This window comes from Microbulbifer pacificus, assembly GCF_033723955.1.
In the GTDB taxonomy this organism is placed as follows: domain Bacteria; phylum Pseudomonadota; class Gammaproteobacteria; order Pseudomonadales; family Cellvibrionaceae; genus Microbulbifer; species Microbulbifer pacificus.
Map to the genome: position 1 here is coordinate 3,022,744 of NZ_CP137555.1, position 57,671 is coordinate 3,080,414.

Here is a 57,671-nt window from a genome sequence, read left to right on the forward strand (position 1 = left end):
GCCGCCGCGCTGAAATGGATGTGGAAAAGGCGCACAAGTTCGGAGTGGAAAAACTGCTCAAGGACCTGCTGCCGGTAGTCGACAACCTGGACCGCGCCCTGGCCACCATCGACAGCGAGCACGAGGCACACAAGGCCGTGGTGGAAGGTATCGAGCTGACCCGCAAGTCCTTCCTCGACACCCTGACCCGCAACGGCGTTGAGGTGGTTGACCCCGCGGGCGAGCCTTTCGACCCGGAACTGCACCAGGCCATGACCCAGGTGCCCAATGGCAACGTGGAGCCGAACACTGTGCTCGACGTGTTCCAGAAGGGCTACCGTCTGCACGGCCGCCTGCTGCGCCCGGCGATGGTGGTGGTCAGTAAGGCACCCTGATTCAGTTTGACGGCCGCCCTTGAAAACGAAACGGCGGCACCAATATAAGAAGCAACCGAATACAACCGCGCAGCGCCGGGTTCCGGAAAACAGTACAGAACCGGCGTGCGCCGCAAAGAGGATACAGACCAATGGGAAAAATCATCGGCATCGACCTGGGTACCACCAACAGCTGTGTAGCGGTACTGGATGGTGACAAGGCGCGCGTTATTGAGAACGCGGAAGGCGATCGCACTACCCCGTCCATCGTTGCGTTTACCGACGACAACGAGGTTCTGGTAGGCCAGTCCGCCAAGCGTCAGGCAGTTACCAACCCGACCAACACCCTGTTCGCGGTGAAGCGCCTGATCGGCCGTAAGTTCAAGGACGATGTGGTACAGAAAGACATCAAGATGGTGCCTTACTCCATCGTTGAAGCCGACAACGGCGACGCCTGGGTACAGGTAAAAGGCGACAAGAAAGCACCGCCGCAGATCTCTGCCGAAGTGCTGAAAAAGATGAAGAAAACCGCGGAAGATTTCCTCGGTGAGAAAGTAGATGCCGCGGTAATCACCGTACCGGCCTACTTCAACGACTCCCAGCGTCAGGCCACCAAAGACGCCGGCCGCATTGCCGGTCTGGACGTCAAGCGCATCATCAACGAGCCCACCGCGGCTGCGCTGGCCTACGGCCTGGACAAGAAGGGTGGCGACCGCACCATCGCGGTATACGACCTGGGTGGCGGTACCTTCGATATCTCCATCATTGAAATTGCCGATGTCGACGGCGAAATGCAGTTTGAAGTGCTGTCCACCAACGGTGACACCTTCCTCGGCGGTGAAGACTTCGACCTGCGCCTGATCGATTACCTGGCCGAGCAGTTCAAGAAGGAGCAGGGCATCGACCTGAAAGGCGACCCGCTCGCCATGCAGCGCCTGAAGGAAGCGGCCGAGAAAGCCAAGATCGAGCTGTCCTCCAGCCAGCAGACCGAAGTGAACCTGCCGTACATCACCGCAGACGCCACCGGTCCGAAGCACCTGGTGGTGAAACTGACCCGCGCCAAGCTGGAAAGCCTGGTGGAAGAACTGGTTAACCGCTCCCTGGAGCCGGTGAAAATCGCGCTGCAAGACGCCGACATGACCACTGCCAAGATCGACGAGGTGATCCTGGTGGGCGGCCAGACCCGTATGCCGCTGGTGCAGCAGAAAGTGACCGCGTTCTTCGGCAAAGAGCCGCGCAAAGATGTGAACCCGGATGAAGCGGTTGCCGTGGGCGCTGCGATCCAGGGCGCGGTACTGGGCGGCGACGTGAAAGACGTGCTGCTGCTGGACGTAACCCCGCTGACCCTGGGTATCGAAACCATGGGGGGCGTGGCCACCGCGCTGATCGAAAAGAACACCACCATCCCGACCAAAAAGTCCCAGGTGTTCTCCACTGCAGACGACAACCAGACCGCTGTGACCATTCACGTGGTACAGGGTGAGCGCAAGCAGGCGGCACAGAACAAGTCCCTGGGTCGTTTCGACCTGGCCGACATTCCGCCGGCGCCGCGCGGCATGCCGCAGATCGAAGTGACCTTCGATATCGATGCCAACGGCATCCTGCATGTGCACGCCAAAGACAAGGCCACTGGCAAGGAACAGTCCATCGTCATCAAGGCCTCTTCCGGTCTGTCTGACGAGGAGATCGAACAAATGGTGCGCGACGCCGAGGCCAACGCCGAAGCGGACAAGCAGTTCGAGGAGCTGGTGCAGGCGCGCAACACCCTCGACGGCCTGATCTCTGCCACACGCAAGACTGTGGACGAAGCCGGTGACAAGGCGACTGCGGAAGAGAAATCTGCAATCGACGCCGCCCTGGCGGAAGCCGAGGAAGCGGTCAAGGGCAACGACAAGGCCGTGATCGACGCCGCGACCACCAAGCTGACCGAAGCCTCCGGCTCTCTGGCGCAGAAACTCTACGCCGAGCAGGCCCAGGCCCACGATGCTGCCGCGCAGCAGGCTGAGCAGGCGAGTTCCGGTGGAAAGTCCGGTGGTGACGACGCAGTGGACGCTGAGTTCGAAGAAGTCAAAGACGACAAGAAAGACGGCAAGTAATCAACCACTTGCCTCTGCCCAGTAGGAGCCAGCTGGCTCCTACTGGGCGGGATACAAAAAGGCGCGGGAGTTCGAGAGGGCTTTCGCGCCTTATGCAGTTTTAAAAAGAACACACAGAGCTATGTCCAAACGCGATTACTACGAAGTCCTCGGCGTCAGCAAAGGGGCGGATGAAAAGGAGCTGAAAAAGGCTTACCGCCGGGTGGCGATGAAATTTCACCCGGACCGCAACCCCGACGACAAAGAGGCGGAGAACAAATTCAAGGAGGCCAACGAGGCCTACGAAGTACTGTCCGATCCGCAGAAGAAAGCGGCCTATGACCAGTTCGGCCACGCCGGAGTGGACGGGCAGGCGGGCCACGGCGGTGGTGGCTTCGGCGGATTCTCCGATATTTTCGGTGACGTGTTTGGCGATATCTTTGGTGGCGGCGCCGGTGGCGGCCGCCGCGGACCGCAGCGCGGTTCCGACCTGCGCTACGACCTTGAGCTGGATCTGGAAGACGCGGTGCGTGGCACCACCGTCAAGATCCGAGTGCCGACGCTGGCCAACTGTGGCACCTGCCACGGCTCCGGCGCCAAGGCCGGCTCCAAGCCGCAGACCTGTGGCACCTGTGGCGGCGCCGGTCAGGTGCGTATGCAGCAGGGCTTTTTCTCTGTGCAGCAGACCTGCCCCAACTGTCGCGGTCGCGGCACCGTCATCACCGATCCCTGCACCAGCTGTCACGGCCGCGGCCGCGTCGAGGAAACCAAGACCCTGTCGGTCAAGGTACCGCCGGGTGTGGATACCGGTGACCGTATCCGTCTCGCCGGCGAAGGCGAAGCGGGCCCGGACGGCGGACCTGCGGGCGACCTGTACGTACAGGTGATGGTGAAAGAGCACGAGCTGTTCCAGCGCGACGGCAAGAATCTCTACTGCGAGGTGCCCATCAGTTTTGTCACCGCAGCGCTCGGTGGCGAGATGGAAGTCCCGACCCTGGATGGCAAGGTCAAACTGAAAATCCCGGCAGAGAGCCAGACCGGTAAACTGTTCCGCCTGCGCGGCAAGGGTGTGACCCCGGTACGCGGCGGCGCTCCCGGCGATCTGCTGTGTCGTGTGGTGGTGGAAACCCCAATCAACCTCTCTGCGAAACAGAAAGAGTTGCTGGAGGAATTCGCCGGCACCCTGAGCGAGAAGAAAAATTCACCGCGCCAGACCGGTTGGTTTGAAGGGGTGAAGAACTTCTTCGGTGATATGAAGCTGTAATCCCCTGACAGCTGTGTAAAAAAGCCCGGCCAGTTTGCCGGGCTTTTTTATGTCTGCTGGTTTCGCCGAACGCGCTGAAATCAGTACTCGGCCAGTTTTTTGCGGAAACTTTCGTGAAATTCCTGCTGGATCTTCTTTAATTCCTCCAGCTGCTCTTCATTCAGGATTTTCACCATTTCCACGCGGGTGGCCGCCCGTGCGGCAATAATTTTCGCGTCGATTTCCTCTTTCTGCTCACGGGAGAGCTTTGGTCTTTTACCGGGCGCGAATCCGTAATCTTCCAGTATGTGCAGCTGCAGCTCGAAGCTTTTTTCCATCAACGGCAGGACCTTTTCTTCCTGTTCCGGTGTGAGCTTCAGTTGGAGGGTTACCCAGTCGGCAATGTCGTCATACTTTTCCCAGAAGTCGTCGCTGTCCACCGCCTTGCTGGTGGAAACCAAGGTAAACAGCAGTAGTGCGCAGAGTGCGGCGGAGAAGGACGACCAGAACGGGTCGCGAGATTCCGGGGTCATGGTTGGCGCTCCAATCTACGGGATATTTATAGCCTAGTAGAGGATTTGGGCGCCGCAAGGCATACCACCCGGTCATTACTCTGATATGTTGAGTGGGGTTTACAGAGCGGCCGCGCGGTATTGCCCGCAACGGAAACCGGGGTAGAATCCGCGCCTTTCAAGCCCGGCCGAAGGAGAGAAACATGGCGGTAAACATAGCAATCACAGGATTTGGCGGCCGTATGGGGCGTGTACTTGCGGAAGCCGTAGCGCTGGCGGAAAAAGATGGCAAAGCGAAGCTCACCGGTGCCATCGTGCGCCCGGGCTCAAGTCTGGTGGGGGCTGATGCCGGGGAGGTGGCCGGTCTCGGACGCAACGGTCTGGCGATCGTCGACGGCCTGGAGCAGGTGGCGTTCGACGTACTGATCGACTTCACTTCACCACTCGCCACCCTCGACAACGCCGCCTACTGTGCAGAGCACGGCAAGGCCATCGTAATCGGCACCACCGGTTTCACTGCTGCAGAGAAGGCGCAGATGCTGAGTGCCGGTGATAAAACCCCGCTGTGTTTCGCGACCAATTTTTCCACGGGCGTGAATCTGTGCTTTAACTTACTGGAAACCGCGGCCCGGGTGCTGGGCGACGACGTGGATATTGAAATCGTCGAAGCGCATCACCGTCACAAACTGGATGCACCTTCCGGTACTGCGCTCAGTATGGGCGAGGTGATCGCCGACACCCTTGGTCGCGATCTCGACAAGGTGGCGGTATATGGTCGCGAGGGGCAGACCGGCGCGCGCGAGCGGGAAACCATCGGTTTTGCCACGGTGCGTGGCGGCGATGTGGTCGGTGAGCACACGGTGTCTTTCTTTGCCGACGGCGAGCGTATTGAAATTACCCACAAGGCCAGCAGCCGACTGGCCTTTGCCCGCGGCGCGGTGCGCGCTGCAATCTGGTTGAATGATAGAGCCGCCGGTCGCTACGACATGCGCGACGTGCTGGCCCTCAAATAATTTTTTGGAGTTTATTGTTTGGAAAAGAAGATCATCGTCGGCAGTGAGGAGTGGTGTGCATTTCCGGGGTTGGGTATTCCCGCCATCAAGGCGCGGGTGGACTCCGGAGCCAAAACCTCGTGCCTGCACGCCTACAATATCCAGCAGTTCAATCGCGGCGGTGAGCCCTGGGTGAGCTTTGAGGCGCACCCGCTGCAGAACCTGCGCCGCCCGCGCGTACGCTGCGAAGCGCGCGTGCTGGATAAGCGCACGGTGCGCAGTTCCTCCGGCGATTCGGAAAAGCGCATAGTGATCAAGACCGCCATCAGCATTGGCGGCAGCGTGTGGGATATCGAACTGACCCTGACCAATCGCGACTCCATGGGCTACCGTATGCTGCTCGGGCGCGAGGCGATGATGGGGCGCATGCTGGTGGATCCTTCGGAGAGTTTCTGCCTCGGCGAAATGCCTCCCAGTCAGCTGGAGGAGTATTACCACGACGAACACCATATGGCGGGTACCGGTCTGCGCATCGGCCTGCTGGCGTCCAATCCGGATCTGTACAGCAACCAGCGCATCATGGAAGCGGGTGCCGAGCGCGGCCACCGCATGACCTTCCTGAATATTCGCCAGTGCTACATGAAGCTCGATTCCACCGAGCCGGAAGTGCACTACCGCGACGGCCGTATCCTCAACAACCTGGATGCGGTGATCCCGCGCATCCGCCCGAGCCAGACGTTTTACGGCTGCGCGCTCACGCGACACTTCGAGAGTATCGGGGTGTTTGCGCTGAATGGTTCCGCGGCGATTGGCCAGTCCCGCGACAAGCTCTTCTCCCTGCAGTTGCTGCAGGAGGGCGGGTTGAGTATTCCGATTTCCGGCTTCGCCAACTCACCGATGGACACCAACGAGCTGATCGAAATGGTCGGCGGTGCGCCGCTGATCGTGAAACTGCTGGAAGGCACTCAGGGACGCGGTGTGGTGCTGGCGGAAACCCGCAAGGCGGGCGAGTCGGTGATCAACGCGTTCAAATCCCTGAAAGTGAATCTGCTGGTGCAGGAGTTTATCCGCGAGGCCCAGGGCAAGGACCTGCGCCTGTTCGTGATCGACGGCAAGGTGGTGGCGGCGATCCAGCGGGAGGCGGCGCCGGGCGAGTTCCGCGCGAATATCCACCAGGGTGGCACCGCTTCGGTGGTCAAGATCACTACTGAAGAGCGCAAGCTCGCCATCAAGGCCGCCAAAGTGCTCGGGCTCAAGGTGGCCGGTGTGGATATCATCCGCTCCAAGAAGGGCCCGCTGTTGCTGGAGGTGAACTCCTCTCCGGGCCTCGAGGGGATCGAGAGCGCCACCCGCAAGGATGTGGCCGGCAACATGATCATGGCGATCGAGCGCGCGCTCAAATGGCGTCCGACCATCGCCGGTGTCCCCAGCATCGACGAAGAGTAACGCGTCTAAGCCTGGTCTTGGGCCCGGTCCAGGGCCCGGCGCAAGGCCGGGCCTTCTATCTCCTCCTTCAATGGCGCGCTGACCTGATTTCCTCCGCTAGTTCTCGCAGGAATTCTGGCGCGCCACTGCTGCTCACCGTTGGTGGGTGGGGGCTGCCGGTACTACCCTTTGGGGGCTCCGTGCGCGAATTCCCTGTTCGCGGGGGGCATGAATCCAGCGCCCCGGTGACCCAGAACATGTCTAACTCTGCCCCTTCCCCCAAGCCCTATGCCGCTGCCCCGGAATCCCGGAAAGGCGCTTTTTCGGCTGCCGGGATCTGCGTTGGAATGCTGCTGTTGTGGTTCCTGTTGCCGTTGTCACCCGCACGGGCGCAGGCCGAGCACCTCTCCGACACGGATCTCGGGCGCAAGGTGATGGTGGATTACATTGTCCACTTCGCCCATCACCTGCAGTGGCCCATCGATGTTTTCAATGGCACCAATGCCCCGTTCCGGATATGCGTGATGGGCGATGACGAACTGGTCGCGCCGCTCACCGCCAGGTTGAGCCACCAACGTATTCAGGGGCGGCTGGCATCGCTGGAGCAGGTCAACGATGGGGAAATGCTGCGGGTGCGTCGCTGCCAGATTGTGGTGATGGGGGATATCGGCGCCGAGCGCATGGCGCAGGCGGTGGGCGCGCTGGAGTTTTTCCCGGTGCTGACGGTGAGCGACGTCAGCCGTTTTGCCACCCTCGGTGGCATGGTGGAGTTTGCCGGCAGTGGCGCCAACATGGCCCTGCAGCTGAACAAGACCCGGCTGGATCGCGCGGAATTGAAAATGGGCAACAGCCTGTTCCGCCTGAGCCGCCAGGTGAACTGACCGACTATTCTTTCAGCTAATGGGGTTTCCTTGCCGGCTCGCGCAATTCCACTTTTTCTCCGCCTGAATCATGGTTCACCGATGCCCTCGATCCCGGCGTCGATGGCGCAAATTTGTACTGGCGATCAAAGGTGTTTTCCCGTAGAATCTGCGCCCGGCTTGGAAAGGCCCCACAGGAGTCGCTCGCGCCAGATACAGGTTCCGCCCGTTGCGGATCAGGCCGCTGAGCCCGTGGCTTTCCTGCCAAAAAAGTGCCAGTTGTGGCGGATTTCCGCCCTCCAGAAATACTGTTCGAAATAGTTACTCTGGCTGCTGGCCACACTGTGAGAGCCCTGGTGAAAACCACTGCGAGCCGACCGCGAATAACTTTATAAAAAAGCGAGATGAAGCAAACGTTTCATCTCGCTTTTTTATAAAAGGCTTCCGGTAAACAAGTTGCAGCTGAAACTGTAGCTGGCGTCGCTGCCTCGGTAACGCCCTCTCACCCCGCCCGGAAGCTGTTCTGACGATTGGAGATTGACTTGAACAACGCCGTTCCCACGCCGGAATCCTTGATGCCCAGCACTACCCCGGCACTGCTGGTGCTCGCCGATGGCAGTGTCTTCCACGGTCGCGCCATTGGCGCCGAAGGCTCAACTGTCGGTGAGGTAGTTTTCAATACCTCCATGACCGGATACCAGGAGATCCTGACGGACCCGTCCTACGCCCGTCAGATCGTCACCCTGACTTACCCCCATATCGGTAACACCGGTACCAATAGCGAAGACGAAGAAGCGTCTGAAATCTGGGCCGCCGGCCTGGTGATCCGCGATCTGCCACTGCTGGCCTCCAGCTTCCGCAGCGAGCAGTCCCTGGAAGACTACCTGAAGGCGCGCAATATCGTCGGCATCGCCGATATCGATACCCGCCGCCTGACCCGACTGCTGCGCGACAAAGGCGCACAGAGCGGCTGCATCGTTACCGGCGACAACATTGACGAAGCGGAAGCCCTGAAACAGGCGCAGGCGTTTGCCGGCCTCAAGGGTATGGATCTGGCCAAGGTCGTCTCCACCAAGGAGAAGTACGACTTCAATGAAGGCACCTGGGAACTGGGCCTGGGCCACAAGCCGGCACCGGCCGCACAGCCTTACAAGGTTGTGGCCTACGACTTCGGTGTAAAACGCAACATCCTGCGCATGCTGGTGGATCGCGGCTGCAGCATCACCGTGGTACCGGCAGAGACTCCGGCCTCCGAAGTGCTGGCGATGAACCCGAACGGCGTGTTCCTCTCCAACGGCCCCGGCGACCCCGAGCCCTGCGACTACGCGATCGCGGCGATCAAGGAATTCCTCGACGCCGGCCTGCCCACCTACGGTATCTGCCTCGGCCACCAGCTGCTGGGTCTCGCCGTGGGCGCCAAGACCGCGAAGATGAAATTCGGCCACCACGGCGGCAACCACCCGGTGCAGGACCTGGACACCACCAAGGTGATGATCACCGCCCAGAACCACGGTTTTGAAGTGGATGCGGCCAGCCTGCCGGACAATGTGGAAATTACCCACAAGTCCCTGTTCGACGGCACCCTGCAGGGCATTCGCCTGAAGGACAAGCCGGCGTTCAGCTTCCAGGGCCACCCGGAAGCGAGCCCCGGCCCGCACGACGTGGCGCCGCTGTTCGACCAGTTTATCGAGATGATGGAAGCGCGCCGCTAAGTCGCCGCTCTCCCTTTGTGGGAGCTTGCCAACTGGCGGGCTCCTACTGCCAAGACCAGAATTTTATCGCCGGATAACGGCCGATTAGATACGGAAGAAAGATGCCAAAACGCACAGACATTCAAAGCATTCTGATCATCGGCGCAGGCCCCATCGTCATCGGTCAGGCCTGTGAATTCGATTACTCCGGTGCCCAGGCCTGTAAGGCCCTGCGCGAAGAGGGTTTCCGGGTAATCCTGGTGAACTCCAACCCCGCCACCATCATGACCGACCCGTCCATGGCGGACGCCACCTACATCGAGCCGGTGGAGTGGAAGACGGTTGCCAAGATCATCGAGAAAGAGCGCCCGGACGCGATCCTGCCCACCATGGGCGGCCAGACCGCGCTGAACTGTGCGCTGGCGCTGGACAAGCACGGCGTGCTGGAAAAGTTCGGCTGTGAGCTGATTGGTGCGGACAAGAACGCCATCGAAAAAGCGGAAGACCGCGATCTGTTCGACAAGGCGATGAAGGCCATCGGCCTCGAGACCCCGCGCGCCAAGATCGTCCACACCATGGAAGAGGCGAAGAAGGTTCCGGAGGAGTTTGGCTTCCCGGTAATCATCCGCCCGTCCTTCACCATGGGTGGTTCCGGTGGCGGTGTGGCCTACAACTGGCCGGAATTCGAAGAGATCTGCAAACGCGGTCTCGACCTGTCCCCCACCAACGAACTGCTGATCGACGAATCCCTGCTCGGCTGGAAAGAGTACGAGATGGAGGTGGTGCGCGACAAAAACGACAACTGCATCATCGTGTGTTCCATCGAGAACTTCGACCCGATGGGCGTGCACACCGGTGACTCCATCACCGTGGCCCCGGCGCAGACCCTGACCGACAAGGAATACCAGCTGATGCGCAACGCGTCCATCGCGGTATTGCGCGAGATCGGCGTGGAAACCGGCGGCTCCAACGTGCAGTTCGGTATGGACCCGAAAACCGGCCGCATGGTGGTAATCGAGATGAACCCGCGGGTGTCCCGCTCCTCCGCGCTGGCCTCCAAGGCCACCGGCTTCCCGATCGCCAAGGTCGCGGCCAAGCTGGCGGTGGGCTACACCCTGGACGAACTGCAGAACGACATCACCGGCGGCGCCACCCCGGCGTCTTTCGAGCCGTCCATCGACTACGTCGTGACCAAGATTCCGCGCTTCACCTTCGAGAAATTCGGTGAAGCGGATGCGCGCCTGACCACACAGATGAAATCCGTGGGTGAAGTCATGGCCATCGGCCGCAACTTCCAGGAATCCATGCAGAAAGCCCTGCGCGGCCTGGAAGTGGGCTCCTTCGGTTTCGAGCCGAAGCTGGACCCGGCGGAAGTGGGCTCCATGGAGCACCTGCGCCGCGAACTGTCCGTGGCCGGCGCCAACCGCATCTGGTATGTGGGCGACGCCTTCCGTATGGGCATGAGCATCGACGAAGTGTACGAGCTGTCCGGCATCGATCCCTGGTTCCTGGTGCAGATCAAGGAGCTGATGGAAATCGAGGAACCGCTGAAGTCCATCCCGACTTCCGCGCTCGACGCCAAGACCATGCGCTACCTGAAGCGCAAGGGCTTCTCCGACAAGCGCCTCGCGGACCTGCTGGGCGTGAGCCAGAAGACCGTGCGCGAGTTCCGGCAGAAGCTGGGTGTGTTCCCGTCCTACAAGCGCGTGGATACTTGCGCCGCGGAATTCGCCACCGGCACCGCCTACATGTACTCCACCTATGACGAGGAGTGTGAAGCGGAGCCGACCGACAAGAAGAAAATCATGGTGCTCGGCGGCGGTCCCAACCGTATCGGCCAGGGCATCGAGTTCGACTACTGCTGTGTGCACGCGGCACTCGCCATGCGCGAAGACGGTTACGAGACCATCATGGTCAACTGTAACCCGGAGACCGTATCCACCGACTACGACACTTCCGACCGCCTCTACTTCGAGCCGGTAACCCTGGAAGACGTACTGGAGATCGTGCGCAAGGAAAAACCGGAAGGTGTGATCGTGCAGTTCGGCGGCCAGACCCCGCTGAACCTGGCGCGCTACCTGGCCGCCGAGGGCGTGGCGATCATCGGTACCACCCCGGAGCAGATCGACCGCGCGGAAGACCGTGAGCGCTTCCAGCAGATGATCATCCGTCTCGGCCTCAAGCAGCCGCAGAACGCCATCGTGCGTTCAGAGTACGAAGCCATCCAGCGCGCGAAGGAAGTGGGCTACCCGCTGGTGGTGCGTCCTTCCTACGTACTGGGCGGCCGCGCCATGGAGATCGTGTACAAGGAAGACGAGCTCAAGACCTACATGAAGGAAGCCGTACAGGTTTCCGAGGATGCGCCGGTACTGCTGGACCACTTCCTGCACTCCGCCATCGAGGTGGATATCGACGCGGTATCCGACGGCAAGGACGTGGTGATCGGCGCGATCATGCAGCACATCGAACAGTGCGGCGTGCACTCCGGTGACTCCGCCTGCTCGCTGCCGCCCTACAGCCTGCCGGCCGACGTGCAGGACAAGATGCGCGAGCAGGTGAAAGCCATGGCGCGCGAACTGGGCGTGGTTGGCCTGATGAACACCCAGCTGGCGTACCAGGACGGCGAGATCTACGTGATCGAGGTGAACCCGCGCGCGTCCCGTACCGTGCCCTTCGTGTCCAAGTGCATCGGCACCTCGCTGGCGAAGATCGCCGCGCGCTGTCAGGCCGGTGTGAGCCTGGCGGATCAGGGCTTCACCAAGGAAATCGTGCCGGATTACTACTCCGTCAAGGAGTCGGTATTCCCGTTCAACAAGTTCCCGAAAGTGGACCCGATCCTCGGCCCGGAAATGAAATCCACCGGTGAGGTGATGGGCGTGGGCGAGACCTTCGCCGAAGCCTTCGACAAGTCCCTGCTGGGCGCCGGCGACAATCTGCCGGAATCCGGCAAGGTGTTCATCTCCGTGCGCGATGTGGACAAGCCCGGTGTGGTGGAAGTGGCCCGCGAGATGTCCAAGCTGGGCTTCGAGATGGTCGCTACCCGCGGTACCGCCAAGGTCTTGCAAGAAGCGGGCATTGCGGTTACAACGGTGAACAAGATGAACGAAGGCCGGCCGCATATCGTCGACATGATTAAAAACGACGAGATTGCACTGGTGGTCAACACCACCGAGGGTCGCCTGGCCATTCGCGATTCCGCGGATATCCGCCGCAGCGCGGAAAACCATCAGGTTTGCTACACCACCACCCTGGCGGCGGCAAAAGCCATGGCCATGGCCATGCAGATTGCCGAACCGCACCAGGTGCGCAGCCTGCAGGAACTGCACCAGCGCGTCGTGCGCCTGCAAGACTGATCGGCCTGCTCTGGATGGACACTCCGGTGGCCACCAGAGCGCACAAACTGAAAAGCTCTGCCTCCTGGCGGAGCTTTTTCGTTAATGAATAATTGAGAAGATTCTGGAGGTTCCGTTGAACCGTGTACCCATGACCGTAGAAGGCGCAGAAGCCCTGCGCAGCGAACTCGACGACCTGAAAAAAGTGCAGCGCCCGGCCGTAGTGCAGGCGATTGCCGAAGCCCGCGAGCACGGCGACCTGAAAGAAAACGCCGAGTATCACGCCGCGCGCGAAAAGCAGGGCTTTATTGAAGGCCGTATTCAGGACATCGAGGCCAAGCTGTCTATGGCGCAGGTGATCGACGTCAAAGCCATTGAGCCTTCCGGCAAGGTCATTTTCGGTACCACCGTGACCATCATCCGTGTGGAAGACGACTCGGAAGTGACCTACAAGATCGTGGGTGACGACGAGGCGGACGTGAAAAACAGGAAAATTTCCGTGAACTCCCCCATCGCGCGCGCGCTGATCGGCAAGGAAGAGGGCGATATCGTGGTGGTGAATACCCCGTCCGGTTCGGTGGAGTATGAGATTGATACGGTAGCGCACATCTGAGCAGATGTGGGCAAAACGAAGAGGGCGGCCAGTTGGCCGCCCTTTTTGTTTTCCAACGTTACAGACAAGTTACTAGTACTGATTCACGATGGCCGTGTGGCCAAAGCCGGTCTGAGACACGATTGCGGTTTGATCCACCCCACTCTGGGTGACGCACGCCTTGTTGAGCCATCCGGATTGGGTGACGTCTACAACACCTCTGACATTAAACACTTGGGAAATACGGGCTTCGTTAAAACCACCCATGCTTTGATTTACTGTTGCAACGGTCTCAATACCGTATTTTTGGGTAATGGAAGCGTCATTACCCAAACCGTCCTGCTCAATGTGTGTAATAAATTGGTTTGGGTCACCAAACTGAGCGAACTGTTTGATGTAGGCCGAGTTAAATGCGCCGTCCTGTACCGTGGTCGCATGAGCCCCATTGCCAAAGGATTGCTCGATGGTGGACTTGTTGGCTGCACCATGTTGTATCTGTTCGATCACACTGTCGGATTGGTATGACTGCGTGGCGTAGGCGCGGTTAAAAAAATCGGATTGGGTTTGGAGGATAGTATTGCTGTCGGAGGCGGGGCCTTGGGTCGCCTCGACGGTGTGCATCACGCCGGTCTGGGTCTGCTGGACATAGTTGTCGCCCGCTAGGGCGGTACCGCTGATTGCGAGTGAAAGGGCTGCGACGATGGGGGTTAACGTCTTCATGAGTGTCTCCATTACTACATTGAGGGTCGGACGTTGGGAGAGTGCCGGCGGGTAAACGTCGGCACAAAATGACACCTGAACTGGTGCCACTGGTTAGCGAAATGAATAATCCGGGGAGGGGTGTCGTTCCGGCACTTTAAGCAGCCGAAAAGTACGCGCGAAATGCAAAGTCCGGTTTGCGCAAGGCAAAAGGCGAGATTGGATCATGGGGCAACTTTCCCTGTTACAGCATTGGGCAGTGGCGTGATCAGAAATGTTTCGTCGTATATTGAGTCTTGCCGTATTTTTGTGCGTCCGCCATAGGAGATAAGTCGCAAACAACTAGGAAAAAAGTGTGATTCTCGCTGTCGTAAAATTCATTTTTGCGAGCAGTGTTCGATAAAAAAGCCCCGCTTGTGCGGGGCTAAAAATCTGTGGTGACAGAACACTGCAATCAAAAAAAATGATGGATTACTTCAGGTATTTCAGCACCTGGATAATGCTTTCCATGCTACACCCGTTTCCGGGGCTCACACTGATCGGTGCGATTCCGTCGCCCATATACATCTTGTTGCACTCCCGGATAAGCCACTCGCCCTCATAACCGAACAGTACCGTTGCAGGAGGAGCAGGTCTCGGTCGGTAATTGCCATTAATGGCGACCTGTGCCGGCATATACGCCCTTCTCTCGAAGATGTACGGAGGTTCAGAGGTGTGGTAGTCATCCAGGGTTTTCAGGTAGGCAACCAGATCGCCCTCTTGTTCAGGCGTCAAACCAAGATTGCCTACTAGCGTTCCACGCGTCAGGTTGTTGCCAAACTCCGGTACGGGCCAGCAATTGTTCGCCAACGCTACTTTTTCGGTAACGATCAGAGGAATACCTACCACATCTGCGCAGTTTTTCTTGTCGTGATGCCGGGGGATAGCCGAATTTATCTCAGCCGTATTGTAGAAATGCACTACGGCCTCAATATTTTTGAAAAAGCCATTGTGCATATACGAGCGGGTAAATTCTTCGGATGCTCCCTTGAACAGGTTCCTCAGTGACGGACTGCGGAAGCCGCCGTTGGGAACGCTAGGAAGGTGAGTTAGGTTCAATCCGGTATCAAACTTATCCAGAACAGGAATCTCAGTATTATGCGGGACACCAATGTTGTGGTAAGCATGGTCGGCGTAGGTCTGTAACAACTCAGCACCGTCATCGCCGAAATCAAACTGGAAGGGCGCAACGGGAACGGTAGGCTCATTGCTGTGGCAGAAGGCACAGGCAGCCGCAGGAATACTGGGATCAGGATTGCTTTTTCCTAAGTTGGGTGCAAAAAAGGGCACGTTGTAGAACATGTCATGCCCGAAGTTTTCCGCATCCGTCAGCATCAGTAGTGGGAATTTCCCGGCGGCGGTCTTTTTCGGGTTGTTGATGATTTCCTGAGTTACCTGCGCACAGAAATCATGATCATAGAACTCCGCATGACCCCCTTCGATACAGGCAAGCTCCGACCGGAGGGCGAAATCCCGTTTGGAAGTAAAGGAGTTGAGGTCCCAGCTGTGCTGGTAGGCGCCCACAGCTAGCATTAATCTCCTGAACGAGATCTCGTATTGGGGAAGCGCTGTATACCCGGCTGTGTAACTGCTGCAGTTTATGTCCTTGCCAAAGGCAACCTTATATAGGTTGCGGTACTCGGATGCGGCAATCCGCTTACACACATCCACTTCGGCAATATTTTGTTCCACGACACTCGGCATTGGATTTAGCGCCTGATCCGATGTCGGTCCAAAGTACTTGCTGTACGCTTTTATATAAAGATTTTCTATGTCATAGAAAACTTCTTCATCCAGGTGTGGCGCCGGCACTGTGTTGTCTGCCAGGTCCTGTATTTTTCCTTCGGACCTCCCGTCCCAAAAATTACCTCCACAAAAATTACTGATCAATGTTTGAGGTTTACAATCTTCGCTAAACGGGGGGACAAAACTGGCATAAATATTGGTTATCGCCTTGCGTTTTCCTACCCCACCATTTGCGCCGGGTACAACCACCGTAGTCTTGTTGACGTCTGAAAACCCGCTAGTGCCGCCGGCAAAGGGTTCATGGCAGGAAACACAGGCTTGGCCGCCCTTCGGGTTAGAGAGTTCGGTATCGTAGAAAACGTGTTTTCCCAGTACCTTTAGTGCCAGGTCCCGAATCACATCTTCCTGCTGCGCAAAGGCGCCGGAAGCACACATCAACGGCACCAGTGAAACAGAAGATAAAAGTAGCCACTTTCGGCCCTTGAGCCTTGAACGTTCCATGAATTTCTCCTTAGCCAGACTTAATAGCGTCAACGACACTGATAATTTCCCTTGCCTTAGATCAAGTGACCTTAACGTGCATATTCAGGGTGCACGCTGAATTTCTCCTTCTGACACCACGATTGCTCCTTCGGTGTGCGCGGGAGAGGTTGTGCCGCTGAAGGCTTATGAAGTAATTTGCTAGCGGTCATTTTTTAATCGTAGGAAAGAAATAAAATTTTCGTGCTAAACCATGGCGAAAAAAAAATAATATTGGCGTGTACGTGTTTGTGATGAGTCAATAGCGTTCGGCGGTTTATATCTGGATCTGGAAATGTTTTTTGTTATTGATAATTGTTTTTATGTTGGTCTTGTCGTGTAATTTTCGGGTGGAAAAATAAAACAAAAGAGGCCGAAATTAATTCGGCTCTTTGTGTGGTGTGTGAGATTTATTGGGAAACGATGGCCTTGTTGCCAACACCGGACTGGCTGATTATCGCAGTTTGTGAAATTCCAATTTGTGTAATGATGGCCTCGTTCGCGCCACCATCTTGCTTGACAATGGCTAGGTGTGCACCGCCACCGTACTGAAGTACATCCGCGCGGTTGTAATATCCGTATTGCTTGATGTCCGCGTAGTTGTACCACGAGTGCTGGGTGACATAGGCTTCGTTGCCGTGGCCGTCCTGATTAATCCAGGCTTCGTTGTGCACATCGCTTTGTTCAATCAGTGCGACAAGGCCTGCGCCCGTTTGGGTGATGTCGGCCATCTGTTCGAGACCACTTTGTAAAATTTGGGCCTCGTTGTAACTGCCGTGTTGTTTGATGTACGCATCGGAATCCACACTGGCGTACTGGCCGATATGAGCGTCGTGTACTTCCCCGTCTTGCTGGATGACGGCGACATTTCCATATCCTCCGATTTGGTAAATTTTTGCTCTGTTGTCAACACCGTACTGCTGGATCGCTGCTTCGCTGTACTGCGTTTGCAGTTGGACGGTGTCTGCATGATTTGCACTGCCGCTTTGAGCAATATTGCTGTGATTTTCCAGACCGCCAGACTGCCGCGAGTAGGCGTCATTCATCGATCCGCCTTGCGTCTGGTAAATATGGCTGTTTGACTCGGATTGTTGCAGTGCAACCGCGTGATGGATGTCGCCTTCCTGGGTCTGATAGATGTGGCTACCGTAAGTGGCGTGATCCGTCTGATCCGATGAGGCCACGTTGCCGGTGCCGGTTTGGTAAATGGTAGAAGAATTTTCCTCGGCGGTTACTTGGCCACTGAGGGCAAGTAAGGATACAGTCAGGGCAATATGTGGCTTCATTGAAATAATCTCTACTGCAAATTTCCCGTTTGAAAGTGGGTGGCTGGAGTAGCCACCCATTTCTCCGGTTTATTGCCATACATTGGCAGTATTGAAGCCACCCAGTTGTATCTGTGTAGAGTTGTCGTGGTAACCGATCTGGTTCGAGTCAGCGGTGTTGCCAATACCCACCTGCAACTTGTCAGCACTCAGTTCTAACCCGTACTGGCTGGTTAATGCCGTATTACAGAAACCGTACTGCTCGGTATTCTGGAAGTTTTCAAAGCCATCTTGGTAAACATGCGCGTAGTTGTCTAAACCCACTTGCAAAACTTCGGACACACTTCCTTTGCCACCCTGCCATACATCGGCGCTGTTCAGAAAAAAGATCTGCCGGATTGAGGAATCCAGATATTTGCCGTACTGCTCGGTACTCGCTTCGTTGTGTGCACCATCTTGGAAGGTCTTGGCGACGGATTTATGGCTGTAATACTGTGCGGTCTGCTGGAAGTTACCCGTTCCATATTGATGGGAAGTTGCGACGTTACTTTCGCCTCCATGCTGATCTATCGTGGAATAGTTCATGTCACCAAACTGAGCGGTATACGCTTCGCTGTCTTCTGTATACCACTGAGTGGTATAGGACGTGTTGTCATCCCCGACCTGTTTGGTTCGGCTGTAGTTGTCGGAACCTCCTTGCTGGCTGTCGTACACGTAATTCCATTTTCCATCTTGGATCTGGACGATCTTACTGTTGGCCTCATCGCTCTGTGAGGCACCAGCCGTGTTGAATTTGTCGTATTGCTCCTGCTCGATTCGGTTGCTCCAGGTACCCGGTCCGGTCTGGTATGCATGGGCCTCGTGGCCGAAGCCTTTTTGGTACTGATAGGTGTCGTTTTCGCCGGCCAGCGCGCTGCCGCTAATGGCAACAAGCACGGCGGTTGCAATTGGGGTAATCGTCTTCATAAGTGGTTCCTTTACGTCCGACGTTGAGTAATCAGCATTCGCTTGCTGATTTGAGTGGTACTGACCGCCAGACATGACGCTAACTCCCTGCGTGCCTGCGCAACCAGCGGTGTGAGAGCGAGTACTTCTTATCTCTTATTTGAGTAAATCTTGCTCTTGTTGATCAATGTGTGATCGTCACGGGGTAATTTTTGCTCTGGTTTGGGGTCGGCGCTATAGGAGGGAAGTCACTAAAACCTAGGAAAAAAGTACAGTTTTTAATCAGGTTTCGCTCTGATAGCGCGTATTTCATAACCGAATATACGGTTATGGCGTCCTCTTCTATTTATTTTTGTGAGCTGAATCCCTGGGCAGATTGGTCCGCGGGAGTTACCTGGCGCCATTGAGTGGAGGGAGCGCCATTTTTAGCGTGAGGTATCGCAAATTCGCGTTGAAAATTGCGCGCGAGTGGAATGTGGAGCGAGGAGGCGCTAGCGATCAGTGCGCGAGTGAAACCGAATTCCCGGCACCGTACTGGGTGACGATTGCGCTGGAGGAAACGCCGCTTTGGCTGATGGCGATGGCATTGAAACCACCCGCTTGGGTGATGGTGGCCTGATGACTGCCACCTAGCCCGAGGGTACCGCTTTGTTGGAGTGATATCGTGTTGAAATAGCCGCTCTGATTTGTGCTCGCGGCGTTATAGGAGTCCTCCTGTGTTATCTGGCTTCGGTTATTGAACCCATCCTGAAGGATTGCGTTTTCATTGGTATAACCCGTTTGCAGGCTGGCCGATGTATTGACGTGTCCCGTTTGAACGGTGTTGCTCTGATTTCGGGATCCGCCTTGTGTCGTGTTTACCGCATTGTCGCTGCCCGATTGGAAAATATAGACCTGACCGAAGTTGCTGTTGTACTGGGTCAATATCGCGATATTCAGTTGTCCGTACTGTGTGGCGTAAACTTGGTTGCCACCGCCAAATTCCTGGTTGGCGACTACTTTGTTGTCATAGCCCAGTTGTGTCGTAGAAATATTGCCCTCGCGGGTTGCAGACTGCACTGCCAGCGATTCATTGAATACACCAACCTGGACGATGGAGACGCTGTTGTTGACGCCAAAAGACTGTTCCACCCAGATGGTATTTAGGTCGCCTTTTTGTACCTGCTGGATGCTGCTACCCGCTTCTTGGTTCTGTCTCGCATCTGCCTGGTTGAACTCACCATCTTGCCGCAACAGAACGGATTTCTCACTTGCTGAATTTTGCTGAGTGTCGAGACTATAGAGTACACCGGAGTCCGGCTGATCCATGGCCGCAGTGTCGGCGTAAACGGCAGGCGCCACCGTGTAAGGCATAAGTACCAGGGCGATTGATTCCGCAAACTTGCGGTTGAGAATGAGGCTGGCCATATTTGTCTCGTATGTCGGTCAGTCGTACTGCTTGATGGTGGTAGTCAATGCGATGCCTTTCTGGGTGACTTCCGTATGCAGGCCACTGCCGCTCTGATAAATGCTGACTTCATTGAAGGCACCGCTTTGGTTCACTGTGGCGGAGTTCTGAAATCCGTACTGAGAAATATTGGCGTCATTCCCATAACCACTCTGCTGTAGCAGAATCAGGTTTTCATAGCCAATCTGGATCAGCGCAGCGATGTTGGCCTGACCGCTTTGGGAAGACACCGTGGTATTTTGGCCGCCGGATTGGGTGAGCAATAGCAGGTTCTGTCGGCCATCCTGTGAGATCGCGAGATAATTAGTTACGCCATATTGCTGTGCGCTGACATGATTCAAATCACCTTGCTGATAAATATTGGCGATATTCGCTGCGGACGAGCCGCCATACCGCTCCAGCTCAGCGGCAAGCGCGAGCTCGGATTCGGCGTTGAACTCCTGCGCCAGCGCTGGTGGGCACGAGAGCGCAGAGAACAGTACTGCTAACGGCACTGTCGCAACCCCCCAGTTGAAAAATCGCATGGCCTTTTCCTTGGAGCAGGTTACATAAAGGTAGTGGGTTCGTTCAGGTAATACTGGATCAGGGGGTTATTGATGTCTTCGGGATTCTGCAGCGCCCAGGAGTTACCCACAATCCCTTCACTTATCAGATGGATTACCGCAGATTCCATCGCGGACAGCGTGGCAATCTGAGCCGGTTCATTGGTGGTGGTACCAACCTCCATTTCCAAGAGCCGCTTGAATTTTACATAGCGAAATACATCCGCGCTTATCGCTTTGGAATAGACAGTTTTTGATGTAAGTACCGAATGCAGCACACGGCCGGAACGGATATCCACCGCGCGCAAATTTACCGTCACCTGATCTACACGATACTGTTCATCGGCACCGATACCAAAATAGCGTGCACCGGCACCTCCGGTGCGGATATTGGTGTCGTAGGCGACGATACCGCCTTCCAACAGGATATTTGCCGCAACCAGGGACGGCAGCATGACGTTATTTTCCGGCACATCCGGCTTGGCCAGCGCCGCCCGTATGATTTTCCGTTCGGTTAGCAGATTCTGCAGGCCTTCGCGCTCCAGCGGAATAAACCAGCCGGAATCGTTCAGTACATCCATGAGCATGGATGCAGCACCCTGGGTTACCGCGGTAGAGAAGCTGCTGGCCGGCGAGGGTTTGTATTGCCCGGTCTGGTCCCGGAAACTGTATACAGCGGCGAGGATTTTTCCCTTGGGTTGTGGCAGGTTGAGAAGATCCCGGTAAGTGTCGTTCCTAGGGGTCAACTTTGCGTCTTGCCTACCGGGGCCAAATATTGCGTCTCCTGTATTTTTCACTGCGGTGCAGCCGCTTAAGCCGGCTAACAGCGACAGGGCGATAGCCGCTACGGTGTGACCTGTAAATTGCATCACATTTTACTCCAGTGTTATTCGCGATTATTTAGAGTTCTGGTAGCAGTCCGGATGCTTCATGTAGGACTGTTATTTTTATCCGATAAAAAATCCAATTCAGTTAGTGGGGTTCAAGCCGCTTACGACTACCTCAGCGGTATCCCCGGTTCCCCTGTCGGTGATCAATACAGTCAATACTCCGTCGGTGTCGACGATCTGAACAATGAAGTCATCGGTGATCAACTCGCCGCTGTTGCCATTTCCCACGTCGGTGAGCAGCTGGTTGAGAAGTCGGGTTTCCAGCGAGTCGGTAAAGCGGTCGAGCGCGCTGGGTTGTTCATAAAGGTCAGATAGGCTGTCCGGATCTTTATGGTCATTCTGAGATTGGGCATTGGATATGAGATAGCTCCCATTCAGCGGATTGCCGCCGAAGTTCGGGTTGACGGGTTCATAGATGAGTTCACTCGCCTGGGGGCTGCTGACGGTAAAGGCCCAGGTGAGTGCCGGGACGAGAAAATTTCGCAGCGTTATTTTTGCTTTCATTAAAATTCATCCTTGCCTAGATCAAAGTGGTCGTTAAGCGCTTCACGAAGTTTCTCCTGCAGGACCATTTCGTGAATCATTTGTGACGCTTGTTCTGCGAGCCCGCGGATGTTGTTGGTACTGGGGCTGATAAAGCGGCGGAAGACAGTGTTGTTGTTGTAGGTGATCCAGATCAGGTTTCCCCAACGCGCGGAGGGCCTTTCTTCAACGATCAGGTTGTAGGTGCTGTCTGGATAATTCAGATTGCGGTACTCGCTCATATACCGTACAAAGTCGTGACCGGTACGGGTAATGGTCTGGTCAATATTGAAACCACTGATTTCATCCTCCAGCCGTCCACTGTCGGAGCCTTCGCCGGAGATCTCTTCCAGGGCGCCGGTATCACCATCCTGGGCAAGGCAGCACTGGAAGATAAGAAGCAACAGCAGGGGAAGGTGCCTCATATCCCCTCGACCGACAGGTGCAGCTTGGCCCAGTTACTGGCTTGAAGGCGGTTTTTCACTCCGATTTTTCGGAATATGTTGTACATGTGGTTCTTGACCGTGTGCTCGCTCAGGTGCAGTCGCGAGGCGATGATGCTGTTCGGTTCGCCGGTGGTCAGCTGGGCGAGAATTTCCTGCTCTCTACGAGTAAGCAGCAGGCTGGAGCGGGAATCGGTAAGGGTGGCGCCGTGGCTATTGTGGATGGAATTTTCCAGTTTGCTGATTAGCTCTTTTTGGCCGGAGCGGTTGTCGCACAGGAATACGAATTTTCGCTCTTCCAGTGGCTTGCAAATATGTGCCGGTAAATCGCGAGCGAAGTTGATCAGCAGTACCCGCGGGTGGCTGATGTTTTTCAGGTGGTTGAGCCCGGCGACGGCGGTGGATTTCGCGGTCAGTGGAAAGCAGTCAACGACGATGGCGTCGTAATTTTTCAGGCAGTACTTCTGCTTCCCGAATCCAGATTTTTCCCAGTTAAAAGGTAGGGATTCTGAAATGAGTGCGTACAGCAAGTCCCCGTGAAGGCCAGAATCGCTCAGAAAGAGAATCGGCATGGAAGTCCCTATAGCTATTCAATGACGATGTCAGGGAGTGAATTAGGCAGTTCCGTTTAAAGTTGTAAGCGCCGCGCAATACTTTCCTCTTCCAACTGCTGGTGAAGGCGTGCGAAATTTCTGCGTGGTGGAATCGGTGCCAGTGGTTTAAGTTAAAAATCTCATTCCCTGAGAAATTTGTTTGGAGTGTAGTCGGTTGTTCTGACTTGGCTGATAAATTAGGTGCCCGTCGCGAAAAAATAATTATTGGTAAAACGACGGTTTTTAATAAGTTAATTTAACGATGATGTAATTTTTATAATTTTCAGGAATAGAGTTGAGTGTCTGGAACTGTGGGGCGTAAATTTTTATACTGGCGGTAAATTGGTCCGCGTTCCTAAATTTTAATACTTTGCGAGCACAGCATTGCGCGAATATCTCCGAGACCTTCTTTTCTGGTACAGCGCCGTCCATTGGCAGTGGTTGAGGTATCTGCCAATCGCGGTATGCCTGATGTTGTCGGCCTGTCACCGCGAGCCTGAGTCTGCCCTGGGGACTCTGGAGTGGGACCGCATTGCATTGCCCGCACCGGTCGCGGAGAAAATTGTGGATATCCAGGTGAGGGAAGGGCAGCGGGTTCAGCGCGGAGAAGTCCTGTTACAGCTCGATCCACAGCAGACACGCGCCAGATTGGCTGCGGCGGAGTCGACGGTGGCGCAGCAAGCTGCGGCACTGGTGGAGCTTGAAGTTGGGCCCCGGGTCGAGGAAATCGAGCGCGCGCGGGCGGAGCTGGTGGCCGCGCAGGCGAATGCGGTGGATGCCGAGGCAAACTTCCGCCGTTTGAGTGCACTGGGGCAAAAGAACTACGCGTCCAAATCGGATATCGACGCCGCCCGCGCGGCAACGGACAGCGCCCGTGCCCAGGTGCGCGCGGCCCAGGAACAGTTACTGGAACTCGAGCGCGGCAACCGCGTGGAAGACATCGAACAGGGGCAGGCCTCACTGGCACAGGCCCGCGGTGAGGCGGAGGCGCAGCGCGTGTTACTGGAGAAACTGACATTGCGCGCCCCCCGTAACGGTATCGTCGACAGTATTCCCTTCAAGCTCGGTGACGAGGCGCCGGTGGGCGCTTCGCTGGTGGTGATGCTGACCGGGGAAACACCCTACGCGCGGGTCTATGTGCCGCAGCCCATGCGTCACCGGATTCAGGTGGGCAGCAGCGCGCGGATAACCATGGAAGGCAGTGGCCACGACAGCGGCCTCGGTACTTTTGCGGGACGTGTGCGCATGGTACGCAATGAGCCCAGTTTTACGCCCTACTACGCGCTGACCGGTGACGACGTGGCGCGCCTCAGTTATATCGCGGAGATCCAGTTGCAGGACGATGCGGCACAGTTGCCCGCAGGGTTGCCGCTGCGGGCTGAATTTTCTTTTTCCCCCGCGGGCGATCGCAAGGCGTCTGAAACACCTTTACCTGCGCCCGTTGATCCCAATGCTGGAAGCGGAAGTGATGAGTCGCGCTCAGGTGAACCGGGGGAAGGTGAACCGCGGGACAGCGAAAGCGGTGCTGAGCTGATAAAAAGTCCGCTACCCGATTCCGAAGCCGAGCCGCTCGAAGGCTTCGAGAACGGTAAATAACCATGGCGTATGACTATGGACAGTGATGTCGCCATCCGCGCCCGCGGGCTCAGCAAGACGTTCGGCAGCCTCAAGGCGGTGGACGATGTGGATCTCACCGTATCCAGGCAGCAGATCTACGGATTCCTCGGTCCCAACGGTTCCGGCAAGTCCACCAGTATCCGCATGTTGTGCGGGCTGCTCACGCCCACGGCCGGGGAGATCGAGGTGCTCGGCCTGCAGATTCCGGCGCAGGCGGAAATTCTGCGCCAGCACATCGGGTACATGACCCAGCAATTTTCCCTGTTTACGGATCTCACCGTGCGCGAGAACCTGGAATTTCTCGCGGCGGTGCAAAACATGTCGGCGCGGGATGCGCGCGCGCGCATCGATGAACTGTTGGTGGAATATCACTTCGAGGGGCGCGCCGATCAGCTGGCGGGCACCATGAGTGGCGGCCAGAAGCAGCGCCTGGCGCTGGCCGGCGCAGTTATCCACAAGCCGGAACTGCTGTTTCTGGATGAACCCACCAGCGCGGTGGACCCGGAATCCCGCCGGGATTTCTGGGAGAAACTGTTCGAGCTCACCGATGCCGGAACCACCATCCTCGTCTCCACCCACTATATGGATGAAGCGGAGCGCTGCCATCGCCTCGCCATCCTGGACCGTGGCCGACTGGTGGCGGATGGCAGCCCGGCGGAACTGACCGGGGCACTGGAAGGGCGTACCCTGCTGGTGGAAACGGAACTCCAGCGCAGCGCGCGGGAAGTGCTGCTGAAAATCCCCGGCGTCATCAGTGCGGCCCAGATCGGCAATAGCCTGCGTTTGCTCACCGATAGTACGCAGGCGAGTGCGGAAACCATGCGCGATGCCTTGCACAAGGCGGATATAAGCGCGCGCATCGGACCGGTTGAGCCGAGCCTGGAAGATGTGTTTGTGGCGGTGACCCATCACGCGTCGAGCGCCGGGCGTAAGCAACAGGAGGTGCCGTCGTGAACGCGCGCCGTCTGTACGCCGTGTTGCAAAAGGAGTTCCGGCAGATGCGCCGGGACCGCATGACCCTCGCCATGATCATTGGCATCCCCATCATGCAGCTGATCCTGTTCGGCTACGCCATCAACCTGAACCTGCGCCACCTGCCAGCGGCAATCGCCGATCAGGCGGAAACCAGCGCCTCGCGCCGGCAGGTGATGGATATGCTCGCCACCGGGGTCATCGACCCGGTGGCGAACGCGCAGACGCCGGAGCAGCTGATGACGCTGTTGCGCCGCGGCGAAATCAGTGTGGGTGTTGTCATCCCCTACGATTACGAACGCCGTCTGGCGCTGGGGCAGGAGGCCATCCAGATTCTGGTGGATGGCAGCGATACGGTGGTGCAGAGTGCGGCGGCGCAGCTGGCGCAGGTGCCGGTGGGGGAGCCGCCACCGGAAAATAATACCCGCCTGCCCAACCGCGAATCTTCGGTGCCACAGCGGCAGAGCTCGGTGAGCATCGTCAGTTTTTACAATCCGCAGCGGGTATCCGCGATCAATATCGTGCCGGGGCTGATCGGCATCATCCTCACCATGACCATGGTGATGTTCACGGCGGTGGCCATAGTGCGCGAGCGCGAGCGCGGCAATATGGAACTGCTGATCGCGACACCGGTGAGCAGCGCGGAACTGATGATCGGCAAGGTCTTGCCCTACGGCATGGTGGGTCTGATCCAGACCAGCCTGATCCTGCTGCTCGGTACCTGGCTGTTCGGCGTGCCCATTCGCGGCAGCCTGTTGGATGTGTATATCGCCGCGCTGCTGCTGATTCTGGCCAACCTGACCATGGGCCTGCTGATTTCCACCCGTGCGCAGTCGCAGTTCCAGGCGATGCAGATGACGTTCTTTGTGTTCCTGCCGTCGATACTGCTGTCCGGCTTCATGTTCCCGTTCGACGGCATGCCGAAGGCGGCGCAGTGGCTGGCGGAAATTTTGCCGCTCACGCACTTCCTGCGACTGATCCGCGGGGTGATGCTGCGTGGGGCCGGGGTGTTCGAGCTGTGGCCTGACCTGCTGGCGCTGATTGCGTTTATTACGCTGATGATGACCCTGGCAGTGCTGCGTTTTCGCAAGCGCCTCGATTGACTGTGTGATGGTATAAACGCAATACCCGGGCAGCTGTACTGGATTTTGCCCGCGGCGGGGAATTTCACGACGGAACTGTGATCCCATAAAGGCAACCGCGCCGGTGCGTTTGCTAGCATGCAGGATCAATTCACTTTTCTGGGTGGCGATGTCCGCCACCCTCGTCACTACAAGACTGATGTCAGGTCTGTACGCATATGCACTGTTGCTGGATTCCAGCAGGGGAGGAAGCAGTACCATGACCGAGATGTTCCAGACTTTACCACCTTGGCTGTGGTTGTTGGTCGCGCTGATCGTGTTGTTTCTGGCGCGCAAACCGGCACACCAGGGAATTTATGCGCTGGCGCGTTTTTTCCACCAGTCCCTGCGCCTCGCTGCCAATGTGGTGGCGGCGGCGGAAAGGCGCTTGCAGTTGCGCAACCGGGAGGTGTTGATGGCCGCCGGCCGCGAGACCACCGAGCTAAATATCCAGCGCGAGTTCGAGCGTATCGACAGCGCGATGAAAAAAGAGCTGTCGCAATACCCGGTACTACATCGCAAATTGTGCGAGCAGTTGACCGCGGTGGATGAGGATTATGTGCGCAGCGCCGAGGTGCCCCCACAACCGACCAACTGGGCCAAGGCGATCAAGACGGTGGCGGAAATTCCCGCCAATCAGGACACGGTGGTTAGTGATGTGCTGGAAACCATTCACGGCTCCATGCGCAAGGCCGAAGCCCGCGCGCTGGAAGCCTATCGGGAGTCCGCGCGCGAGCGCCACCTGCTGCTGAAACGCATGATGCCGGCCTGGCGCTCCATTCTGAACAGCCTTGCTAAGGTCAACAAAACCATGGCCGCGGTGCAGCAGCGGGCTGCGGTTGTGGATCGCCATATGGACCGCTATGAGGAAGTTTTGCGGGGCAGCGACCGCGCCCAGCGCATGCTCTCGGCCTCTTCACTCTGCCGTTTTTTTATCGCCACAGTTCTGCTGGTTATCGCCGCGGGCGCGGCGTTGATCAACTTCCATCTGATCGCACGGCCCATGACCGAAATAATGGGCACTGCCAGCAGCATCGGCAGTTTCCGGGTGGCCGACGCCGCCGCGCTGGTGATTATTCTTGTGCAAATCTCCATGGGGTTGTTTGTGATGGAGTGCCTGCGCGTTACCCGCCTGTTTCCGGCGATCAGTGCACTTGACGACAAGCTGCGCACGCGCCTGATGTGGACGGCGCTTGCTCTGCTGCTTTTGCTTGTCGCAGTGGAAGCCGGACTCGCGTTTATCCGGGAAATCCTGGTGCAAAAAGACCTGGAGGCAGCTGCCCAGGTAAATGGCGCAGAAGTGGTGGCGGCCACCAGCGATACGTACTGGATTACTACGGCCGCACAGCTGGGAATGGGATTTATCCTGCCGTTCGCGCTGACCTTTGTCGCTATCCCACTGGAAAGCTTTATTGCGTCTGCTCGCACCGTGATCGGTATTGTGACCGCGCTTTTCCTGCGCGTAGTGGCGGTATTCCTGCGCTTAACCGGCGCCGCGATCTGGCACAGCAGCGACATACTGGTGCGGGGCTACGATATCGTGATCTGCGTTCCCCTGTGGCTGGAAGCGCGATTTTTGCGCTGGCGGGCGCAGGCTGGACCTACCGCTACGGAAGCCCAGTAGTACATTGCCAATGAAGCGCATGGTATCCAGGGAACACTGCTGGGAAACCGGGACGCGGCGCCCCATGGTGATTGCCCACGGCGACGAGTCCGGTTGCGGGCTCTACCCCGGAAACACCCTGCTGTATATGCACAAAATGGTGGCGCTGGGGGTGGACGCGCTGGAGCTGGACCTGAACCTCACCGCCGATGGCCGGCTGGTCCTGATGCACGACGCGACGCTCGAGCGCACCACCAACGGCCGCGGGCCGGTGATCGAACAGCCGCTGGCGCAGTTGCGGAAACTCAATGCCGCTCACCACTGGAGTCGCGATGGCGAACATTTTCCCTATCGCGACGGCCCTGTCCCTATCGCCACCATCGACGAGGTATTCGCGCAGATTCCCGCGACACCGCTGATTATCGAACTGAAAAACAATTCACCCGCTGCGGCCCAAGCGCTCAGCCGCGCCATCGACACCGCGGGTTGCGGCGAGCGGGTGATCGTTTCTTCCTTCCATCGCGCGGTCATCCGCGAGTTCCGCCGCCTGTGCCCGCAGGTACGCACCGGGGTGACCATGCCGGAGGCGCTGCTGTTTTATATTGCCCAGGGGCTGGGGGCGGCGGGATGGCTGCGCTGCGACTATCGGGCGATGCAATTGCCCACGCACTACCTGGGGCTGAATGTGTATTCGGAGCGCTTTGTGAAAGCGGCGCGCAAGCACGGGTTGCACCTCGCGGTGTGGACCGTGGATGATTGTGAGCAGATGAAACAGTATATTGCCCTCGGTCTCGATGGAATTGTCACCAACCGGCCGGACAGGCTGCTGAAATTACTGGACGAGTAAATGTTAAAACGGCTGCTGGTTTTATTGTTGCTGGGGGTGGTGATCTTTGTCGGTTGGCGCTGGCTTGCAGCGCGTCCGGCGCCAGACCTGGGCCTGCAGTTTCCCCGCCCCGGCAGCGAGAACAACACTGGAGGTTTTCGCCGGCCACTGGTGATTGCCCATGCGGACGATTCCGGGCAGGGGCTCTACCCCGGCAATACGCCGGTGTTCCTTCAGCAGATGGCGGCGATGAAAGTGGATGTGCTGGAGATGGATGTGCACGCCACCGCCGATGACGAACTTGTGTTGATGCACGATGACACCGTGGACCGCACCACCGACGGCAAGGGTGCAATCCGCGATAAAACCCTGCAGGAATTGCGGCAACTCAATGTCGCCTACAACTGGAGCCAGGACGGCGAGACCTACCCCTACCGGGAAAATCCGCAGCGTATCCTGACGGTAGATGAAGTCTTCAAAACCTTCCCCAACTACCCGATGGTGATCGAGCTCAAAACCCCGGACCCAGAGGCTGCGCGCGCCCTGTGCCGCAAGCTGATGGCCTATAACAAAAGCAATCAGGTGATTGTATCGAGTTTCCACCAGTCCGCGGTCGACACCCTGCGCGAAGAATGTCCCCATGTGGCGACCGGCGCCGGTTCCGACGAGGTCAAGCTGTTCGCACTGGCCACCAAACTCAATGCCTTCCGCCTGTTGAGCCCTCATTACCAGGCGCTGCACATTCCCATCGAATACGATGGCATCACCCTGGTGGACCAGAGTTCCGTGTCCCAGGTGCAGAAACGCGGCGTGCGCGTGGATGTGTGGACGGTGAACGATGAAGCGGAAATGCGCCAGCTCATCGACCTGGGGGTGGATGGCATCATGACCGACAGGCCCGATCGCCTGTTGCAGGTGATCGAGGATGTGAAACTGATGCACGAGATGGACAATTAGTTTTTTCGCATGCCTGCCGAAAACAAAAAAGCCGGGACAGATGCCCCGGCTTTTTAATGTCCGATCAGTCTGGCTCCCTGACCCGGAACCAGGTCGCGTAGAGCGCCGGCAAAAACAGCAGTGTCAGCGCGGTGGCCACAATCAGCCCGCCCATGATCGCCACCGCCATCGGACCGAAGAAGTCGCTGCCGGACAGCGGAATCATCGCCAGTACCGCGGTGAGTGCGGTCAGCACAATGGGGCGGAAGCGGCGCACGGTGGATTCCACAATGGCCTCCCAGGGTGTGAGTCCCTGTTGTTTATCCTGCTCGATCTGGTCCACCAGGATGACCGAGTTGCGCATGATCATGCCGGCCAGCGCAATGGTGCCGAGCATGGCCACGAAGCCGAATGGCTGGTTGAACACCAGCAGGAACAGGGTGACCCCGATAATGCCCAGCGGCGCGGTGAGAAACACCATCGCCGACAGGGAGAAGCTGCGCAGTTGCAACATCAGCAGGGTGAACACCACCAGCAGGAACAGCGGCATGCCGGCGTTGACGGATTTCTGCCCGCGCGCGGACTCCTCCACACTGCCGCCGATTTCCAGCAGGTAGCCCGGGGGCAGGGTACTGCGCAGGCCCTCCAGCTGCGGCCAGATGTTGGCAACCACCGAGGCCGGCTGTTGCGAACCGTAAATGTCCGCGCGCACGGTCACCGTGGGCAGGCGATCGCGATGCCAGATGATGCCCTCCTCAAAGGTGTAATCCAGTGTGGCGACCTGGTTCAGCGGCAGGGATTCCCCCTGACTGGTTTGCACCGCGAGATTGCCCAGCTGCGCCAGCGCCTGGCGCTCGCTCTCTTCGCCGCGCACGGTAACGGCGATCAGCTCGTTGTCTTCCCGGTACTGGCCCACCGCCGTGCCGGATGTTGAACCCTGCAGGGCCTGTGACAGGGCCGCACTGCTCACGCCCATTTCCCGCGCGCGCGCCTGGTCCACGTCCAGGTTCACCACCTTGCTGGGCTCCTCCCAGTCCAGGTGCACATTGGCGACATCGTCGTTGCCGCGCACGATACTGGCCACTTCGCGGGCGATACGGCGCACCTCGGGAATATGTTCGCCGGCTACCCGGAACTGCACCGGGTAGCCCACCGGCGGGCCATTCTCCAGACGGGATATGCGCGTGCGCACCGCGGGGAACTGTTCACTCAAGGTGGTGATCAGCCACTGGCGCACCGCTTCGCGCTCCTCGATATTGCGTGTCAGCACCACGAACTGTGCGAAGCTCGCCGCCGGCAGTTGCTGGTCCAGCGGCAGGTAGAAGCGCGGCGAACCGGTGCCCACGTAGGCCACGTAGTTTTCCACCTGCGGGTTCTGCGCCAGCAGGCTTTCCAGGCGCATGGCTTCCTCTTCCGTGGCGCGCAGCGATGCGCCCTCGCTCAGCTTCAGGTCCACCATCAGCTCCAGGCGCGCCGACGACGGGAAGAACTGCTGCGGCACAAAGCGGAACAGCATGATCGCGCTGACAAATAACATCACCGTAAGCAGCAGCACGGTTTTGCGGTAGCGCAGGCACCACTGCAGCACCCGGCGGAAGCGCTGGTAGAACGGCTTCTGGTAGGGATCTGCGTGGCTTCCATGGGCGCCGCGCTCGGGCAGCAGGCGGTTGCCGAGATAGGGAACGAAAATCACCGCCGCCACCCAGGACACCAGCAGCGACAGGGTGACCACCTGGAAGATCGAGCGGGTGTATTCCCCGGTACCGGACTGCGCGGTGGCGATGGGCAGGAAGCCCGCGGCGGTAATCAGGGTGCCGGTCAACATCGGAAACGCAGTGCTGGTCCAGGCGAAGCCCGCGGCCTTCAACCGCGAGAACCCCTGTTCCATTTTGATCGCCATCATTTCTACCGCGATGATGGCATCGTCCACCATCAGGCCGAGCGCCAGTACCAGCGCGCCGAGGGAAATCTTGTGCAGGCCGATATCGAAATGATTCATCAGTGCGAAGGTCATCGCCAGCACCAGCGGAATCGACAGCGCCACCACGAGGCCCGTGCGGAATCCCAGGGAGAAAAAGCTCACCAGCATCACGATAATGAGAGCTTCCACGAGGACCTTGACGAACTCTCCCACGCCGCTTTTCACCGCCGCCGGCTGGTCGGAAACCTTGCGCAGGGTGAGTCCCAGCGGCAGCTCCTGTTGCAGCTCAACGACGGCCGCATCCAGCCGCTTGCCCAATTGCAGAATATCGCCACCGGGCATCATCGACACCGCGATGCCAATGGCATCCTCGCCCATAAAGCGCACCCGCGGCTGGGGTGGATCACTGAAACCGCGCTCAACGCGGGCGAAATCTCCCAGGGCGATGGTGTGGCCGTTGGCATAGATCGGGAACTGGCGGATTTCCTCCACGCTCTGGAACTGGCCGCTGACGCGGATGCGCACGCGGTCGGACACCGCCTCCACAAAGCCCGCTTCCGCCATCTGGTTCTGTGCCTGCAGCGCGGACTGCACCGCGGCGAGGGGAATGCCCAGCGAGGCCAGCTTGGCATTGGAGATTTCCACCCAGATTCTCTCGTCCTGCAGGCCGAGCAGCTCCACCTTGCCCACCTCGTCCACCCGCTGCAGTGCCAACTGCAGGCGGTCGGCGTAGTCTTTCAGCAGCGCGTAGTCGAAGCCCTCGCCGGTAAGCGCGTAAATATTGCCGAAGGTGGTACCGAACTCGTCATTGAAAAACGGCCCCTGGATATCCGTGGGCAGGGTGTGGCGGATATCGCCGACCTTTTTCCGTACCTGGTACCAGAGGTCCGGAATTTCGTTGGAGTGCATGCTGTCGCGGGCCACGAACAACACTTGGGACTGGCCCGGGCGCGAAAAGGAGGTGATGCGCTCGGACTCGCCGATCTCCATCAGCTTCTTTTCGATGCGCTCGGTAATCTGGCGGGAGACTTCTTCGGCGCTGGCGCCGGGCCACTGGGTATTCACCACCATTACCTTGAACGTATATGGCGGGTCTTCGCTCTGTCCCAGCTGGGTGTATGACAGGGCGCCGATGAGGCCGAGCATGAGCATGGCGTAGAGCACCAGCGGACGATTTTTCAGTGCCCACTCGGAAAGGTTGAATCGCATAGAGTTTTGTCCCGACGGTATGCGGTGGTGCAGGGAGTTTTTTAAAAATTATTCGAAGGCAGTGTCTCAGAAACCCTGGGCGATGCTGCCGTCTTGCTCGATGGGGCGATTGTGGCGATCCACCGGGCGCACCCGCTGCCCCTCGGTCACCAGCTGGGTGCCGGCGGCGACGATCCAGTCCCGCGGGGTCAGGTCGGAGAGCACCTCGGCGGTCTCCTCGCCGTAGCGGATAATGTCCACCGGCGTCTTGTGCAGGGTGAAATTTTCCGGGTCGAGCTTCCACACATGGGCGAGGTTGCCGTCGGCGGTGATGGCGGCCATCGGCAGTTGCAGGGGCAGGCGGTTGTCGCCGCGGTTTACCGATAGGTTGTTTGGCGTGCCGCTGCGGGCAAACACCCGCGCACTCTGCCCCGGCTGTGCATTGGCTTCGGCACTGTCGAATGCGACCCGCGCCTCGAAGGTGCGCAGGCCCGCTTCCGCCGCCGGCGAGATTTCCCGCACCTGTCCGCTGAACGCGGTGCCTGGACTGGACCAGAGTTCGATATTGACCCGTTGGCCCACGGCAAAGCGGTTTACCTGCTGCTCCGGCAGGTCGATACGCACTTCCCGCTCGCCATCGGCGGCGAGTACAAAGGCGGTCTGCCCGGCGCTTACCACCTGGCCGGCATCGATCATACGGCGGGCGATTACCCCGTCGCGGGGGGATTTCAACACCGCGTAATCTGCCTGGTTACTGGCGACCTTCCACTGCGCGCGGGTCCGTTCCAGTTGCGCAACGCTGCTGTCGTGGCGGGTTTTGACCGCGTCGAACTGGGATTCGCCAATCAGCTTGCGCGCCAGCAGTTCGCGGTAGCGGGTCAGTTCATTGCCGGCATTGCGGTATTCGGTTTCCGCCGCTTCCAGCTGCGCGCGCGCCGCGTCCCGCTGCAGCAGCAGGTCCTCGGCATCCAGTTCCGCCAGCGGCTGGCCCTGCTTTACCCAGTCTCCCGCTTCTACCAATCGGCGGGTTACCGCGCCGCCGACCCGGAATGCCAGTGCCGGTTCATGGCGCGCGCGCACTTCACCCGGGTATACCGCCAGCTGCTCACCGGCGGCCTGTGGGTGCACCACGATAGCCGGGCGCGGCGGTTTGGCTTCCGCAGAGTCCGGTGGTGAACAGGCGGTCAGGGCGAACGCTGCGATCAGGCCTGCGGCCAGTTTCAGTACAGGCAATTTAGCGGGCGGGAAGCGATGCATGGATACCTCATTCCTTGGAGAGCTCGGATTGGGGGTGGGGAAGCGGGCGGAAACTGGTACAGTTGTCCACTTGTCCTGCCGGTTCCTTTTCTGAACTGGTGAGTATGGTAAATATATTAAACTCGCGAGTCTACTAATTCGGTGGGCGGCGAGCGCGCGTTTCAACGCCCGATATTCAGCGGGTTGCGGAAGGCGTGACCAAGTGACGATGACGACCCATGAGCGAACCTTCAGCCCCTACTTCTCTACCCGAATCGCAAGCCGCCAGCCGCGGCCGCCCCAAGGACCCAGCCAAACGGCAGGCGATTCTGGATGCGGCCAAGCACCTGTTCCTGGCCCAGGGGTTTACTGGCACCAGCATGGATGCAGTGGCCAATGAGGCCGGGGTCTCCAAGCTCACCGTGTACAGCCACTTTTCCGACAAGGAGACGCTGTTTACCGCCGCCATCGAGGCCAAGTGCGCCAACGTGATGCCGGACCTCCTGTTCAGCCTGGAACCGGGAGTCCCGGTGGCCGAGATGCTGCAGAAAATTGGCGAGGCCTTCCTGCAGATGGTGTACAACGAGGAGTCGCTGAAACTGATGCGCCTGATCAGTGCGTTGGGTACCCAGGATCAGACCATGGCCAATCTCTTTTACGAGGCCGGGCCGATGCGCACCCGCCACGCAATGATCCGATTCCTCACCCGTGCCCGGGACCTGGGGCAGCTGCAGATTGCGGACCTGCTGCGCGCCTCCGAACTGTTTTTTGGCATGCTGCTGGGCGGCTGTACCCATATCCAGATCTTGCTGGGCTGCAGCGAGCCACCGCCACAGAGCGTCATTAGCGAGCATGTGGCGGAGGCGGTACGGGTGTTTACTCGGGCTTACGGTCCGGCGTGACCTTCCCGTCGCAACAGCAACAAAAAAGCCCGCGAGAGCCTTGCTCCGCGGGCTTTTTTAATGGGCCCGGCATGTATCCGTCAGGTGCGGATCTTGTAGCCGCTGCGGAAAATCCACCACACCGCTCCCATGCACGCAAACAGGAACAGCAGCGTCATGGCCAGGCTGATACCCACGTTCACATCCGCAACACCGTAGAAGGCCCAGCGGAAACCACTGATCAGGTATACCACCGGATTGAATAGCGTCACTTTCTGCCAGAATTCCGGCAGCATATTGATGGAATAGAAGGCGCCGCCGAGGAAGGTTAGCGGGGTGATCACCATCAGCGGAATGATCTGCAGCTTCTGGAAGTCGTCCGCCCACACACCGATGATGAATCCGAACATGCTGAAGGTCAGTGCCGTAAGGATCAGGAAGGCCAGCATCCAGAAGGGGTGGAGGATTTCGTAATCCACAAAAAAGCGTGCGGTAATCAGGATCAGAATGCCAATAATTACCGACTTGGTCGCTGCCGCGCCAACATAACCTGCGACGATTTCAAATGCGGACACCGGCGCCGACAGCACCTCGTAAATGGTGCCGGAAAATTTCGGAAAGAAGATGCCGAACGACGCGTTGGAAATACTTTCCGACAGCAGCGACAGCATGATCAGCCCGGGAATAATAAAGGCCCCGTAGCTCACACCTTCAATCTCACCGAGACGGCCGCCGATGGCGGTGCCGAACACGATAAAGTACAGGCAGGTGGAAATTACCGGCCAGGCGATGCTCTGCATTAAGGTGCGCCCGGTGCGGGCCATTTCAAATTTGTAGATGGCGCGGATGCCGTGGATATTCATGGTTTTACTTCCTCTCTCATCCGGCCTGCTGGCGTTCACTCTGGTTCTGGTGCACCAGATTCACAAAGATTTCTTCCAGCGAGCTCTCGCTGGAGTGCAGGTCCTTGAATTCGATCCCGTGCTGGTTGAGTGCGCGCAACAGATCCGCAATACCGGTTTGTTCGCGCTGGGTGTCGAAGGTGTAAATCAGCTGGTTGCCTTCGTCCGCCACTTCCAGGGCGAATTCGTGCAGGGATTCCGGCAGTGCGGCGACCGGGCTCTGCAATTGAATCGCCAGCTGCTTCTTTCCGAGCTTGCGCATTAGCGTGTGCTTGTCTTCCACCAGTACCAGTTCGCCGCCGTTGATCACGCCAATGCGGTCGGCCATTTCCTCGGCTTCCTCGATGTAGTGGGTGGTGAGAATCACCGTCACCCCATTCGCGCGCAGCCCGCGTACCATTTCCCACATGTCCCGGCGCAATTCCACGTCCACGCCCGCGGTGGGTTCGTCGAGGAACAGGATGGAGGGCTCGTGGGACAGGGCTTTGGCGATCATCACCCGGCGCTTCATACCGCCGGACAGCGCCATGATCCGGCTGTCCTTTTTTTCCCACAGGGACAGCTGGCGCAGGATTTTCTCGATGTACTCGGGATTTGGTGCCTTGCCGAACAGGCCGCGGCTGAAATTCACCGTAGCCCACACGCTCTCGAAGGAATCGGTGGAAAGCTCCTGGGGTACCAGGCCAATCTTGCTGCGCGCGGCGCGGAACTCGCGCTGGATGTCGTGGCCATCTGCGGTGACCCTGCCATTGGTTGCGTTGACGATGCCGCAGATGATGCTGATCAGGGTGGTCTTGCCGGCGCCGTTTGGCCCGAGCAGGGCGAAGATTTCACCGCGAGTGATCTCCAGGTCGACGGATTTGAGCGCGGTAAAACCACCGGCATAGGTTTTTCCGACGCCCTGTACGGAAATGATCGGCTGCACGCTTCCCCCTCTTGCATAACTGACGGTGCTGGTTGCGGCGGGTATTGTGCCTTGAACGACACTGGCACTGCCACCACCGGTGGGCAAAAGGGGAAGCTGCGTGCCGTTCTCGATTATTCTCCGAAGATTTTGTCGTAGAAGGCGACAGCACCCTCGTAGGCATCGTTGGCAGCGGCTTCGTCGTATTTCAGCGGGATGCCAAATTTTTCTCCGCGTGCGGTGGCGGCGGGATTGGTGAAGCCGTGCTTGGCGCCGGGGTAGCTGATGACGTCGAAGCGCACACCGGCACCCTGCATTTCTTTGACAAAATTGGCGACGTCTTCCGCGGGGATCATGTCGTCATCGCCGCCGGTATAAACCTGGATTTGCGCTTTCAAGTCGCCGGGTTTGATTTTCACGTCAGTCTGCAGGGCGCCGTGGAAGCTGACCACGCCTTTCAGCGGCAGGCCGAGGCGCGCCATGGTGAGCGCGACGGCGCCGCCGAAGCAGTAGCCCTGTGCGGCGATCTGGCCGGCTTCTACGGTTTCGTGGGCGTTGATCAGGTCCAGGGCGGCCTGGAAGCGTTTCAGCGGCGCGCCTTCGGTTTGCAGGGTTTTGTTCATCAGTGCCGCGGCGTCGCCGGGGTTGTCGGCGCCAACGTTGGTGCCGTACATATCCAGGGCGAAGGCCGTGAAACCCTCGGCGGCGAGGCGCTCGGCTTCTTCGCGGGTGAAGTCATTGAGTCCCCACCATTCGTGCACCAGAAGAATGGCCGGGCGTTTGCCATCGATGCTGTCGTCGTAGGCTAGGTAGCCGGTAAAGGATTCGCCGTCGACGGTGTATTCGATTTCTTCGGTGTACATTATTTAGTCCCTGGAACGTCGGTTTGAATTTATCAGCCGTGAGGTTAGCCCTGTAGGTTGGGCAACGCAACGCGTGTCCGGCAATTACAAATTTGGCTGCCGATATTTCGGATCTGCTGGCGGAATGATGTCGCCGTCTTCATCCAACTCGGGAAATGGCAGTTCGTGCTTTTCGCAGTATTTCACCAGTTTGGGGTGCATCCAGCGGAACAAGATATCTTTGATGGCCGGGTCTTCTTCGTCCAGGATTTTGTTGTCGTACAGTCCGGCGTTCTGTCGCTGGTGCATGGCTTCCTGCAGGATGATCGCGGCGGCGACGCTGACGTTGTAGCTTTCCACCATACCGATGATGGGAATGGTGACGTGGTCGTCCGAGTGTTCCGCGGCGTAGTCGCTGAGGCCGTCCTTTTCAGCGCCCATGATCAGCGCGAAGGGTTTGGTGTAGTCGGCGTCGCGGAAATCGATGGCGCGGTCGGACCAGTGGGCGGCATAGAGATGCATACCGCGGCTTTTGAGCTCGGCCATGCCGCTCCGGATATCGGGGTAGACGGAATTGCCGGTAAATTTACCACTGCCACCAGCGGCATTGTTGTAGATGCGATGTCCGTATGAAGGCTGGACCATGTGGATTTCGGGGATGCCGACGGCGTCGGCGGTGCGCAGCATGGCGGAGATATTGTGGGCCTTGTGGACCTGGTCGGTGAGCAGGGTCATGTCGTGCTGACGCAGGCGAAGTACCTGCTTGAATTTTTCGTAGCGGTTGCGGCTCATGGTACTTCTAACTGGCTTGGTTCTCGGATTGGCCGCGGATTATAGCACTTTGCCTTTGCCTCCCGAGTTCTACGGTACGACGAGAGTGGAGTGTTCTGCTTCAAGAATCACGTTTTGCCGCCGTACTTTTTTGTACTTTCAACAACAGCATTGCGAATGCAGCCAGCGCCAGTGGCGTAAAGGAAACGGCCAGCACGGTGTTCCAGCCATACACACTCAGGATGCCGCCGGAGGCGAAGGACGCGATCGCCATGAGGCTGAAAATAATGAAGTCATTGAGTGACTGGACCTGTGTTTTTTCCTCTGGCTGATGACACTCCAGTACCAGTGCCGAGGCACCGAGAAATCCGAAATTCCAGCCTATACCGAGCAGGATCAGCGTGCCCCAAAAATGCAAAACATCGGCACCGGCAAGGCCGATGGCTGCGGATGCTCCGGTCAGCACCAGGCCTAGGGACGTAATCGGCGTGGCGCCGAAGCGGGTGATGAGTTTGCCGGTGAAGAAGCTGGGCGCGTACATGGCGATCACATGCCATTGCAGACCGAGGTTGGCGGATTCGTGGGAATGGCCGTGCATATGCATCGCCAGTGGGGCGGCGGTCATCACGAAATTCATGAGTGTGTAGGAGACCGCTCCAGAGGTTACCGCAACCAAAAAGCGCGGCTGCAGGGCGATGGTCGCCAGTGGCCGCCCGCCGGCCTTTTCCGTGTTGCTGGGCTTGGGCAACTGGACACCGAGCAGGATAACGGCGGCTGCCGCGGCGACGAGTGCCTGTGCTGCGAAGGTGGCGGCGTACAGCGGTTGCGGCCAGTGATGTATGGTCCAGTTCACCAGCTGTGGTCCGATTACCCCGGCAACCACTCCGCCTGCCATCACCATCGACATTGCCTGAGCCTTGCGTTGCGGCGCGGCAGCGTCTGCGGCAGCGAATCGAAAGGACAGCACCACCGCGGCGTAGGCACCGCCGAAAAAGGTGGCGAGGCAGAACAACCAGAACCAGCCGGCAAGGATCGCAAGCAGGGACAGAATCCCGGTCAGAACGCCAGCGCCGGTACCGGCGAGAAATGCGGCGCGGCGGCCATAGCGGCCGGCGATTGCGCCAGCCGGCAGGGTACAAACTGCCATGCCGACCACGAAGATAGAAATGGGCAGGGTAGCCAGCAGCGGGGACGGCGCCAGCATATTGCCGACGATGGCGCCAGTGGCATAGACCACCACAGAGTTCGCCCCCGACAGGGCCTGGGCTATGGTCAGTCGCCAGATATTGCTGCGTTGCTCGCGCTCGCTTGGTTTACCACTCGATTTATCCACAGTCACACTGTCACGCGCGTTACGTGCCGTCATTCAAAGGTTCTCGTTCAATTCAAGACAGGGCGGGTTTGCCGCAAGCATGGCTACAGCGCGGACGTGGTTTTGCCGAGCTGGCCGCTTTTCAGATAAATGGTGACGCCCGCTGGACAGGCGACAAATTCCGGATATTCGCCCGCGGGCAAGCGCACCCAGCTGCCCTGGCACAAGGTCTGTTCGTCGGTCACCAGCTCACCTTCCAATACCAGCAGTTCCGCGCCCTGCAGCGGCGTGTGAAACAGGCGTTCGCCCGCAGCCAATCGCTGCAGGCTCACCTGTTCGCTGTGCCCGGAATAGAGCGCACAGGTTTGACGCCCATCGCTCTGCTGCCAGCGAGTAGGGTTGCGGGTATCGATGCGGACCCGGCAGTTGTCATCGGCGTCCATCTGCCAGAGTTTTACAAAGATGGTGGCGCCCTTGTCGCTGAAGGGTTGATGGCTTGAGCCCGGTGGATTGCGTAGGTACCAGCCCGCTGGGTAGTGGCCGTCTTCGTCGGAGAAAGTACCGGTAAGTACCAGTATCTCTTCACCGCCGGGATGTTGGTGCCGCGGGAAATGGGAGTCAGGCGCATAGCGCACAATGCTGGTCGCGCGCGCCTTTTCCTCCCCGACTCGGTCGAGCATCACTCGCTCCACGCCTTGTTGGGGAGAAGCGCTCCATTGATATTGATCACCGGCGACAACGGCACGACGGGAAAAATCTGAATTTATCTTCATGGCTTCTGTCAGGTGTTAAAGCAGAATTACCCATTTCCTGAAACACTGGCTCGAAGGTGCTGGCTGCGGAAACTACCGGTGTTTCACGTTTGTTTTTAACGAGGTGGTTGCCGGTGTGGGTAATCGGGCGATCGATGAGTCTGCTTTAACGGTAGATTACTTTAACGGCGCGAGGAAGGGTTCGACGGTAACCCAGTCGCCAGTGTCACAGTCGCTGCCTTCCCGGGGTAACACCACGAAGCAGTTGGCCTCGGCAAACCCTGAAAGAATATGACTACCCTGAATACCGGTAGTTTTCACCACCTGAATCCCGTCGCCATCGCGATAGGTAAACCCGCGTTGATAATCCGTGCGTCCGGGGTTTTTGCGGATGTTGTTCAGCAGTCGCGCGCGTACCTGTAGTGGTGGCTGGCGGTATTGTTCTGAGGTGCCTCGCAGCTTTTCCAGCGCGGGTACCACCAGTTGATACAGGGTGACGATGGCGGATACCGGATTTCCGGGTAGACCGAAGAACAGGGTTTCGCCGTTGGCGTTGGGCAGGCGGCCGAAGGCAAAGGGCTTGCCGGGTTTGATCGCGAGTTTCCAAAAGCCGATTTCTCCAAGCTCCTGCAAAACTGTTTTGGTGTAGTCCGCTTCGCCCACGGAAACGCCGCCACTGGTCAGTACAAAATCCGCATTGTTGCGGGCATGAATAAATGCCTCGCGAATGCTCTCCGGCTGGTCGGGGTAGCAGCCGAGGTCGAGGATTTCCACATCCAGCTGTTCCAGTGCGGCCTGCAGGGCGATGCGGTTGCTGTCGTAAACGTCGCCGTCACCCAATTCGGAAGCCGGAGTGCCAATGGGCTTCAGTTCGTCGCCGATGGAGAGCAGGGCGGCTTTGAGTTTACGCAATACCGTTACTTCCACCACACCGGCGGCGGCGAGCAGGGCGATGTGTGGGACCTTGATTTTGGAACCGACGGGGACGAGGCTCTGGCCGGTGTGCACGTCTTCACCACGCCGGCGAATGTTTTCGCCCGGCCTGGCGGGTCGGCTCATGGTCAGCTGATCGCCATCCAGGGTGCAGTTTTCCTGCATCTGTACACGGTCCGCACCACCGGGTACCGCAGCGCCGGTGGTGATGCGGGTCGCCTGGCCGGGTTCCAGTGTTCCGGAGAATGGATGGCCGGCAAGGCTTTTGCCGATCAGGGTGTAGCTATCGGATTCACCACAGAGGGCATAACCATCCATGGCGGAGTTGTCGCAGGGGGGCAAGTCCAGTGCGGAGAGTACTGGCTCCGCCAGGACCCGGCCACAGGCCTGGCTCAGTGGAACAATTTCTGTTGCGGTAATCGGGTCAATGCTGTCGATCAGCATCTGCTTGGCGGCTTCTACGGAGCGCAGGCCATTTTCTGCACAGGCGTCTGACATAGCTCTTGCCTTATGTTCTATCTGCTTGATCCGCAAGATAGCCGCCTGAGGAGGGTGTTGCCAAGTATTAGCCGACAGCGATCGCGAGTTTGCTATTCAGCAGTGCCGAGAGTTCCGGTTTGCATGAGCCGCAGTTTGTACCGCAGCCGAGCCGTTCGCCCAGCTCGCTGACCGACGCTGCACCTTCGGCGATCGCGGTTTCGATTTCCCTGCGGGAAACCTGCAAACAGGTGCATACCATCTGCGCGCCGGCGGGTACGTCGTGCAACAGTTTGGCGGGGGCGTCGGGCAGCGGCTGCTGCAGGGCATTTTCCAGGGTTTTGCGGTCCGGCAGCGCCTGCCAATCGGCGCTGGTGAAAACCAGCAATTCCATCTGTTTACTGTGCAGCAGCCAGCGTTCGCCACTGGGCAAATGCAAACGCTTGCGATTGAGTTGCTGGCCGCTGAGGCTGGACAGGTTGCCGGCCAGAGCCTGCCAGTCGGGCTGCTTTTTTAGTGCCAACTCGAAGCGGTAGCCGCCCTGTACCGGCACCCGGTACCAGTGCAGGATGGTGTCGAACAGCTGGGCGTCGCCGGCCTGCAAACGTCTGTGGAGTTCTTCTGCAGCCTCGGTGCGCAACAGCAGGCATGCGTAGCTGTGGGTATTCAGTGGTTCGATTGTTACTGCGAACTGTTTTAGCTCCGGCTGACCCGACAGGGGGTCGGTAAAGGGGATAGCGAGGGCGCTGACGGTGGCGTTGTGAGCGAGGTTGTCGCTCCAGTGGATGGGCGCAAACAGCTGGCCGGGTTTCTGAGTAGCGGTCACTCTGGCGCGGCCGAAGAACTGGCCTTTTTCGCTTTCCACCCGCACCAGTTGAGCATCCTCGATGCCGAATTTTTTCGCTTCCTGCGGATGTACATGCAGCTCCGGCGCTTCGCTATGGTCCAGCAGTTTGCGCGCGCGGCCAGTGCGCGTCATGGTGTGCCACTGGTCACGCAGGCGACCGCTGTTCAGCAGCAGGGGGTATGCGTCGCAGGTTTGTTGCTTCGGGCATGTGGGTTCAACGGCGACGAAGCGCGCGCGGCCACTGGGGGTGAAGAACTCTCCATCGCTGAACAGTCGCGCCGTACCGTGCGGGTGCGCGGCATTTACCGGCCATTGCAGCGGGATAAAGTTGTCGTATTGCGCATCGCTGATATTTGCCAGCGCGGAAATATCAAACGCGCGGAGCGCATGGTCGCGGTTGTTCTCGAATCCCGACAGCACGGCGTGCTCGCGGAAAATATCCGCGGCGGATCGATAATCGAAGGCCTCTTTAAAGCCGAGGCGTCGGGCCACCTCGCAGATGATTTCCCAGTCGTGACGGGCTTCACCGGGCTTGGCCAGAAAACCTTTCTGGCGGGAGATACGGCGCTCGGAATTGGTGACGGTACCGCTTTTTTCTCCCCAGGTAGTGGCCGGCAGCAACAGGTCCGCGCAGCGCGCGGTGTCGGTATCCGGGACGCAGTCGGACACGATCACCGTCGGGCATTTTTTCAGGGCCGCGGCCACACGGCGCGCGTCCGGCATGCTCACCGCCGGGTTGGTGGCCATGATCCACACCGCCTTTATTTCACCACTTTCCACCGCGTTGAACAGGTCCACCGCCTTGAGCCCCGGTCCTTGCGCCATTTTCGCCGCATTCCAGACGCGGCCCACGCGGTCGATATTGTCCTCGGTGAAATCCATGTGCGCGGCCAGCATATTTGCCAGCCCGCCCACCTCGCGCCCGCCCATGGCGTTGGGCTGGCCGGTAATGGAGAAGGGGCCGCAACCTGGCTTGCCGATTCTGCCGGTCGCCAGATGACAGTTGATGATGGAATTGTTCTTGTCGGTACCGGTGCTGGACTGGTTGATGCCCTGGGAATAAAAACTGACAGACTTCTCGCTGGTGCGGAACAGCTCGTAAAACTCAAGCAGCTGATCCAGTTCCACACTGCAGTACTCCGCCACCTTCTCCGGTGTCCACTCGGCCGCGGCATACAGGGCATCGGCAAAGTTCTCGGTATGCTCATTGATGAAGCCTTGATCCAGAGCACCGAACTCGGTCAGGTAGTGCAGCAGGCCATTGAAAAGCGCCGCGTCGCTGCCCGGCGTAATGGCCAGGTGTATATCCGCCATTTCACTGGTGGCACTGCCGCGGGGATCAATCACCACCAGCTTCGCATTCGCCGCCTGCATCCGCTGGAACAGAATCGGGTGGGTCCAGGCCGCATTGGAACCGATCAACACCACGAGCTCGGCCTCATCCAGATCCTGGTAACTGCATGGCACCGCATCCGCACCAAAGGCGCGCTTGTACGCGGCCACCGCCGACGACATACACAGGCGCGAATTGGTATCTACGTTCGCCGTGCCGATAAAGCCCTTCATCAGCTTGTTGGCAACGTAGTAATCCTCGGTAAGCAACTGCCCGGAAAGATAAAACGCCACCGAATCCGGTCCGTGCGCGTCGATGGTTTCACGCAGTTTCGACGCGGCATAATCCAGCGCGGTCTCCCAGTCACAGTCCTCACCATGCAGGCGCGGCTTTAACAGACGGCCGTGATTGCCCAGCGTATCCGCCAGCGACGAACCCTTCACACACAGCTTGCCGTTGTTTGCCGGATGCTGTTCATCGCCGCGGATCCGAATCACCTCCTCGCCTCCGCCCGACGTTGTTTCCCGCGTGGCGGCTACCCCGCAACCCACGCCACAGTAAGGACAGGTCGTGCAGGATCTGTGAGCGCTGAACAGTTCTGTTAAAGCCATGTTTTACAACTTATTTTTAATGGTCGATCTGAATCAGCACGTCGTCGCCTTCAAAGGCGATCGGATAGGTCACCAGCTTATATTCGGCTTTCTCCAGGCACTGTCCGTCGGTCAGTCGGTAGTGCTGCTTGTACAGCGGCGACGCCACCGTCAGTTCTCCGCCGATCTCCGCAACGATGCCGCGGCTGATAACGCCGACGTCAGCGATCGGGTCCCAGTTGTCGATGGCGTACAGCTGGGGTTCCTGATCGGGTAAAAAAAACAGGGCAATCTGACGACCGCCCACAAGAGCGCATACGCCGGAATTGGCTACAAGGTCTGATCGCTTGCAGACATGCAGCCACTCGGCGCGGGTTATGGCAACTTCGCTCATTCTGGTTCTCCACAAGGTAGGTGGTGAAATTCTTAAGGTCTATGTTCTATCCCAGCTTCTGTGGGGCTGGATTCCGGCCTGCGCCGGAATGACGAAATGGAGTTAAAACACTTTCGCGCGATGTGAAGGTGGAGTGCCGGGTACGGGTTTTCAGGAGCGTCGGCAACAGGGATGTTGCCGACGCAGCGTACAGGGACGTATTCACAGCGGTCCTGAAAACCCGTACCCGGTGCTCCACCGCCACCGTAGGATTTCGAGCTAGCCTACTAGGCCGGCTCTGCAATCTTGACGATTTCCTCGCGGGTAGCAGGGCGACGCTGCTCGCGCTCTTCCACGAACACGATCTTCTCGTCCTTCACATCGGTGTTCACAAACTGGCGGAAGCGCTTCAGCATTTCGGGATCGTTGATCGCCGTCTTCCACTCACACTGGTACGTGCCCACCACATTGCCCATCTGGCGCTCAAGCTCCTCGGCAAGCCCCAGCTTGTCCTCGATCACCACCTCGCGCAGGTAATCCAGGCCGCCCTCCAGGTTCTCCAGCCACACCGACGTCCGCTGCAACTTGTCCGCCGTGCGCACATAAAACATCAGAATCCGGTCGATATATTTGATCAACGTGACATCATCCAGATCCGTCGCAAACAGATCCGCATGGCGCGGGCGCATACCGCCGTTACCGCACACATACAGGTTCCACCCTTTTTCCGTGGCGATCACACCGATGTCTTTACTCTGGGCTTCCGCGCATTCACGGGTGCAACCGGAAACCGCCATCTTGATTTTGTGCGGCGAACGCAGGCCCTTGTAGCGATTTTCAACCGCCAGTGCCATGCCCACACTGTCCTGCACCCCGAAGCGACACCAGGTACTGCCCACACAGGACTTCACCGTACGCAGTGACTTGCCATACGCATGACCGGTTTCGAAACCTGCATCAGTCAGCTCGCGCCAGATCTCCGGCAACTCTTCCAGGCGCGCGCCGAATAGATCGATACGCTGGCCGCCGGTAATCTTGGTGTACAGGTCGTATTTTTTCGCCACCTGGCCAAGCACAATCAGCTTGTCCGGCGTGATCTCGCCACCGGCAATACGCGGAACCACGGAGTAGGTACCGTTCTTCTGCATGTTTGCCATAAACGTATCGTTGGTGTCCTGCAGGCCGACGTGGGGTTTCTTGTGGATATGTTCATTCCACAGCGAGGCAAAAATGGAGGCAGCGGTGGGCTTGCAGATTTCACAACCCTTGCCGCGGCCGTGCTTGTGCAGCAGCGTGTCAAAGGTTTTGATTTCCTCCACCTGCACCATGTGGAAAATTTCCTGGCGGGTATAGGGGAAGTGCGGGCACAGATCGTTGTTGACCTCCACACCCAGTGCCGCGAGCTCGGTATCCACCACATTTTTCAGCAGCGCCGAACAGCCGCCGCAACCGGTGGATGCCTTGGTCGCATCTTTAACATCGGCCAGAGAGCAGCAACCGCCCTGTACCGCGCCGACGATATCTCCCTTGCTCACGTTGTGGCAGGAACAGATGGTGGCGGTGTCCGGCAGTGCGCCGGCGCCGAGCGTCGGCTTGGCGCCGTCCAGTGCCGGCAGGATCAATTGTTCCGGGTGATCCGGCAGATCCATATCGTTCAGGTGGTATTGCAGCAGGGTGTCGTAATCATCGGTGTCACCGACCAGTACCGCGCCGCGCAGTTTCTTACCCGCGCGGTCGGTGATCATGCGCTTGTACACACCGGTCTGCTCGTCCACGAAGGTAATCGCCGCGGAACCTTCGGCGCGGCCATGAGCGTCGCCGATGGAGCCAACATCCACACCCAGCAGTTTCAGTTTGGTGCTCATGTCGGCGCCGTTGAACTCGGCAGCATCACCGCACAGCAGGGACACCGTGGTGCGCGCCATGGAATAGCCCGGCGCCACCAGACCGAAAATGCGATTGTCGAACAGCGCGCACTCGCCGATGGCAAAAATATTCTTGTCGGAGGTGCGGCAGTGGTTGTCGACCACGATACCGCCGCGCTCGCCGAGTGTGATACCGGCGGAGCGGGCCAGGTTGTCTTCCGGACGGATACCGGCGGAGAACACGATCAGGTCGGCGACGAGTTCCTTGTCCCCCTTAAACTGCATACGCAGGCGACCGCCGTCCACTTCCTCGATGAGTTCGGTGGCGGTGCTGGTGTGCACGGTAACCCCCAGCTCCTCGATTTTTTCCCGCAGCAGTTTCGAGCCACCTTCGTCCAGCTGTACCGACATCAGGCCGGGGGCAAATTCCACCACATGCGCTTCCAGGCCCAGCTGTTTCAGCGCATTGGCCGCTTCGAGGCCCAGAAGGCCGCCGCCCACCACCACGCCGATCTTGCCGTGCCTGGCCGCGGCCTGGATTTTGTCGAGGTCCTCCAGTGTGCGGTAAACGAAGCACTTCTCGTGCTGGTGACCGGGGATCGGCGGTACAAAAGGATAGGAACCGGTGGCCAGTACCAGGTGATCGTAGGCTTCTGCAGCGCCGCTGGCGGAGGTGACGATTTTCGCTTCGCGATCGATGCTGACCGCGGCATCGTTCAATCGCAGGTCATAGCCCCACTCGCGATACTGTTCCACCTTGCCCATGGCGAGGTCGTCCGCACTGCGGCCAGCAAAATATTCGGATAGGTGGACCCGGTCGTAGGCGGGGCGCGGTTCGGCGCAGAATACCAGCACATCGAACATTGCCCGTTCGGGGCGATTCGCCAGTTGTTCAAGGAAGTGGTGGCCCACCATGCCGTTGCCGATGACGACGATTTTTTGCTTAACCATAATCTCTGCCGTTGTTACCCGCTGTGGGTACCTGAGCGCTTCGGCAGAAGGGGGCAGAAGGGGAGGGGACTTGGGTGGAGTCAGGTCACACGGCTGCCTCTCTTCTGTCGAAGAGCGTCAGGCGCCGTTGCCTTGCTGAAAAGTTTCGGATCGTGGCTAAAGACATTCAATCTCCATGCCAAATTTCCAATGCGTCCCGGTGGGCGGCAACACCGCAGGATTTATAGGATCGATGACGATCTTATATTTTGGGGCTGCGATAACTTGGTGCGCTGCATGAAATTTCGCCCCAAAGTGATTCACATGAAGTAAAGCAAGTGTGAGAGGATCGCCAGTGCCGCCACTGTCTGCCAGAACAGCAACGGGTTGCGTTCCAGGAGGGGGGGCCTTTCCGCGCTGGTGAATCGAGAGTTGGGGATGCTGAGATCGTGCACAAATTCCGACAGCGCGGGATAGCGACTTTTCGGGTCCGGTGCGCAGGCCCTGCGCAGGGCGCCGTCGATCCAAAACGGAATGTCATCCCGGTACTGACGCGCGCTGATATAGCGCAAGGCGGCGTAATTTTTCAGCTGGTAATGGCTGCTGCCAAAGCGCTCTTTATAGGGGTAGTGACCGGTCAGCATTTCGTAGGCGATGACCCCGAGAGAGAAAATGTCCGAACGGTGGCTCGCGCCGTCGCCGACAAAATATTCCGGAGCGCAGTAATTCTTACTGCCCGGTGGTGCACTGTCCTGATAGCGCAGCAGTTCCTGCAGTCCCGCGGCATTGGCGCCACCTAGGTCGATCAGCTTCAGGCGCCCGCTGGAATCTACCATGATGTTCTCGGGTTTCAGATCCCCGTGCACGATTTCCAGCCGCTGCAGACGGCGCAGCGCGCTCACCAGTTGCGCCACCAAGTTGCGCACCTGATCCAGCGGTGGCTCCGGGTTCAGCTGCATCCACTGGCGCAGGTTCTGTCCGTCTACATATTCCATTACGTGGTAGAGAAATCTGCGCTCCTTCTTCGGTGGGAATACCTTGACAATGGCCGGGTGATCCACGCGTCGTCCGGTCCACTCCTCGGCGATAAAACGCTCGATATAGACCGGGTCATCGATGAAGTTTTCGGATGGTGCTTTCAATACGCACAGTGCACCGGAGTCGAGATCCCGCACCAGATACAGATAGCTGCGACTGCTCGCGTGCAGTTCCTGCAGCACCTCGTAACCGTCGATTTTATTGCCCGGCTGCATTGATGGTGGGAAGGGCAGCTGGCTCGTCGCCAGCATCAGATCATCGGCCTCAGGGGAATCCAGCAGATTGACCCGGCACAGCGCCAGGCTCAGGTTGTCCTTGCTGCCGTTATCCAGTGCCGCCGCGATCAGCGGCTGTGCTGCGCTCAGCTGATGGGTTTGCAGTAATCCTGCAAACTGCGCTGACGGCAAAAAATCGTGGATACCATCGGTGGTTATGCAGAACAGGTCACCGGCCTCCAGCGGCTCCTGCCGGTAATCCACTTCAATATACGCATCCATCCCCAGCGCGCGGCTGAGGAAAGTCCGCTCCGGGCCAAGGGTGCGGCTGTGATCCCGGGTCAGGCACTCGAGATTGCCATTGCGCAGGCGGTAAATTCGCGAGTCCCCGATATGAATCAGGTGTGCGGTTGATCCCTTAAATACCACTGCGGAAAACGTCGTCAGCCAACCCCGCTGCACCTCATCGGCACCGCCACTCTGGCGATACAGCCAGCTGTTCAGCGCGTGCAGCACCCGCGCCGCCGCCTGCTTCACCGACCAGGAGTCCGGCGTGCTGTAATAGTCGGAAATAAACCCGCTCACCGCCGCCCGCGCCGCAGCACCCCCGGCCTCTGCACTGCCGACTCCGTCGGCAATCGCCGCCAGCGATCCGCGATAGCGGAGCTCGCTGCCACTGGCCCGATATATCGCCACTGCATCGTCGTTGTACGCGCGCTGCCCGCCTTCGGTGGCGGTGGCGAACGCCACTCTCTCCGTATCGGGCAGAGAATTGCAGGGATCAGCCATGAGCGGTTCGCAGAGTTGGTTCAAACTGTTTTCTCAGGCTACGTCGATCAGGGACACACTGCCATCCGGCATGACTTCCGCCATCTGGCCTTCCGGCTCTTCCAGGAACAGCAAGGTGACAAAGCCCAGCACGGCAGTTCCCGCGATCACCAGGAAAAACGTCTGGTAGGAAACCATGCTGAGTACCGTCAGGTAAAACACCGCGCCCACATTCCCGTAAGCCCCGGTCATACCCGCAATCTGCCCGGTCAGCCGGCGCTTGATGAGTGGCACTACGGCAAACACGGCACCCTCACCGGACTGCACGAAGAAAGAACACGCCATGGCTGTGGCCACCGCCAGATACAGCGGCCACTCGGCATTGATCATACTCATCGCCAGATATCCCAGTGCCAGCCCCGCGGTCAAAATCAGCAGTGTGCTTTTGCGACCGAAGCGATCACTGATCAGCCCGCCGGCCGGACGCGACATCAGGTTCATAAACGCATAGGCCGACGCCAGCAGGCCGGCTTTTACCGGATCGAGGGTAAACGTCTCCGAGAAAAACAGCGGCAACATGGAAACCACTGCCAGCTCCGACCCGAAGGTGGCGAAGTACAGGATATTCAGCACCGCCACCTGCTTGAAGCGATAGCGGTGAATCGGTTCCGGCAGTTTGACGAAAATTTCCCGATTGATGTCGTAACTCTTCTTCGCGTGGAGTACGTACAGCACGGCAAGCGAAACATAGATGGCAACAACGACTGGTTGTGACAGCATGCCGATGCCGGACGGTGAAAGTTTCCACGCCAGCAGTGCCAGCGCCGCGTACATCGGCACTTTCATGATCAGCAACAGTACGAAATCCGATGGGCTGGAAACCTCCATGCCGCCAATTTTTTTCGGCTTGAAATAGGTGCCGCCCTTGGGAGTGTCGGTTACCGAGCGGTAGTAGATCACGCTGTATACCAGTGCAATGGCACCGGTAATGCCGATGGCGTAGCGCCATCCGTCGACACCGCCGACCAGCAGCGCAATGATGGGCAGCGTCATCGCCGCCGCGGCCGAGCCGAAATTACCCCAGCCTCCGTAGATTCCCTCGGCGGTACCCAATTGATTGGCCGGGAACCACTCGGACACCATACGGATGCCGACCACAAAGCCGGCACCGATAAATCCCAGCAGAAAGCGACCAATCGCCGCCTGGGTAAAGTTGTCCGCCAGCGCAAAGATAAAACAGGGAATACTGCCAACGGCCAAGAGCAGCGAATAGGTGAGACGAGGACCGTATTTGTCCGTCAGCATGCCGATGATCACCCGTGCCGGAATGGTCAGCGCCACATTCAGGATCAGCAGGGTTTTCACTTGCTCGGACGTCAGTGACAGACTGTCGGCAATCGCCATCAGCAGGGGGGCGTGGTTGAACCAGGCAAAGAAGGTGATAAAAAACGCGATCCAGGTCAGGTGTAAAACCCGGATTTTGCCCGTGAAGGACAATAGATTCAGCGAATCATTGGACATGGTTTTCCCTGCTTGTGGTTGAGGTCGGCAATTTCTCTGCACATTTCCTACGGGCATAAAAAAAGTCCACAGGCACAGCCTGGGCTGTACCGGTGGACTTCGATGTCCGCATATTCGGTTTTTCTTCGCCGGAATTTTTATTTCAGGTGGCCTGTGGCCCTTCCCTTTATGCCCCGACGGCGAGTCCACGCTATTTCTGTTGCACAGAAACTCACCGGACTCGGGATGGAATATTCAATTTCTGTGCCACATCTGGGCAAAGTGAAAATCTGGTGCGGGAACATGAGGTGTTTTGGGGCGTTTAGAGAAACTAAGACGTCGCTGCCGCATGCACCGGAACACGGGAGAGTATGCGGAGCGCGCAAGTGCGCCCCGTTTTGGGTTGTTTAGCGCAGCGGGCACAGGATTTTGCACTGGCATAGGGCGCTTGCTTAAGTTGGCGATCGACAGTCCGGCATTGTCGTCAGGTTTCCCTGGCCTGTTACAACTGGCTGTGGCGGATAAAGTCCAGGGTCTGCTGGTAGAGATCGGAGCGGAATACTTCCGCGGTATCGGCATCGACAGGGGCGATTTCGTTGCACAGGGCCAGCAGTTCGCGGGCTTTCTTTTCCGTGGGGCGACCGTGGTCTGTCTGCGGATGTGCGAACAGGTGCCAGCCTGGGTTTTTGCGCGGCGCCTCCCCGAAGTGGACAAGCAGCTCGTCGCTCAAGGACGCGGCGATGGCCGCTTCCGGCAGGTCGAGGTATTCCGGGCGCGCGAGAATGCCCACGGCATCCCGGCGCTGGTCGCGATCACACAGCCAGCCACACGCGTCCAGCAGCGCCGCGCGCAGCGCCAGGTGGGTGGCGGGGTTGGCCTCGTGCCAGCTGCGCGTCACCGCCAGCACTTTTTCCGGCATCGCCGGCATCAGGCTATTGCTGGTTGCGGCAATGACGCCGATACCTTCCTGTACGGCCAGGGTGTTCCAGGGCTCACCGACACAATAGCCGTCGATATCGCCGCGGCGCAGGTGCTCCACCATCTGCTCTGGCGGCAGTACCACAATACGCACATCCGCATCGGGATTGATGCCGGCACTGGACAGCCAGTGGCGCAGTTGCAGGGTGTGGCTGGCAAAGGGGTAGACACTGGCAAAGATCAGCGGTTTGTCGCCGCCAGCGCGGCTGCTGATATATGCCTTGAGGGCGGCGCCCGCGTCGCCTTTGCTCGGGTCGAGTTTGTCGTACAGTGTCCGCGACAGGGTGATGGCGTTGCCATTGCAGCTGAGAATCAGGCCGCTCAACAGTTGCTCATCACACTGGGGCAGGGTCTGTTTCAGGGTCAGAGGCATGGGCGCGAGAATGGACGCAGCATCGGCAGCGCCACCGATCAGTTTGTCGCGCAGGGTGGCCCAGGAGGTTTCCCGCTGCAGTTCCACCTTTAGCCCATGGCGCTCGAACAGGCCCAGCTCGCGCGCAATGATCAGCGGCGCGCTGTCGGTCAGGCGCAGGTAGAGAAGCTTCAAATTGGGTTTTTCGACTTGCAGGCTGCTCACAGTTTTGCTCTCGAATTCTTTATAAATTTGCTCTGCGGCTAGTGTGCCGCCATGTTCGCGGATGCTTCGGTTGCTATTTCACCGGCGGCTGCAGGTGCGCGACGATCTGCTCCGCAACCTGGCGCATGGTGGAATTGCTGTTCATCGCCAGAGTGCGCAGGGTCTGGTGGGCAGCCTGTTCGCCGATGTTCTTGCGCGCCATCAACAGCCCCTTGGCGCGCTCGATTACCTTGCGCTCGTCCAGCTGTTGCTGGGTGCGGGCCAGCGACTGGCGCAGATGCTGGTAACTGCGAAACTGGGCCATGGCGATCTCGATGGCAGGGGCCACCCGTTCGGCGGAGAGGCCATCCACCATATACGCGCTGACCCCGGCTTCCACCGCGCTACTGATGAACTCGGCACCGCCGCGCACGGAAAACATGGCTACCGGTGTGGGGTTGTGCTGGTTGATCACCGCGAGGCTCTCGAGAATGTCGCGGTCGGGGGATTCGATATCGATCAGGACGATGTCCGGGCGGTGCTTTTCCACCTGGAACAGCAGTCCCTCGGCGCTGGTGAGTCGCGCCAGCAGCTTGTAGCCGGCGGCAATGAGCTGCTCGGCCACCATGGCGGCGCGTTCTGACTGGTCATCGACCAGCAGGATACTGATGGGTGTCGTCATCGCTCATCAAAACTTCAATTCAGACTGCAGCCAGAACTTGTCGGTATCACTGCTGTAATCGTTCGCAGCGTATTTGTCGTGCTTGGCCAGCAGGTTGATATTTTTTGTTATGGAGTAGGTCGCGACCATGTCCAGGTCGTTGCCGAAATCCAGGCTGCCGCGATCGCTATAGAATTTAGGCACGTTCGCTGCAATCTTGATGCCAGAGACGACGACAGAGCCGCCAGCGTAATAGTCGCGAACCCCATCCACCCGCGTGGTCAGAAACCTGTCAGCAAACCCCTGGAATTTTTGCAACGTGGCCAACGGTGTCTGAAGTGCCCATACCCCGGTCCCCGGTCAGCCACTCGGTGCAGGCGAGGGCGGTGAACTTGTATTGCTGCAGCGGATTGCGCGCAGGTGGTGCAGATTGCAGTCTGGGTGCACGTTTGTGGTGCTCGCGGGGTGTCGCTGGATTTGCTGTCTGGTTTGTTCCCAGAGAAATGTGTGCCGGTCGTGTGGCACTTCACAGGACCAGGGGCTATTAGTTTGTGGGCTCTGGGAAGAAATAAGTAGTAGCGACAGGAACTCGCAGCTGGGCGCTGGCAGTTTGAGTCCAGAGTGGGGCGATTACCTAAGAGCCTTTGCAACTGTGCGCCATGGCAGCGCCATAAATCCAGGAACAATATGGACGGATTTAACCCCGACCGGCGCAACTTCATCAAGCTGTGCACCGTCGCGGGCATCACGGTATTTGCGGCACCGGCGCTGTGGCAGAGAGGAAATGCTCGGCAATCTGAAATTGCGAGCGACAAGCTGAATTGGCGGGGCACCGGCCCGGTCCCCGCATTCCGCGCAGATGGCGTGGCCAAAGTGACTGGCCAGAAAATTTTTGGCCGGGACTTTCGCGCCCGTGACATGCCGGGATGGAAGCAGCAACAACACTACGCGTTTGTGCTGCGCTGCAATCGGACGGGTCGAAGTTTCAACGGTATTGACTGGAGTCAGCTACCGGCAGACGCGCAACCCTACGCGAGAGTAACCGCCGAGACACTGGCGGAAAAAAAATTGCATTTGCCCCCATTCTACGGCGAGGCGATGCTGTTACCCGAAGGTGCGTCACCCCACTACTACGGCCACGCGGTGGCCATGCTGTTGTTCGATGACTTCGAGAAATATGCCATCGCCAAGCAGGCACTGCAGTTTAACGAGCAGGTGATTAGCTACGGTGAGCAAACGCCCCCCATAGAGAGAGATCCCTACGCCAGCTGGCGCATCATCCGGGTTGAGGGTCCGCAGGGGCCGGAGGGCGAAGACCTTTATTCGCCAATGCAGGACGGTCTCTTCTTTCCCAATTACCGCAATCACAAGGCGGAGTGGCCGAGAGCCGCGAACCAGTCGGGGAGTGTCAGCGAGCGCGGCATTTACTATGCACAGCAGATTCGCGGTCAAACCGAACGTGAATCCGATACCGGCAACTGGCACCTTGTGCGTGGCGAGTACCGCACCCAGATCGTTGACCCGATGACGATGGAGCCGGAGGCGGCCAATGTCTGGTTCGACGGTGCCCAGAAAACCTTACACCTGGTCCTCACCACCCAATCGCCACAGGATTTCCAGGAATTTGCGGCACATATGCTTGCCGAAAGTGCATTCGCCACAGCGATTGAGAATATCGTGGTGCACTCCTCGGTAGTTGGCGGCGGTTTTGGCGGCAAGGATCACACCATCTTCCCTTACTACGGCCTGGTCGCCGGACTTTTCGGCTCTGCACCAGTGCGGCTGGCCAATAATCGCTTTGAGCAATTCCAGTCTGGTTTCAAGCGCCATCCTTTCCACATGCGCAATACCCTGGCGGTCGATAAAAAAAGTGGAAAGTTTCAGGCGCTGATTTCCGAGATGCAGGTCGATGGTGGCGGTCGGCAAAATTTCAGCCCATCCGTGTCAATGGTGGGCGCCAGTGCGATTCAGAGTATCTATTATCTGCCGCGCAACGATATTTCCGCGGTTGCCAACCAATCCATGAATGTGGATTCCGGTTCGATGCGCGGCTATGGCACGCTGCAAACCATGTCGGCCATGGAGATGATGGTAAATCAGGCCGCGCAGGAACTTGGAATGGACCCCATTGAGCTGCGACTGCGCAATGCCTTCCAGAACGGTTGGCGCAATACCCAGGGTGCAGTTCCAAAAGTTGGGGTGCGCTACCGGGAATTGTTGGAGCGCGCCATGGAGCATCCCATGTGGCGCGAGCGGGTCGCGCGCAAGCAAGCCTTTGAGCGGGAGAACCCCGGCTACCTGTTTGGCACCGGCTACGCCATCGCCACCAAAGACTACGGTACCGGCGCCGCGGCCCCGAGCGCCGCGGTCCAGTTTGATGCGGCGGGCCGGTTGTCGCTCGCCGTTGAGTTCATGGAAATGGGCACCGGAGTCGCCACCTCTCAGTCGATGTTGTTGGAAAACATACTCGGGCGCGCGGCAGATCACTGTGCGGTGGGCGAGGTTGACGCCTGGCATGCCCTGCAGCAGGTCCAGACCGAAAGCCCTTACACCATGAGCCAGCAGTATCAGGACCAGAATTCCACCAATCCTCTGTGGACGCCAGTGACCGCGATGGCAAGTGCCGCGTCCATGTCGTCTTACTTTCAAAGCCACGCGACCACGCAGGCCGCGGAAATACTTTTCCAGCAGGGACTGTTGCCCGCGGCCCGGCGCCTGTGGAAAACGGACGAGGTGGAGGGAGCGCAAGCGCAATGGCGCGACGGCAAGCTTCACTACAGGGATTTTCCACCCCTGACATTGCCGCAATTGGCGGCGGAAGCCCATCGCAATGGCGGTGTCACCGGTGTGATGGTGCACTGCTTCAATCGCTGGGACTGGACTGAGGCGGATTTCGTTTTGGACGGCCGCAAATGGACCTGGGGTATCGATGGCCTCGCCTTGCGCCGAGGAGGCAGTGCGGAGAACGTCATCGCCGACGAGTACCAGGTCGAGAAACGCCGAGCGGTACGCTATCCGGAAACCGCGCTGAACAACGCCATGGTCACCTACTATGCGCCGACAGCGGCGCTGGTCGAAGTGGCGGTGAATTCAGGTACCGGCGAAGTCAGTATCCACGGGCTGCAGAACTATATGGACTGCGGTCGCACGATTGTGCGCCCGTTGGTGGAGGGGCAGATAGAAGGCGGCGTTGCCATGGGGATCGGCCACGCACTTTACGAATACCTGCCGCCACTGGCGGAGGGGGCTGGCAACGGCACCTGGAATTTGAATCGCTATCAAGTGTCCCTCGCAAAGCATGTACCGGTGTGGAACCAGCAACATGACATCTTGCCGCCGGCAACCGAAAAAGACCCGCACAAGGGGATTGGCGAAGTCGTGATGATCCCCATCGTTGCCGCCTTGGTGGAGGCGATTTACCAGGCCACGGGCAAGCGATTTAACGAGGTACCCGTTACCCCGGAAAAACTGCGCCGCGCGCTCAATCCGCAGGTACTTTGAAGAGGCTTATCCGATGGCGAAGATACCGGTATCACTGGAGGTAAACGGTGCAAAGGTCGGCCCGCTGGAGGTGGAAGAATATACGTCGATGCTGGATTTCCTGCACGAGTACCTGAATCTGACGGGCACCAAGCTTGGCTGTGGCATTGGTGTGTGCCGCGCCTGCACGATCGTGGTCGAGCGTGAAGATGGTTCGTTGGAGCCAGTGCGCAGCTGTATCAGTAATGTGGGCCGATTTAACGGTAAAACAGTTACTACCGTCGAAGGGCAGGCGGAGCACGATAGCGCCGGTGAAATCGTGGCGCTGTCGCCGATCCAGCAGGCGTTCTTGCACAACTATTCCTTTCAATGCGGCTGGTGCACGGCGGGCTTTGTCAATGCCGCCACTGCGCTGATCGACCAGCTCAAGCGTGAGCCGGTAGGGGCAGACGCCATCGAGGGCGTTATCGACCAAGCGCTGGGGGAACATATCTGCCGCTGCACTGGCTATGTCCGCTACTTCAGGGCCGTCAGGGAGGTGATTGAATCGACTCCAGGGCTACTCAAGGAAGCGAAATAAATGCATAAATTTTTTTTCACCTTTCTTTTGCTGGCAAT

47 protein-coding genes and 1 pseudogene (2 of these 48 only partly in view) are annotated in these 57,671 nt (G+C 58.5%); 20 read left to right on the forward strand and 28 right to left on the reverse strand.

Features of this window, described 5'->3' with window-relative positions; translation table 11 throughout:
* The 3 genes from grpE to dnaJ form a co-directional block, all read left to right on the forward strand.
* Positions 1 to 374, forward strand: partial view of a nucleotide exchange factor GrpE gene (gene grpE / locus R5R33_RS12975; protein WP_318953125.1) — the 3' portion only. 220 nt of this gene lie to the left of the window's left edge; the window shows 374 of its 594 coding nt (coding positions 221–594); its start codon lies beyond the left edge, outside the window; its stop codon occupies positions 372 to 374.
* A gap of 131 nt (positions 375 to 505) precedes the next feature.
* Positions 506 to 2,449, forward strand: coding sequence for a molecular chaperone DnaK (gene dnaK / locus R5R33_RS12980; protein WP_318953126.1), 1,944 nt, complete (start codon positions 506 to 508; stop codon positions 2,447 to 2,449).
* A gap of 121 nt (positions 2,450 to 2,570) precedes the next feature.
* Positions 2,571 to 3,692 carry a molecular chaperone DnaJ gene (gene dnaJ / locus R5R33_RS12985; protein WP_318953127.1) on the forward strand — a complete coding sequence of 374 codons (1,122 nt, stop codon included), beginning with the start codon at positions 2,571 to 2,573 and terminating at the stop codon, positions 3,690 to 3,692.
* A gap of 80 nt (positions 3,693 to 3,772) precedes the next feature.
* Here dnaJ and R5R33_RS12990 read toward each other — a convergent pair whose 3' ends face one another.
* Positions 3,773 to 4,204 (reverse strand): hypothetical protein, encoded by a 432-nt coding sequence (locus R5R33_RS12990; protein WP_318953128.1) that lies wholly within the window; start codon positions 4,202 to 4,204, stop codon positions 3,773 to 3,775.
* 182 nt (positions 4,205 to 4,386) lie between these two features.
* On the opposite strand from R5R33_RS12990, the gene dapB reads away from it, so the two are divergent.
* From dapB to greA, 7 genes and pseudogenes are all read left to right on the forward strand, one after another.
* Positions 4,387 to 5,196, forward strand: a complete 810-nt coding sequence (gene dapB, locus R5R33_RS12995; protein ID WP_318953129.1) for a 4-hydroxy-tetrahydrodipicolinate reductase — start codon at positions 4,387 to 4,389, stop codon at positions 5,194 to 5,196.
* A gap of 18 nt (positions 5,197 to 5,214) precedes the next feature.
* Positions 5,215 to 5,616 (forward strand): annotated as a pseudogene (locus R5R33_RS13000) (ATP-dependent zinc protease family protein); the annotation flags it as partial.
* An 84-nt stretch (positions 5,617 to 5,700) separates the two neighbouring features.
* The gene (rimK, locus tag R5R33_RS13005; protein WP_318955737.1) at positions 5,701 to 6,621 is read left to right on the forward strand and encodes a 30S ribosomal protein S6--L-glutamate ligase; all 921 of its coding nucleotides are present in this window, start codon (positions 5,701 to 5,703) and stop codon (positions 6,619 to 6,621) included.
* A gap of 236 nt (positions 6,622 to 6,857) precedes the next feature.
* Positions 6,858 to 7,481, forward strand: coding sequence for a YfiR family protein (locus R5R33_RS13010; RefSeq protein WP_318953130.1), 624 nt, complete (start codon positions 6,858 to 6,860; stop codon positions 7,479 to 7,481).
* Positions 7,482 to 8,035: 554 nt separating this feature from the next.
* Positions 8,036 to 9,172 carry a glutamine-hydrolyzing carbamoyl-phosphate synthase small subunit gene (gene carA / locus R5R33_RS13015; RefSeq protein WP_318955738.1) on the forward strand — a complete coding sequence of 379 codons (1,137 nt, stop codon included), beginning with the start codon at positions 8,036 to 8,038 and terminating at the stop codon, positions 9,170 to 9,172.
* Between the two features lie 101 nt (positions 9,173 to 9,273).
* Complete coding sequence (gene carB, locus R5R33_RS13020) at positions 9,274 to 12,504, forward strand: carbamoyl-phosphate synthase large subunit (RefSeq protein ID WP_318953131.1); 3,231 nt, start codon at positions 9,274 to 9,276, stop codon at positions 12,502 to 12,504.
* A 115-nt stretch (positions 12,505 to 12,619) separates the two neighbouring features.
* Entirely contained in the window at positions 12,620 to 13,096 is a 477-nt protein-coding gene (gene greA, locus R5R33_RS13025; protein ID WP_318953132.1) for a transcription elongation factor GreA, read from the forward strand.
* A gap of 72 nt (positions 13,097 to 13,168) precedes the next feature.
* Here greA and R5R33_RS13030 read toward each other — a convergent pair whose 3' ends face one another.
* The 10 genes from R5R33_RS13030 to R5R33_RS13075 form a co-directional block, all read right to left on the reverse strand.
* The gene (locus R5R33_RS13030) at positions 13,169 to 13,795 is read right to left on the reverse strand and encodes a hypothetical protein (protein WP_318953133.1); all 627 of its coding nucleotides are present in this window, start codon (positions 13,793 to 13,795) and stop codon (positions 13,169 to 13,171) included.
* Positions 13,796 to 14,245: 450 nt separating this feature from the next.
* Positions 14,246 to 16,060, reverse strand: coding sequence for a cytochrome-c peroxidase (locus tag R5R33_RS13035; protein WP_318953134.1), 1,815 nt, complete (start codon positions 16,058 to 16,060; stop codon positions 14,246 to 14,248).
* A 428-nt stretch (positions 16,061 to 16,488) separates the two neighbouring features.
* Positions 16,489 to 17,424 (reverse strand): hypothetical protein, encoded by a 936-nt coding sequence (locus R5R33_RS13040; protein ID WP_318953135.1) that lies wholly within the window; start codon positions 17,422 to 17,424, stop codon positions 16,489 to 16,491.
* 9 nt (positions 17,425 to 17,433) lie between these two features.
* Positions 17,434 to 18,309: a hypothetical protein gene (locus tag R5R33_RS13045; protein ID WP_318953136.1), complete on the reverse strand. Its 876-nt coding sequence runs from the start codon at positions 18,307 to 18,309 to the stop codon at positions 17,434 to 17,436.
* Positions 18,310 to 18,786: 477 nt separating this feature from the next.
* On the reverse strand, positions 18,787 to 19,695 hold the full coding sequence (locus R5R33_RS13050) for a hypothetical protein (RefSeq protein ID WP_318953137.1): 909 nt from the start codon (positions 19,693 to 19,695) through the stop codon (positions 18,787 to 18,789).
* 18 nt (positions 19,696 to 19,713) lie between these two features.
* Positions 19,714 to 20,259 (reverse strand): hypothetical protein, encoded by a 546-nt coding sequence (locus R5R33_RS13055; protein WP_318953138.1) that lies wholly within the window; start codon positions 20,257 to 20,259, stop codon positions 19,714 to 19,716.
* Between the two features lie 20 nt (positions 20,260 to 20,279).
* Positions 20,280 to 21,023 carry a CsgG/HfaB family protein gene (locus tag R5R33_RS13060; protein ID WP_318953139.1) on the reverse strand — a complete coding sequence of 248 codons (744 nt, stop codon included), beginning with the start codon at positions 21,021 to 21,023 and terminating at the stop codon, positions 20,280 to 20,282.
* Between the two features lie 222 nt (positions 21,024 to 21,245).
* Complete coding sequence (locus R5R33_RS13065) at positions 21,246 to 21,671, reverse strand: curli assembly protein CsgF (RefSeq protein WP_318953140.1); 426 nt, start codon at positions 21,669 to 21,671, stop codon at positions 21,246 to 21,248.
* Complete coding sequence (locus R5R33_RS13070; protein WP_318953141.1) at positions 21,671 to 22,114, reverse strand: CsgE family curli-type amyloid fiber assembly protein; 444 nt, start codon at positions 22,112 to 22,114, stop codon at positions 21,671 to 21,673. Before R5R33_RS13070 ends, R5R33_RS13065 begins: the two co-directional genes overlap by 1 nt.
* A complete protein-coding gene (locus R5R33_RS13075; protein WP_318953142.1) occupies positions 22,111 to 22,704 on the reverse strand; it encodes a response regulator transcription factor in 594 nt (197 codons plus the stop codon). Before R5R33_RS13075 ends, R5R33_RS13070 begins: the two co-directional genes overlap by 4 nt.
* A 492-nt stretch (positions 22,705 to 23,196) precedes the next feature.
* On the opposite strand from R5R33_RS13075, the gene R5R33_RS13080 reads away from it, so the two are divergent.
* The 6 genes from R5R33_RS13080 to R5R33_RS13105 all read left to right on the forward strand — a co-directional run bounded on the left by R5R33_RS13080 (position 23,197) and on the right by R5R33_RS13105 (position 29,821).
* On the forward strand, positions 23,197 to 24,321 hold the full coding sequence (locus tag R5R33_RS13080) for an HlyD family secretion protein (protein WP_318953143.1): 1,125 nt from the start codon (positions 23,197 to 23,199) through the stop codon (positions 24,319 to 24,321).
* A 15-nt stretch (positions 24,322 to 24,336) separates the two neighbouring features.
* On the forward strand, positions 24,337 to 25,296 hold the full coding sequence (locus R5R33_RS13085) for an ABC transporter ATP-binding protein (protein ID WP_318953144.1): 960 nt from the start codon (positions 24,337 to 24,339) through the stop codon (positions 25,294 to 25,296).
* Positions 25,293 to 26,417 carry an ABC transporter permease gene (locus tag R5R33_RS13090; RefSeq protein WP_318953145.1) on the forward strand — a complete coding sequence of 375 codons (1,125 nt, stop codon included), beginning with the start codon at positions 25,293 to 25,295 and terminating at the stop codon, positions 26,415 to 26,417. Before R5R33_RS13085 ends, R5R33_RS13090 begins: the two co-directional genes overlap by 4 nt.
* Before the next feature lie 238 nt (positions 26,418 to 26,655).
* On the forward strand, positions 26,656 to 28,059 hold the full coding sequence (locus R5R33_RS13095) for a hypothetical protein (RefSeq protein WP_318953146.1): 1,404 nt from the start codon (positions 26,656 to 26,658) through the stop codon (positions 28,057 to 28,059).
* 10 nt (positions 28,060 to 28,069) lie between these two features.
* Entirely contained in the window at positions 28,070 to 28,885 is an 816-nt protein-coding gene (locus R5R33_RS13100) for a glycerophosphodiester phosphodiesterase (RefSeq protein ID WP_318953147.1), read from the forward strand.
* Positions 28,886 to 29,821, forward strand: a complete 936-nt coding sequence (locus R5R33_RS13105; protein ID WP_318953148.1) for a glycerophosphodiester phosphodiesterase — start codon at positions 28,886 to 28,888, stop codon at positions 29,819 to 29,821. It abuts the gene before it with no gap.
* A 64-nt stretch (positions 29,822 to 29,885) separates the two neighbouring features.
* On the opposite strand, the gene R5R33_RS13110 is transcribed toward R5R33_RS13105, so the two are convergent.
* On the reverse strand, positions 29,886 to 32,930 hold the full coding sequence (locus tag R5R33_RS13110; protein ID WP_318953149.1) for an efflux RND transporter permease subunit: 3,045 nt from the start codon (positions 32,928 to 32,930) through the stop codon (positions 29,886 to 29,888).
* Positions 32,931 to 32,996: 66 nt separating this feature from the next.
* Complete coding sequence (locus R5R33_RS13115) at positions 32,997 to 34,166, reverse strand: efflux RND transporter periplasmic adaptor subunit (protein WP_318953150.1); 1,170 nt, start codon at positions 34,164 to 34,166, stop codon at positions 32,997 to 32,999.
* Positions 34,167 to 34,384: 218 nt separating this feature from the next.
* On the opposite strand from R5R33_RS13115, the gene R5R33_RS13120 reads away from it, so the two are divergent.
* Positions 34,385 to 35,047: a TetR/AcrR family transcriptional regulator gene (locus R5R33_RS13120; RefSeq protein ID WP_318953151.1), complete on the forward strand. Its 663-nt coding sequence runs from the start codon at positions 34,385 to 34,387 to the stop codon at positions 35,045 to 35,047.
* Positions 35,048 to 35,127: 80 nt separating this feature from the next.
* Here R5R33_RS13120 and R5R33_RS13125 read toward each other — a convergent pair whose 3' ends face one another.
* The 15 genes from R5R33_RS13125 to R5R33_RS13195 all read right to left on the reverse strand — a co-directional run bounded on the left by R5R33_RS13125 (position 35,128) and on the right by R5R33_RS13195 (position 53,777).
* Positions 35,128 to 35,889 carry an ABC transporter permease gene (locus R5R33_RS13125; RefSeq protein ID WP_318953152.1) on the reverse strand — a complete coding sequence of 254 codons (762 nt, stop codon included), beginning with the start codon at positions 35,887 to 35,889 and terminating at the stop codon, positions 35,128 to 35,130.
* Between the two features lie 16 nt (positions 35,890 to 35,905).
* Positions 35,906 to 36,853: an ABC transporter ATP-binding protein gene (locus tag R5R33_RS13130; protein WP_318953153.1), complete on the reverse strand. Its 948-nt coding sequence runs from the start codon at positions 36,851 to 36,853 to the stop codon at positions 35,906 to 35,908.
* A gap of 113 nt (positions 36,854 to 36,966) precedes the next feature.
* Positions 36,967 to 37,695, reverse strand: a complete 729-nt coding sequence (locus R5R33_RS13135; RefSeq protein WP_318953154.1) for a dienelactone hydrolase family protein — start codon at positions 37,693 to 37,695, stop codon at positions 36,967 to 36,969.
* 84 nt (positions 37,696 to 37,779) lie between these two features.
* Positions 37,780 to 38,466, reverse strand: coding sequence for a tRNA (guanosine(18)-2'-O)-methyltransferase TrmH (trmH, locus tag R5R33_RS13140; RefSeq protein ID WP_318953155.1), 687 nt, complete (start codon positions 38,464 to 38,466; stop codon positions 37,780 to 37,782).
* 100 nt (positions 38,467 to 38,566) lie between these two features.
* The gene (locus R5R33_RS13145; protein ID WP_318953156.1) at positions 38,567 to 39,811 is read right to left on the reverse strand and encodes an MFS transporter; all 1,245 of its coding nucleotides are present in this window, start codon (positions 39,809 to 39,811) and stop codon (positions 38,567 to 38,569) included.
* A 50-nt stretch (positions 39,812 to 39,861) separates the two neighbouring features.
* The gene (locus R5R33_RS13150) at positions 39,862 to 40,530 is read right to left on the reverse strand and encodes a cupin domain-containing protein (protein ID WP_318953157.1); all 669 of its coding nucleotides are present in this window, start codon (positions 40,528 to 40,530) and stop codon (positions 39,862 to 39,864) included.
* A gap of 156 nt (positions 40,531 to 40,686) precedes the next feature.
* Positions 40,687 to 41,940, reverse strand: coding sequence for a molybdopterin molybdotransferase MoeA (moeA, locus tag R5R33_RS13155; protein ID WP_318953158.1), 1,254 nt, complete (start codon positions 41,938 to 41,940; stop codon positions 40,687 to 40,689).
* Positions 41,941 to 42,007: 67 nt separating this feature from the next.
* Complete coding sequence (locus tag R5R33_RS13160; protein WP_318953159.1) at positions 42,008 to 44,710, reverse strand: nitrate reductase; 2,703 nt, start codon at positions 44,708 to 44,710, stop codon at positions 42,008 to 42,010.
* Positions 44,711 to 44,726: 16 nt separating this feature from the next.
* Complete coding sequence (gene nirD / locus R5R33_RS13165) at positions 44,727 to 45,083, reverse strand: nitrite reductase small subunit NirD (RefSeq protein ID WP_318953160.1); 357 nt, start codon at positions 45,081 to 45,083, stop codon at positions 44,727 to 44,729.
* A 266-nt stretch (positions 45,084 to 45,349) separates the two neighbouring features.
* Entirely contained in the window at positions 45,350 to 47,878 is a 2,529-nt protein-coding gene (gene nirB / locus R5R33_RS13170) for a nitrite reductase large subunit NirB (RefSeq protein ID WP_318953161.1), read from the reverse strand.
* A gap of 299 nt (positions 47,879 to 48,177) precedes the next feature.
* On the reverse strand, positions 48,178 to 49,899 hold the full coding sequence (locus tag R5R33_RS13175; RefSeq protein ID WP_318953162.1) for a bifunctional protein-serine/threonine kinase/phosphatase: 1,722 nt from the start codon (positions 49,897 to 49,899) through the stop codon (positions 48,178 to 48,180).
* Between the two features lie 33 nt (positions 49,900 to 49,932).
* Positions 49,933 to 51,399: a NarK family nitrate/nitrite MFS transporter gene (locus tag R5R33_RS13180; RefSeq protein WP_318953163.1), complete on the reverse strand. Its 1,467-nt coding sequence runs from the start codon at positions 51,397 to 51,399 to the stop codon at positions 49,933 to 49,935.
* A gap of 481 nt (positions 51,400 to 51,880) precedes the next feature.
* Positions 51,881 to 52,933 carry a CmpA/NrtA family ABC transporter substrate-binding protein gene (locus R5R33_RS13185; protein ID WP_318953164.1) on the reverse strand — a complete coding sequence of 351 codons (1,053 nt, stop codon included), beginning with the start codon at positions 52,931 to 52,933 and terminating at the stop codon, positions 51,881 to 51,883.
* 73 nt (positions 52,934 to 53,006) lie between these two features.
* Positions 53,007 to 53,594: an ANTAR domain-containing response regulator gene (locus R5R33_RS13190; protein ID WP_318953165.1), complete on the reverse strand. Its 588-nt coding sequence runs from the start codon at positions 53,592 to 53,594 to the stop codon at positions 53,007 to 53,009.
* Positions 53,595 to 53,600: 6 nt separating this feature from the next.
* Positions 53,601 to 53,777: a hypothetical protein gene (locus R5R33_RS13195; RefSeq protein ID WP_318953166.1), complete on the reverse strand. Its 177-nt coding sequence runs from the start codon at positions 53,775 to 53,777 to the stop codon at positions 53,601 to 53,603.
* A gap of 483 nt (positions 53,778 to 54,260) precedes the next feature.
* On the opposite strand from R5R33_RS13195, the gene R5R33_RS13200 reads away from it, so the two are divergent.
* The 3 genes in view from R5R33_RS13200 to R5R33_RS13210 are tightly spaced (at most 13 nt apart) and all read left to right on the forward strand, a layout consistent with a single transcriptional unit that may run on beyond the window.
* The gene (locus R5R33_RS13200) at positions 54,261 to 57,074 is read left to right on the forward strand and encodes a xanthine dehydrogenase family protein molybdopterin-binding subunit (RefSeq protein ID WP_318953167.1); all 2,814 of its coding nucleotides are present in this window, start codon (positions 54,261 to 54,263) and stop codon (positions 57,072 to 57,074) included.
* Between the two features lie 13 nt (positions 57,075 to 57,087).
* The gene (locus tag R5R33_RS13205) at positions 57,088 to 57,633 is read left to right on the forward strand and encodes a (2Fe-2S)-binding protein (RefSeq protein WP_318953168.1); all 546 of its coding nucleotides are present in this window, start codon (positions 57,088 to 57,090) and stop codon (positions 57,631 to 57,633) included.
* Positions 57,634 to 57,671 carry the start of a cytochrome c gene (locus tag R5R33_RS13210; protein ID WP_318953169.1) on the forward strand. It continues 1,198 nt past the right edge of the window, so the window shows 38 of its 1,236 coding nt (coding positions 1–38); its start codon is at positions 57,634 to 57,636; its stop codon lies off the right edge, out of view. It begins immediately after the preceding gene.

Bases quoted from the DNA above. Each gene is read 5' to 3' on its own strand.
- dnaK (WP_318953126.1), top strand. From the start codon at position 506: ATGGGAAAAATCATCGGCATCGACCTGGGTACCACCAACAGCTGTGTA.
- dnaJ (WP_318953127.1), top strand. From the start codon at position 2,571: ATGTCCAAACGCGATTACTACGAAGTCCTCGGCGTCAGCAAAGGGGCG.
- R5R33_RS12990 (WP_318953128.1), bottom strand. From the start codon at position 4,204: ATGACCCCGGAATCTCGCGACCCGTTCTGGTCGTCCTTCTCCGCCGCA.
- dapB (WP_318953129.1), top strand. From the start codon at position 4,387: ATGGCGGTAAACATAGCAATCACAGGATTTGGCGGCCGTATGGGGCGT.
- R5R33_RS13010 (WP_318953130.1), top strand. From the start codon at position 6,858: ATGTCTAACTCTGCCCCTTCCCCCAAGCCCTATGCCGCTGCCCCGGAA.
- carA (WP_318955738.1), top strand. From the start codon at position 8,036: ATGCCCAGCACTACCCCGGCACTGCTGGTGCTCGCCGATGGCAGTGTC.
- carB (WP_318953131.1), top strand. From the start codon at position 9,274: ATGCCAAAACGCACAGACATTCAAAGCATTCTGATCATCGGCGCAGGC.
- R5R33_RS13030 (WP_318953133.1), bottom strand. From the start codon at position 13,795: ATGAAGACGTTAACCCCCATCGTCGCAGCCCTTTCACTCGCAATCAGC.
- R5R33_RS13035 (WP_318953134.1), bottom strand. From the start codon at position 16,060: ATGGAACGTTCAAGGCTCAAGGGCCGAAAGTGGCTACTTTTATCTTCT.
- R5R33_RS13040 (WP_318953135.1), bottom strand. From the start codon at position 17,424: ATGGGTGGCTACTCCAGCCACCCACTTTCAAACGGGAAATTTGCAGTA.
- R5R33_RS13045 (WP_318953136.1), bottom strand. From the start codon at position 18,309: ATGAAGACGATTACCCCAATTGCAACCGCCGTGCTTGTTGCCATTAGC.
- R5R33_RS13050 (WP_318953137.1), bottom strand. From the start codon at position 19,695: ATGGCCAGCCTCATTCTCAACCGCAAGTTTGCGGAATCAATCGCCCTG.
- R5R33_RS13055 (WP_318953138.1), bottom strand. From the start codon at position 20,259: ATGCGATTTTTCAACTGGGGGGTTGCGACAGTGCCGTTAGCAGTACTG.
- R5R33_RS13065 (WP_318953140.1), bottom strand. From the start codon at position 21,671: ATGAAAGCAAAAATAACGCTGCGAAATTTTCTCGTCCCGGCACTCACC.
- R5R33_RS13070 (WP_318953141.1), bottom strand. From the start codon at position 22,114: ATGAGGCACCTTCCCCTGCTGTTGCTTCTTATCTTCCAGTGCTGCCTT.
- R5R33_RS13075 (WP_318953142.1), bottom strand. From the start codon at position 22,704: ATGCCGATTCTCTTTCTGAGCGATTCTGGCCTTCACGGGGACTTGCTG.
- R5R33_RS13080 (WP_318953143.1), top strand. From the start codon at position 23,197: ATGTTGTCGGCCTGTCACCGCGAGCCTGAGTCTGCCCTGGGGACTCTG.
- R5R33_RS13085 (WP_318953144.1), top strand. From the start codon at position 24,337: ATGGACAGTGATGTCGCCATCCGCGCCCGCGGGCTCAGCAAGACGTTC.
- R5R33_RS13095 (WP_318953146.1), top strand. From the start codon at position 26,656: ATGACCGAGATGTTCCAGACTTTACCACCTTGGCTGTGGTTGTTGGTC.
- R5R33_RS13100 (WP_318953147.1), top strand. From the start codon at position 28,070: ATGAAGCGCATGGTATCCAGGGAACACTGCTGGGAAACCGGGACGCGG.
- R5R33_RS13105 (WP_318953148.1), top strand. From the start codon at position 28,886: ATGTTAAAACGGCTGCTGGTTTTATTGTTGCTGGGGGTGGTGATCTTT.
- R5R33_RS13110 (WP_318953149.1), bottom strand. From the start codon at position 32,930: ATGCGATTCAACCTTTCCGAGTGGGCACTGAAAAATCGTCCGCTGGTG.
- R5R33_RS13115 (WP_318953150.1), bottom strand. From the start codon at position 34,166: ATGCATCGCTTCCCGCCCGCTAAATTGCCTGTACTGAAACTGGCCGCA.
- R5R33_RS13120 (WP_318953151.1), top strand. From the start codon at position 34,385: ATGAGCGAACCTTCAGCCCCTACTTCTCTACCCGAATCGCAAGCCGCC.
- R5R33_RS13125 (WP_318953152.1), bottom strand. From the start codon at position 35,889: ATGAATATCCACGGCATCCGCGCCATCTACAAATTTGAAATGGCCCGC.
- R5R33_RS13135 (WP_318953154.1), bottom strand. From the start codon at position 37,695: ATGTACACCGAAGAAATCGAATACACCGTCGACGGCGAATCCTTTACC.
- trmH (WP_318953155.1), bottom strand. From the start codon at position 38,466: ATGAGCCGCAACCGCTACGAAAAATTCAAGCAGGTACTTCGCCTGCGT.
- R5R33_RS13145 (WP_318953156.1), bottom strand. From the start codon at position 39,811: ATGACGGCACGTAACGCGCGTGACAGTGTGACTGTGGATAAATCGAGT.
- R5R33_RS13150 (WP_318953157.1), bottom strand. From the start codon at position 40,530: ATGAAGATAAATTCAGATTTTTCCCGTCGTGCCGTTGTCGCCGGTGAT.
- moeA (WP_318953158.1), bottom strand. From the start codon at position 41,940: ATGTCAGACGCCTGTGCAGAAAATGGCCTGCGCTCCGTAGAAGCCGCC.
- R5R33_RS13160 (WP_318953159.1), bottom strand. From the start codon at position 44,710: ATGGCTTTAACAGAACTGTTCAGCGCTCACAGATCCTGCACGACCTGT.
- nirD (WP_318953160.1), bottom strand. From the start codon at position 45,083: ATGAGCGAAGTTGCCATAACCCGCGCCGAGTGGCTGCATGTCTGCAAG.
- nirB (WP_318953161.1), bottom strand. From the start codon at position 47,878: ATGGTTAAGCAAAAAATCGTCGTCATCGGCAACGGCATGGTGGGCCAC.
- R5R33_RS13175 (WP_318953162.1), bottom strand. From the start codon at position 49,899: ATGGCTGATCCCTGCAATTCTCTGCCCGATACGGAGAGAGTGGCGTTC.
- R5R33_RS13180 (WP_318953163.1), bottom strand. From the start codon at position 51,399: ATGTCCAATGATTCGCTGAATCTATTGTCCTTCACGGGCAAAATCCGG.
- R5R33_RS13190 (WP_318953165.1), bottom strand. From the start codon at position 53,594: ATGACGACACCCATCAGTATCCTGCTGGTCGATGACCAGTCAGAACGC.
- R5R33_RS13200 (WP_318953167.1), top strand. From the start codon at position 54,261: ATGGACGGATTTAACCCCGACCGGCGCAACTTCATCAAGCTGTGCACC.
- R5R33_RS13205 (WP_318953168.1), top strand. From the start codon at position 57,088: ATGGCGAAGATACCGGTATCACTGGAGGTAAACGGTGCAAAGGTCGGC.